Below are 57,132 nucleotides of genomic sequence, written 5' to 3'. Positions count from 1 at the left end.
CTTGTTGTAGACCAGCTGCAGGTCATCGATGATGTCGCCAGCATTGTCGGTGGCATTCTTCATCGCGATCATTCGGGCGGCTTGCTCACAGGCACCATTCTCTACCACGGTCTGATACACCTGAGACTCAACATAGCGAGTCAACAGACCATCCAGCAGCTCTTCCGGGCTGGGTTCGTAAAGGTAGTCCCAGTGGTGTTTCAAGCTCTCGTCTTCTTCCGCTTCCAAGGGCAACAACTGGCGTACGAAGGGGTTTTGAGTCATCGTGTTGACGAACTCATTGCCCACCAAAAACAGCCGGTCAATTTTGCCTTCGCCGTAAGCATCGAGCATCACTTTAACGCTACCGATCAGGTCGGACACCGAGGGCGATTCACCCAAGTCCCGAACCCGCGCTACCACATTGCCGCCGAAGCTTTTAAAGAAGCCTTGTGCCTTGGCGCCCACCAAACAGAGATCCACTTCAACCGACTGCTCTGACCAGCTCTTCATCGATTTCAATGCCGCTTTGAACAGGTTGGTGTTCAAGCCGCCACAAAGGCCGCGGTCGGTGGAAACAATCACAAAGCCAACGCGTTTAACGTCGCGCTCTTCCATGTATTGGTGGCGGTATTCGGGATTTGCATTGGCGATATGCCCAACCACCGCGCGCATACGTTGCGCGTAGGGTTTACCCACTTCCATGCGATCTTGAGCTTTACGCATTTTACTGGCGGCCACCATTTCCATGGCGCTAGTAATTTTTTGCGTGCTCTTGATGCTGGATATCTGGGTGCGTATTTCTTTTGCACCTGCCATGATTCAATCCTCAAGCAGAAATGCGGCGTCGCTTACGCAACCGCCGCACCATCCGTCTTACCAAGTTTGCGTTGACTTGAACTTCTCAACCAGTTCCTTGAACTTGCCTTCCAGCTCGTCGTTCCAGTTACCAGTCTCGTTGATCTGCTTCATCACATCACCGTATTCAGCGTGGGCAAAAGACAGAATCGCCGCTTCGAAGTCCAACACTTTGGCAACCGGTACGCTCTTCAGATGACCTTCGTTGGCGCAGTACAGCGACAGAGCCATCTCGGCAATGCTCATTGGAGAGTATTGCTTCTGCTTCATCAGCTCGGTTACGCGCTCACCCTGAGACAGCTGGGCTTTGGTCGCTTCGTCGAGGTCAGAAGCAAACTGGGAGAATGCCGCCAGTTCGCGATACTGGGCCAGCGCGGTACGAATACCACCGGACAGCTTCTTGATAACCTTGGTCTGCGCAGAACCACCTACCCGGGATACCGAGATACCGGCGTTCATGGCCGGGCGAATACCGGCGTTGAACATATCGGCTTCCAGGAAGATCTGACCGTCGGTAATGGAGATAACGTTGGTAGGGACGAAGGCCGATACGTCACCTGCCTGGGTTTCAATGATGGGCAGTGCCGTCAATGAACCGGTCTTACCTTTCACTTTGCCGTCGGTGAACTTCTCTACGTAGTCGGCAGAAACACGGGCAGCGCGCTCGAGCAGACGGGAGTGGAGGTAGAAAACGTCACCGGGGTAGGCTTCACGGCCCGGGGGACGACGTAGCAACAGAGAGATCTGACGATAAGCCCAGGCTTGCTTGGTCAGGTCATCGTAAATGATCAGCGCATCTTCACCGCGGTCACGGTAGTACTCACCGATGGTACAGCCGGTGAAGGGGGCAATGAACTGCATGGATGCTGGGTCAGAGGCAGTTGCCGCAACGATAATGGTGTGATCCATTGCGCCGTGCTCTTCCAGCTTGCGCACAACTGCCGCAATAGAAGAGGCTTTCTGACCAACGGCAACGTACACACACTTAATGCCGGAGTCTTTCTGGTTGATGATCGCGTCAACCGCAACCGCGGTCTTACCGATCTGGCGGTCACCGATGATCAGCTCACGTTGGCCACGGCCGATAGGCACCATGGCGTCAACCGCTTTTAGACCGATTTGCACCGGCTGGTCGACCGACTGACGCCAGATTACACCGGGAGCAACTTTTTCAATTGCATCAGTTTCTTTGGCGTCGATGGGGCCTTTACCGTCAATGGGGTTACCCAGGGCGTCAACCACGCGGCCTTGCAACTCAGGGCCAACGGGGACTTCCAGGATACGGCCAGTACATTTACAGGTCTGGCCTTCAGCGATACCCAGGTAGTCACCCAATACCACGGCGCCGACAGAGTCGCGCTCAAGGTTAAGGGCCATACCGAAGGCGCCGCCTTCAAATTCAATCATTTCACCGTACATTACCTCGGTCAGACCGTGGATACGTACGATACCGTCGGATACCGATACTACCGTGCCCTCGTTTTGGGCCTGGGCAGATACATCCAGTTGATCGATGCGCTGCTTGATAATATCGCTAATCTCGGATGGATTCAGTTGCTGCATGCTCTGTTCCTCAATCCTATTCTCTAAACGCTCAGGAGGTTAATGCTTCAGCGAGTTTCGCCAAGCGACCGCGCACCGAGCCATCAATTACCAAGTCACCTGCCCGTACCACGACGCCACCCAACAACTTGGGATCGACAACGCTGGTAATCCGCACCTCACGCTGCAGCTTCTGCTGGAGCTTTTTGGCCAGATTTTCTTCTGATGCGCTGTCCAATGCCAAGGCAGTGGTCAGTTCTACATCAACGGTTTGTTCCTGGATGGCTTTTTGTGCTTCAAACAATTCGCTGATTAGCGGTAGCAAACTCAAGCGTTTGTTCTCTGCGAGAATCCTGATGAAATTTTGGCCACCTGCATTAAGCGCATCGCCACAAATGTCGATAAAGCTCTGCGCCTGCTTGGCACTGGTCACTGAAGGCGACGCCAACATCGCAGCCACCGCGTCGTTCTTTGCGACCGCGGCAGCTGTAGCCAGCATCTCGGACCAGTTATCCAAGGCAGATGATGCCAAGGCGTGCTCAAAAGCCGCCTTGGCGTAGGGTCTTGCCATTGTGCTCAATTCAGCCATGATCAACCTCGCTTAAAGGCCAGCGGCCAGCTTGTCGACCATGTCTTTGTGCACAGACTCATCGATTGACGCTTCGAGGACCTTCTCGGCACCCGCCAGAGCCAGAGCAGCAACCTGTGAACGCAGCGCTTCTTTCGCGCGGTTCATTTCTTGCTCAACTTCGGCTTCTGCGGCAGCCTTCAGGCGATCGCCCTCAGTGCGTGCAGTTTCTTTTGCTTCTTCAACGATCTGGTTAGCGCGCTTGTTGGCAGCATCAATAATGCCCGCTGCCTCTGCTTTCGCTTCCCGCAGTTGCTTGGCGGCTTTTTCTTGAGCGAGCTCAAGATCACGGCCAGCGCGGTCTGCGGCATCCAAACCGTCGGCAATCTGCTTCTCCCGTTCTTCCATCGCACTGCGAATGGCCTTCCATACGAAGGCGTAGCAGAACCACACGAAAAACAGAAAGGTAATCGATTGTCCAATCAGTGTGAGATTAATGTTCACGCCGATACCTCTGCTATGTGTAATTGCGGTTCGTGGTGTTGGTTCGGTTTACCTTAGGCAGGCAGGCCGGGAACAACAACGAACAGCACGTACATAGCGATACCCACACCGATCATGGGAACAGCGTCAAGCAGACCAGCGATCAGGAACATTTTGCCCTGCAGCATGGGAGCCAACTCGGGCTGACGAGCAGAACCTTCCAGCAGTTTACCGCCCAGCAGAGCGAAGCCGATAGCAGTACCCAGCGCGCCAAAACCAATCATCAAAGCAACAGCGATCAGTGCCAAACCCATGGTATTTCTCCTAGTTCAATTAAAGTTAAAAAGGTAGATCAAAAAATCAATGGAACTGGTCTTCTTCTTCAATTTGATGCGCTGTTGCCATATAGACAATGGTCAGCACCATGAAGACGAAGGCCTGCAGCGTGATAACCAGGATGTGGAACACTGCCCACGCCCACTGCAACACACCTGCAAACACACCCAGAATCAGACCTGCACCAAACATGGTGGCGATCAGGATGAAGATCATTTCACCGGCATACATGTTGCCGAACAACCGCAGACCCAGAGAGATGGGCTTGGAAATCCAGGAGATGGCTTCCAGTGCAAAGTTGATCGGTACCAGGAAAACATTGACGAACCATTTCGGGTGGTGGAAGGGGTGCAGGGTCAGTTCTTTGACGAAACCCATGAAGCCCTTCTTGGCGATAGTGAAGTAGACCATCAGACCGAAGATGGTAAAGCCCATTCCCAGCGTGACGTTGGGGTCAGTAGTGGGAACGACTTTAAAGAAGAAGTGAGGGTTGCCCGTGGCCCAGGCCATAAAGGCGGGAATCCAGTCCACCGGCACCAGGTCCATGGTGTTCATCAGGAATATCCACACGAAGATGGTCAGCGCCATCGGCGCGATCATCGCGTTCTTGTGGTGGAAACCGTCTTTAACGGTCTGGTCGATGAAACCAATGATCATTTCAACGAAGTTTTGCAGGCCGCGGGGCACACCGCTGTGAGCACGTTTGGCAACCCGGGCAAAAATCAACAGGAACAAGGCGCCAAGGGCAAAAGACCAAAACATGGAATCAACATGGATCGCCATGAAGCCCATATCCGCCGCTTCAGCACTGCTGTGGGCAAGGGTCCAAGTGTCTTGTTCGAGAACTTCGTGGACATGGCCTGACTCATCCAGACGCTCGTAGCCAGCGGGGAGTTTGCCATAGGTGAGATTGGTAAGATGGTGCTGGATATATCCAACGGTGGATTGGGATTCACCTGCCATGTGTCAGTCTCGTCTCAAGTTATGCTAGTCCGCGAATCCGTTGCTTATCCACCCAGCCAAAATAGGCAACCAGCAGAATATTCAACAACAGCGCGGCCAAGTAGGCCAAAAATAAAAACAGTACGTTCAGCGGCGACAGTGCAGCAAACACAACGGCAAACAAAATAACCGTGGTTGCGTACTTGCCCACCTCTCCCCGATAAAAAGCTTGGTTGACTTCGCGGGCATACAACGCGCCGGAGTAGCGAAACGCCTGGCGAGCGAAGTAGGCATTGGGCACGATGGAAATTAGCCCGCCAACAAACGCTGAGTAAGCCTCAACCCAATCAAAGGGGAAAAAAACAGTAATGGTTGCCAGTACCAGTACAACGCACTGGATGGCGAAAATCTTGAGCAACGGCGGTCGCGCAATTCTGCGGGCAGCGTACGGCGCTGAACTGGGTGTTGCCACGATTGTCATACGATGCCGGGTTGCTAACCAAGGTTGCTGAAGGGCCCTCAAAAACCGGAGAACCACTTGTCCAAAAAGCGGGGCGAATTATAGGGTCTGGCTGGCCAAGTATCAACCAGTTTGCCGTTAGTTCACCCCGAAGGTAATCAGCAGCGCGATTTCAACAGACCATTACAAATCAGTGGCTTAGCAGCTCGCTGCCAGGGGCGCTTCCAATTTCTACCAGATAAAGTGGTCTGCTAATTTACTGTACACAATATGAGCTATTTGATGTGGCGAAGAATGCCGTCAAGCTCATCCAGGCTACTGTACTGAATCACTAATTTGCCCTTGCCTTTGCCGCCTTGCTGAATTGCCACCGGCGAGCCAATGCGCTCGGAAAGCTCCTCCTGCAACTTGCGGATATCGGGATCAACGGCCGTCGGTGCTTTTTTGCTCGGCCCTGTCGACTTTTCCTCAACAAGGCGGCGCACCAGCGCTTCGGTCTGACGCACAGACAAGCCCCGGCTGACCACCGTCGATGCCGCTGACGACTGGGACTCGGGTGGCAAACCCAGTAGTGCCCGGGCATGACCCATTTCAATATCGCCATTTTCGAGCAGCTTTTGCACTTCCTCCCGCAGACCGGTGAGGCGCAGCAGGTTGGTGATGGTGGTGCGCGACTTGCCAACCAACCGCGCAATCTCGGCGTGGGTCAGCTCAAACTCTTTTTGCAGGCGCACCATGGCAAGGGCTTCTTCCATCGGGTTCAAATCTTCCCGCTGAAGATTTTCGATCAGCGCCATTGCCGCCGCAGTTTCATCCGGCACTTCTCTGATCAACGCAGGAACGGCGTCCAACCCGGCCAGTTGCGAGGCACGCCAGCGGCGCTCGCCAGCAATTATTTCGTAGCGGTCCTGGCTGAGCTGGCGCACCACGATGGGCTGCATAATACCCTGGGATTTGATGGATTCGGCCAGCTCTTCAAGGGCCTCGGGCTGCATATCCCGGCGGGGTTGATACTTGCCCCGCTGAAGAAATTCGATGGGTAGACTGCGCAGGGTGCCGTCAACCCCAGAGGCCGTCTCCGTTTTCGCCGAGTCAACCGGTGCCGGGGTCACCGAATCATTGCTACCCTGAGGGAGGGGCGTGACAGCGACCGGATTTGCCGATGCGCCGAGCAGGGCATCCAAACCGCGGCCCAATCCTCGTTTTTTAACCATGAATCTGTTCAGCCTGTGTATTCAGATTATTGTCGGGCTCTGCCTCTGGCGATGGCTTGCTGGCCCGGCGCAGGATTTCACCGGCCAGGGCAAGGTAAGCCAACGCCCCTTTGGACTGCTTGTCATAGTACAGCACCGGCAGGCCGTGACTGGGCGCCTCGGCCAAACGCACATTGCGAGGGATGACGGTGCTATACACTTTGTCGTCGAAATGGCGACGTAACTCGTCGGTCACCTGGCTGGTGAGGCTGGTGCGACCATCGTACATGGTCCGCAAAATGCCCTCGACCTCCAGGGCCGGATTGATCAACTGCTTCACCCGATTAATGGTGTTCAGCAGCGCGCTGAGCCCTTCCAATGCGTAATATTCGCACTGCATTGGAATCAACACGCCATCGGCCGCCGCCAAGGCATTCACGGTGAGCATGTTCAGTGACGGCGGGCAGTCGATCAACACGTAATCGTAATGGGGTGTCACCGCCTGCAGGGCTTCCTTGAGGCGAAACTCCCGGCCGATTTCGTTTATCAATTCCACTTCAGCGGCGGTGAGGTCCTGATTTGCCGGCAAAACATCAAAGCCGCTGTCTTCGGCGCGCTGCACGGTTTCGCCGATTGCCCGCCCGGCAACCAGCACGTCGTAAACGGAGAACTCAACCGCGTCTTTGTCGACACCACAGCCCATGGTGGCATTGCCCTGGGGATCAAGATCAATCAGCAAAATCCGGCGCTTGGTCGCCGCCAGGGACGCCGCCAGATTGACGGTGGTCGTGGTTTTACCCACACCGCCTTTTTGATTGGTAATTGCAAAGACCTTGGCCACGGGCCATCCCTTCTCAAAGTGGGGTCAAGCTTGGGTGTCGGTCCGGTCCGGGACGATCAACAGCAGATGACGCGCCTCGTCCAAACCGGGAACGCTGAGTGAAATACAGCGCTTGACGATAAAGTGTTTTGGCAGATGACTCAACTCTTCCTCTGGGTACAGGCCTTTCATGGCGTACAACTGGCCCGTGGGCGCGAGCTGAGGTGCGCAGGCGCCAGCCATCTCGGCCAGTGAGGAAAATGCTCTTGATATCACCCCGTCAAACAAGTGGTCGCTGTTAAACTGCTCTATTCGATGACAGTGAACACTTACATTCTTTAGACCAAGCCTGGCCTTGCTCTCGATCAGAAAACGGGTTTTTTTGCCGTTACTGTCAAGCAGCTCAAACTGTTTATCGGGATGGAGGATAGCCAATGGTATGCCCGGCAGGCCAGGACCGGTGCCAACGTCCAGAAAGGTCCCGCCTTCCAGATACCGGGCAATACTGAGACTGTCGAGCAAATGCTTGATCAGCATCTGCCGGGGCTCGCGGATGGCGGTAAGGTTATAAGCCCGGTTCCACTTGTGCAGCAGCGCCAGATATTCCAGCAGGTGAGTGCCCTGTTCGGTTGAAAGTGACAGGCCCAGCTCGGCGCTGCCCTGCTTTAGCAGCGGTCTTAGCTCCTCCACTCAGGCACTCTTCCGGTCCAGCAAACCCCGCTTTTTGAGGTAGATCAGCAGCAACGAAACCGCCGCAGGTGTCACACCCGGAATGCGTGAGGCCTGGGCGAGGCTTTCCGGCCGGGTGGTTGCCAGTTTCTGTTTGACCTCGTTCGACAGACCCTCGACCACGGCATAGTCGAAATCTACTGGCAACAGCGTGTTTTCAAACCGCCGCAATCGCTCGATTTCTTCTTTCTGCCGATCAATGTAGCCGGCGTATTTGATGTCAATTTCAAGCTGCTGGGCAACCACCTCGTCAACCGCCTCAGCGGAGTCGAAGAGCTCGGCAATATCGGCGTAATCCAGCTCGGGCCGCTTGAGCAATTCCAGCAAGTTATATTCGTGACTCAGGGGCTTGCTGATTTTGCTGTCAAGCTTTGCCGCTGCCGGGCTGCCGGGCTGAATCCAGGTGCTGGCCAGCCGCTGACGCTCTGCCTCAATGCGGTCGCGTTTTTCGCAGAACGCAGCCCAGCGGGCATCATCGACCAAGCCCAACTCGCGACCTTTTTCGGTCAGGCGCAAGTCTGCATTGTCCTCGCGCAGCAACAAGCGGTACTCGGCCCGTGAAGTAAACATGCGATAGGGTTCTTTGGTCCCCATGGTGATCAGGTCATCGACCAGTACGCCGATGTAGGCCTCGTCGCGGCGCGGACACCAGGCCGGTTTGTCCTGGGCCAACAGCGCGGCATTGGCGCCGGCCAGTAATCCCTGGGCGGCCGCTTCTTCGTACCCGGTCGTGCCGTTAATCTGGCCGGCAAAGAACAGGCCGTGCATGAATTTGGTCTCCAGAGACGATTTCAAATCTCTGGGTTCAAAAAAGTCGTATTCAATCGCATAACCCGGCCGGGTCATGTGGGCGTTTTCAAAACCCTTGATCGACCGCACCAGATTGAGTTGCACGTCAAAGGGCAAACTGGTGGAAATGCCATTGGGATAAAGCTCGTGCGTATTCAACCCCTCGGGCTCAATAAACACCTGGTGAGACGATTTATCCGCAAAGCGGTGCACTTTGTCTTCGATGGACGGGCAGTAACGCGGACCAATGCCCTCAATCACCCCGGTGTACATGGGTGAGCGATCCAGGCCACCGCGAATAATCTCGTGACTGCGCTCGTTGGTGTGGGTAATCCAGCAGCACACCTGCTCCGGGTGCATGTCGCGACGGCCAAGGTAGGACATCACCGGTGCGGGAGTATCTCCCCACTGCTGTTCCAGCCCGTCAAAGTTAACTGTTTTGGCGTCAATACGAGGCGGCGTGCCGGTCTTGAGGCGATCTACCCGGAACGGCAATTCGCGCAGGCGGCTGGCCAAGGCGATGGACGGTGGGTCTCCTGCCCTGCCACCGCTGTGGTTATCCAGGCCAATATGAATTTTGCCACCCAGAAAAGTACCCGCTGTGAGCACCACCGATTTGGCATGGAATCGCAAGCCAATGTTGGTCACCACGCCACGCACGCAGTCGCCCTCAACGATCAGGTCGTCCACGGCCTGCTGGAAGATGGCCAGATTGGGCTGGTTTTCCAGAATCTCACGAATGGCCGCTTTGTAGAGTACCCGATCCGCTTGGGCGCGGGTTGCGCGCACGGCTGGTCCTTTGCGCGCATTCAGAATGCGAAATTGAATGCCGCCGCGGTCTGTTGCCAGGGCCATTGCGCCACCCAGTGCATCCACCTCCTTGACCAGATGGCTCTTGCCAATGCCGCCGATAGCCGGATTGCACGACATTTGACCCAGGGTCTCGATGTTGTGGGTTAGCAACAACGTCGCACAGCCCATGCGAGCAGCTGCCAGCGCGGCCTCTGTACCGGCATGACCACCACCAATCACAATAACGTCGAAGCTCTGCGGATAGTCCACGGTGCACCTGAAGTCTGGCTAGATGAAAAGGACCGGAAATTATACGTGGATAGCAGCGGGCTGCAATGAATTGATGAAAATTTAATCAGTTAGGCCGAAATAAGAATAAAGAAAGATAAGTATATAAATATGTTGATATTTTTATGTTTTTTTTATGTTTGATACTGCTATTACGGTTCTGTTATCTGTTGATAACTTATCTAAGTTTTTGAATTTTATTCTTTTTTTTGATGTATAACTCGGTGTGTTATCCACAGATTTCGTGTTTGCAGGCTGGGAATCCGGCGGGGATGAAATGTGGATAACTCGCGCGCTTTGATTGGCCTGTGGGGAACTGCCGCTTTTATCCGTCGTTTTCCACAGGCTCGAGAGGTTTTGTGCCATCGTCTTTCCCCAGCCAGGAAACCAGCTTTTCTTTCAACACTGGCAATGAAACGGGCTTACTGAGGTAATCGTTCATCCCCGCAGCAAGGCATTGATCTTTGTCTTCCTGGAGTGTGTTGGCGGTCAGGGCGATGATGCAGAGCTCGTCGGGGCTGAACTGCCGACGAATCTGGCGGCAGGCCTCAAAGCCGTCCATCACTGGCATTTGCAGGTCCATGAGCACCACGTTGGGCTGACATTGGTCGATTCGGGTCAAGGCCTCTTTGCCATGATTGGCAGTGAGGACTTCCATTCCCCATTTTTGCAGGACATTGCTGACCAGCATCTGGTTGACCCGGTTGTCTTCCACGACCAGTGCCGTGAGCCCTTTGAGCGGGTTCGAAGCCGTTTTGCTGATCGCCTGGGCGCTGACCTTTTGTCGATATTGGCTCTGCCAGCGCAATTGGAAACGGGTTCCGAGGCCCAGATTGCTTTCCAGGTCGATGCGAATATTCATCATTTCACATAGGCGTTTGACGATGGTGAGCCCGAGTCCTGATCCGCCATAACGCCGCACGGTGGAGCTATCGGCCTGCCGGAAGCTGTCAAAAATAAAGCTCTGCTGACTGGGACTGATACCAATGCCCGTGTCTTCAACCACGAGTTCTAGATCGATGCGTTGGGCGTTGATTGATACGGCAGTGAGACTGAGGCTGACCCTCCCCTTCTCGGTAAATTTCACTGCGTTGCTACTGAGGTTCAGCAGGATTTGCCGAAGTCGTGTTTCGTCGCCGAGAATCTCGAGGTTGCGCAGGCTTGGATCGAGACGCAAATCCAGGGTGATTCGCTTTTTGCTGGCTTCGTGTCGCAATGCGTTGACGGTCTTTTCCAGCAGACTACCAATTGCAAAGTAGTGCTCGAGCAAGCGCAGTTCACCCTTCTCTATCTTAGAAAAGTCGAGGATGTCGTCGACAATGCCCAGCAACAGTTCACTGGAATCCCGGGCGATATCGACATAACGACTTTGTTCTTTGTCGAGGTCGGTATCGGCAAGAAGCTGCAGCATACCCAGGGCGCCATTCATGGGTGTACGCAGCTCGTGAGTCATGGTCGCCAGAAACAGGCTCTTGGCGTTGTTGGCTTCTTCCGCTTCGGCCTTGGCGATTTCCAGCTGACTGACGTGATTCTTTATCGCCAGCTGCTGTTCATCGAGGCTGGCGGACATGTCATTGATATGCTGCTGCAGTTCACCGAGCTCACCCGATTGCAGTTCGGTAATACGTACTCCTGTTCTTCCACTGGCGATATCTCTAGTCGCGGCATTGATCTCGGCCAGGGGGCTTGCCAGTCGGCGCGAGATACGCCAGGCCATACCGATACTGATTGCGGCTACTAAAATGCCGATTAATGAGGACACACCGACAATCTGATACTGAAGCTGACGTAGTTCCTCCGTGGACTTTTCGACGGCAACAGAGCCGAGCAATCGCGGCTCGGCATTCCCCAGGGTTTCACCGGTGATGGCGTCTTCGATGGCAACAGAGCGCTGATAGATGTTGGCAAACACCATTTCACTGGTGTCGTCGCGACGCGCTTGGTTGACCACCCGCCATTGCTGGCTGGTGTCGAGTTGAGTGACGGTAATGGAGATGATGTCGCCGGTTAGCGTTGTCGGCAAAATTTCGCGAATCTGTTGCTGGTCGCCGCTGATGACAGCGAGTTCGGTAAGGGCGGCAATATTTTCTGCGACGCGCCGGGCAATCTCTCGCTGGCTTTGGGCTGCATCATTGAGTCGTGCCGCCAGCGTGTAGCTGAACAAAGAGAAAAACATGATCAGCAGCGGGATCAGCACTGCAATAAGAATTTGTTGGAACAAACTGAATTTTCGAAGCGGACTGAGCATTGGCATGACTATTGGCCCAGCATGCTATTCAAAAGGGTTTGCTCATCCGGCAACGATAGCCCTAATGAGCGAGCGACATTGTTATTGAGCTTGACCCGAAATTGTCCGGGAGGCCGTGGCGGTGGAATTTTTCCCTCGTTCACAAATTGATTGATCATCTGCAGGATTTCGCTGCTGTAGTGCTCTGGGGTTGATACCACTGAGGCCAAGGCCCCTGCATCCACAAAGCCTTCGCTGGGGCCAATCAACAAGGTGTGGTGGCGATAACTGGCCTGCAGAATCGCGCGGATCGATTGGGAGTTATAGAGGGTCTGCTCAGGGGTGGCCAGCAAGACTTGGTTGTTCTGAATAATCTGGTTAATCGTTTGAATTCGGTATGAGTCTGGTATTTGTCGCGCATCCAGCGAAATGTTGGGCATATTCGCTAGTGCATCAGTAACGATTTGCAGAAATTGTGGATTGCGGTAGGCCAGTCCCAGGCGCACGGATTGCTCGCCGAACAAGGTGTTGATTAAGGCGAGTTGCCGGGTTAATGGCTGATCAGAAAATAACGCCGTACTGTTTTGCGGTGTGGGTGTTAGCGCTTCGTATTGGCTTGAGTTGACGTATAGGGCGAACTTGGCGTCGTAGCCATCGGCTTGCAGCATGGGCAGAAGACTATCGGATACTACGAGCAGTATATTCCCGCGCAGGGGTCTCTCTGGGAGCGTGCCGATGTAGGTGTTGAGATGAAACTGCCCTGCTTCACCAATTCGCTGGGCGAGGGAAGTAAGCGCTGCGTTTTGACTAGGTAATATCAAATCGACGCGAGCGCTATCATCCTGGGCGCTCACGTTAGTGGCAAAAGCCAACGCACCCAGAATTACCAGTAGCTGTATGACGAATTGAAACGTCTTCAAGCGGCTAATCCCTGTCCTATTACCTTTTCTCAGTAGTGCAGATTCACACTAATCCATTGACGAAAGTCATCGTGATAACGATTGTCGGCCAGCAGTTCACTGTCGTTGTCCTGACGATACTGGGCTGTGAAGGCGATTTCTAATCGGCTATTGCCGATATTGAATGACTGCGCAATGCGAACATCGCTGCGCGAAAACTTGTTGTCGTCGGTGCCAATTTCTCTTGCATAGTAGTGGGCGGCAGAGACCTGCAAACCGCTGTCAAAGCGATACGAAACCAGCACACTGCCTGCGCTCTGAGGTGTAAATTCTTCTTCGCGTTTTGAGCTGGCCTCTGCTTCGATGTAGGCGTAGCTAAGATGGAAAAGCCAGTGGTGATTCGGTCGAAAATCGACTTCTGTTTCAGCGCCTTTTTGCGAAAGTGATGTATCGTTAGATGGATCGAAACTATCGAGTGCAATTGATTTTGAGATCAGCCGGTCGAGTTTGTCATCAAAAATTTTCACATCCCACTGAAGGTGGTATTGGCGAAAATTGCCGTAATAACCAATCTCTCGAGATTCAATTCGCTCCGGTCTTACGTCGGGGTTGCCTGTTGCGGTGAGGGCAAATGTGCCTTCTGTCTGGCCGTCGGGTGCCGGTCTGACATTGCGGGCGGTATACTGCCAGTCGGCAGAGGTTTCTAACAAATCAGGTGAGCGTATCGCTTCGGAATAGATCATCCGAAAGCCGTGGTCGGCATTGATATGAAAATGCAGTGAATAGCGGGGTGAGAAATTTTTGCCGACATACTGCTCGTATTCATATGACCCACCGGCGTTGGCACTGATGTAGTCGTTTAATTTTAGTTCGGCATTGGCGAATAGCTGATAGCTGTGGTTGTCTATCGTGCCACCGTAGTAGGTTTCTGATTGAGCTCTGGCCTTTTTTAAGTGGATACCGGATACCGTTTGAAAGGATTTACTCCAGATATAGGTGTCTTGAAAATCCAGATCCTGGCGGCTAACGCGGATATTCTGGTTTGCGTCGGCCATGACGATGGGATTTGGATTGGTGAAAATGCCGATAAATTGCGGTGGAAGTGCAACCGTCCACTCGGTTTCCTGGTCCTGGCTTGAGTGGTCGAGACGCAGGCTTTGAGTATGAAAGACGGAGTATTCCCATTCTAACTTGCCGGAAAAATAGTAGTCTCTAACGTAGTTGTCGGGTGGCGTAACATCCAGATCCGTTCGATCATCCTCGGTCCACCCCTGTTTGTAGCCAAACGCAAAGCTGCTGCTGATACCACTAGAGAGCTGACGCTCGTACCGGGTGTTTATCAGTTCGAGATTCTTGCCATCTCGACGTTCGCTGCCGTCCATTTTGTGGTCAAAGCCGCTGTCTCTGCGACTGGCGACAGTCACACCGTAGAAGCCGCCTGCATAATCACCGGCATGACTGACGCGATAGTCTTCCGTGTCTTGATCGCCAACTTTGACGTTGATATTCAGGCGATCCCTATCGGCAGGATGACGGGTGATAATGTTGATGACGCCGAGAAAGGCATTGGCGCCGTAAGCGGCCGTCGATGGTCCTCGTACAACCTCAATGCGTTCGATATCTTCGATAGTAATGGGGATATCGCTCCAGTCGACGGTGGCTAACCCCGCCTGGTATACCGAGCGGCCGTCGATCAGCACCTGCATGCGGCGTGAATCCCGGTAATTGGTACCGTGGTAACTGACGACATGATTCCATCCGTCCCGAGCGCCGACAGAGGTGCCGGGAATCAGACGGAAAAGTTCAGGGATTTCTCGCAGGCCCGAGGCAATAATCATGTCTCGGTCAATTACCGAAACGCTGGCAGGCACCTCAGTGCGGTTTTGCTTGAGGCGCGCAGGAGTGAGTACCACGGGAAGGTTTTCTTCGCCGAGGAGGTTGGCAAATGTATGATCAGCTGAGAATACACCGGTAAGCAGTAGCGCGATGCTGATTGGAAGGCCCTGACGCATCCTCTCTCCTTATGTGTTCTTGTTGGTCCAGCAGGCAGTGTAGCCTTAGTATAGCTGCCCCAGCTAGCAGCAATTTGGGCATTCCACTAAGGTAGGGCGGTTAGCGAGAAAGGTGGGTGAGCGACGCTTATTTGCCGATGCAGAAGCTGGAGAATATTTCGCCCAGCAAATCATCGGCGGTGAATTCACCGGTGATCGCAGAGAGGGCGTGTTGGGCTAGACGAAGTTCCTCTGCAACCAACTCACCGGCCATGGCATGCGCGAGTTGTTCACTGGCCAGCTGCAAATGCTGGTCGGCTGTAGACAGGGCGTTGAGGTGTCGGCGGCGGGCGATGAAGTTGGAGTCGCTTTCTTCAAATCCCATACAGCTTTTGAGATGGTCTCTAAGCTGATCGATTCCGAGCCCCTGTTTTGCCGATATCGTCAAGGTAGTCACACCCGGTGCAAAGGGGTGATCGTTAGCGGGTTGCAGGTCACATTTATTGAGCAGGATACTGAGCTTGCCCTTTGCCGCGGCGTCGAGAAACTCGGTGGGAATTGCGGTGGCGGGTCGGGGTTGGCTGTTGTCAACAACCAGCAAGATTCGATCAGCTTTTTCAATTTCAGACCAGGCCCGGCGAATACCCTCCTGTTCTACCGGGTCTTCGCTGTCGCGCAGACCGGCGGTGTCAATGATATGCAGGGGCATGCCGTCGATCAGAATATTCTCTCGCAACACATCACGGGTGGTGCCGGCAATGTCGGTGACAATAGCTGACTCTCTACCCGCCAAGGCATTGAGCAAGCTGGATTTGCCGGCATTGGGCTGCCCGGCAATTACCACGGTCATGCCTTCCCGGAGCAAACTACCCTGTTTGGCAGAGCGAAACACCTGATTGAGCTGTTGGCAGATGTTGGCCAGATCGGCGCCCACTTTGCCGTCACTGAGAAAATCGATTTCTTCTTCGGGAAAGTCGATGGCTGCCTCAACGTACATTCGCAGCTGGGTAATTGCCTTCACGAGAGTGTTGATATGGCGGCTAAAGTCCCCTTCCAGCGAGCGCATGGCTTGGCGAGCCGCTTGCTCCGAGGCGCTATCAATCAGGTCGGCAATGGCCTCTGCCTGGGCAAGGTCTATTTTGTTGTTGAGAAAGGCCCGCTCTGAAAACTCCCCCGGCCGGGCGAGTCTGGCACCCTGACCAAGCACGGCCTGCAACAACATATCCATGATGATTGGTCCGCCGTGACCTTGAAGCTCCAGTACGTCTTCACCGGTGAATGAGTGGGGACCAGGGAAAAACAATGCCAGGCCTTTATCGATAAGGCGGGCTTCGCCGGTGGCGGACGCCGCTTCCCGAAAACTGGCGAAGTGGGCGTAACGGGGGCTTAGCTCAGTGAGGCCTGTGAGGGATTCGGCAATGGCGACGCACTTTGGGCCAGAGACGCGGATAATGCCAACACCACCTTTTCCAGGTGGTGTGGCTATTGCGGCAATGGTATCGCTACCCGATGTGCTCATGGCTACCGGCCTTAGCGGGTGGGGAGGCCCCGCTTTTCAATCTGCTTGGTGATAATGTATTGCTGAATAATCGACAGCGTATTGTTCACTACCCAGTACAACACCAGTCCTGCTGGGAAGAACAGGAAGAAGAAGGTAAAGATCAGTGGTAGCCATTGCATGATCTTCGCTTGCATCGGATCGGGTGGTGGTGGGTTCAGTTTTTGCTGGATGAACATGGACAGGCCCATGACAACGGGCAGGATAAAGTAAGGGTCCATGGCCGACAGGTCGTGGATCCACAATATAAAGGGGGCGTGACGCAGCTCAATACTTTCCATCAGTACCCAGTAGAGCGCAATAAACACCGGCATCTGAACCAGCATTGGCAAACAGCCGCCGACAGGATTAATTTTTTCCTTCTTATATAGCTCCATCATGGCCTGGGACTGCTTTTGCTTGTCGTCGGCGTAGCGCTCGCGAATTTCAACCAGCTTTGGTTGGACTTTGCGCATATTCGCCATGGAGGTGAAGGCTTTAGCATTGAGCTGGAAGAAGGCAGCCTTGATCAACACCGTTATGGCGATAATAGAGAAGCCCCAATTGCCCAGGAAGCCGTGCATTTTGGTCAGCAGCCAGAACAGCGGCTGAGCTATCCACCACAACCAGCCGTAATCCACGGTGAGGTCCAGGCCGGGCGCGATACCTTCCAGGCGGTACTGATCTTTAGGGCCGGTATAAAATTCAGCGCTGATTTTGCCTTGCTGGCCGGCCGGCACCACCACGCTTTCTCCGGTGAAGCGAGCAATGTTGTAGCCCTGCTTGGTCACCACGGTGGACAGCTGATTGGATTGGTCTTGGGGCGGCACCCAGGCATTGAGGAAGTAGTGTTGGCTCATACCAATCCAGCCACCATCAACCGAGACCTTCAGCGGCTTGCTTTGCATCTTGTCGAAGGTCAGTTTGCGGTAAAGGTCTTCGTTGTCGGCGTAAGCTACCCCCATAAAAGGCTTCATGGAGAACATGCCGCCTTTATCATCGACGCTGGGGTCGGGGCTATTATCCCGCTTTAGCTGACCAAAGAAGCGCGCTTCGAAGTCGGTGTCACCGCGGTTGTCGACCAGATATTGGACATCGACCAGGTACTTACCGGGCTTGAAAACAAAGCGTTTTACCAGACGCACGGACTCGCTGTAATTGAAGTGCAGATCGACATTGAGAACGTCCTGGCCCTCGGCCAAGATGAATTCGTTTGCTTCGGCAACAAAAGTGGGTCGGCCTGCGCCAGTGTCAGTCGCATTCTTGCCAATCAGACCACTTTGGGCGGTGTAGCTGCGCTGGTCATTGTTGCTCAGCAGGACGAAAGGGTCATCAGATTCCAGAGTGGCGGTGTAATTGGGTAGAGAGCTGTAAACCAGGTCGCCACCCTGAAGGGCAATCTTCACCGTCAACACATCGGTGTTCACCACGATATGGTCGGCGGTCGTCGCGCTTTGGACTTCGACTACTTGTCCCTGGTCGTCAATCGTTGGCACGTCGACCGGGTCAGCAAGGCTGTTGTCAGCATCAGCCGCCGTCGCCGGCTTGGAAGTAGCTGCCATGGTGGGCTCGGGTAGCTCAAAGTTGCGCCACTCCACCAGCAGCATAAACGACAGGGCAGCAATAGCGGCAATCAGTAGATAGCGCTGGATATCAATCATGTTGAGAAGGCCTAGAAAGTTGGAGTTTTGTCGACGAGCAGCCGCAGGTTGGGACCGGGTCGTAGCCCCCTTTGTTAAAAGGGTGGCAGCGGAGCAACCGCCATAGAGTGAGTGCGGTGCCTCGAAGGGCGCCGTGGGTTTGGAGTGCTTCGAGTGCGTAGTGGGAGCAGCTGGGATAGAAACGGCAGTGACTGGCCATCACAGGGCTAATAAAGAAGCGATAGCCTTTGACCAGCCAAATCAATACGCGCTTCATCAGCCGGCTGACCTCGTCGCCATACGTTGACGGTGTTTTTCTGCCCGGTTTTGCAATTGCAGCCACAGCTGATTGCAGGTTTCGTGTAGCTGATGGTTTTCCATAGTATCCAGGCCACGTCTGGCCAGCACGATCACATCCAAGCCTATTAGCTGATGTTGTTGCTGGCGAAAAGTCTCCCGCACAATACGCTTTATCCGGTTTCTCTGCACCGCTAGACGAGCATTTTTTTTGGCGATCACCAACCCGAGGCGAGGGTGTTGGCGGTCATTGGGCAGTGCGAGGAAGAGAATTTCGGGGGTGGAAACCTTGAGGCGTGAGCGCTCAAAAACCGCTTGATAATCGCTGGCTTGGAGAAGACGCAATGATTTTCCAAACTGTAAGTTCACTGCGTCGCCAGCGGACTCTCATTCGGTGCTGCTGTTAGGCAGACAGGCGAGCCCGGCCTTTGGCACGGCGGCGGTTGATGACCTTACGGCCATTCTTGGTTGCCATGCGTGCACGGAAACCGTGGGTGCGGGCACGCTTCAGGTTGCTGGGTTGAAAAGTTCTTTTCATGGCTTCATCCGTTTCGTCTAGTGCCGCGCCAGCTTGTTGGCGCTAAGCCCGCCCTTTTGGCCGGACCGGTAAATTTGGATCGCGAATTTTAGATGACTCTAAGGGGAATAGCAACGCTCTGTGGCCTGATATCAGTGAATTTGTCGGCGAGCATAACGAAGAAGATGGCTTATGGGGGTTGTACCAGCTTTTGTACAAGCTACCCACTAAATATCCACAGAAAACAAGCAGTGTTATCCACAGGTAAATGTTTTTTGCATAAAGCGCTTGAATTTTTTCCTTATTTCTGTATCGTTTTGAAAAGTAAGAAATTTTTTCCTTTATCTGCGCTTTCTTATTCCGATTTTGTTGTGGATAAGTTGGTCTTCCAAGCGTAGAATTCGCAAGTTATTAAACGTCTTTTCCCAGCTTTTCGGTTGGGCTCTCTTTGTCGTTTTCACAAGCGGTAGCGGTATATATAAAGAAGCCAGTACGTCTAGCTTGGCTTCGATAATAGTCTTTAAGGGTATGGAGAAAACGGTGTCAGAAGCGACTTGGCAAAAATGTATCGCTCATTTGCGCGACGAATTACCGAGCCAACAGTTTAATACCTGGATTAAGCCCCTGCGCTACGAAGCGCAGGATGGTCGAATCGATTTGTTTGCGCCCAACCGTTTTGTGAGGGATTGGGTGAGTGACCGCTTTCTGGATCGTATTTTAGAACTCGTCGCTGAGCTGGCGCCGTCGGATAGTCGCCCGGAGGTGGCACTGGGGATCGGCGGGCGATCGGCGGCTCCCGGATTTGCTGTCCCTAATGCTGGCTCCCGCATTGTCATGCCGGGGACGGAGTCGGCTAATGTACGCGGTGGTGTTGAGCCGCGGGCCAGGGAATCTGTCACCCCCAGCAACACGGTTGGGGCGGCGATGGCTGCCGAGCAGCGCCTGGTTGATCGCGATGAGGTGTCGCCAGCAGAATTGATCGACAGTAGCGCCGCACCCGGCGGCCGTACCGTTGAGGTGGAAGGTCGAATTCGGCATCAGAGTTCGCTGATGGAGGCCTATACCTTTGATACGTTTGTTGAGGGTAAATCGAACCAGCTTGCCAGAGCGGCAGCCAGTCAGATCGCCGAAAACCCCGGTCGCGCATACAATCCGCTATTTTTGTACGGCGGAGTCGGTTTGGGGAAAACCCATCTGATGCACGCCGTGGGTAATGCGTTGTTGGCGCAGAACCCGAATGCCAAAGTGGTATACCTCCATTCGGAGCGTTTTGTTGCTGATATGGTGAAGGCATTACAGTTGAACGCGATTAATGAGTTCAAACGTTACTACCGGTCGGTGGACGCGCTGCTGATTGACGATATTCAGTTTTTCTCCGGAAAGGAGCGCTCCCAGGAAGAGTTCTTCCACACCTTTAATTCCTTGTTGGAAGGCGGTCAGCAGATGATATTGACCTGTGATCGTTACCCGAAAGAAATCAAGGGCTTAGAGGAACGATTGAAATCCCGATTTGGCTGGGGTCTGACTGTGGCTGTAGAGCCCCCTGAGCTAGAGACCCGGGTGGCAATTTTGTTGAAGAAGGCTGAACAGGAGCGAATTACCTTGCCATCTGAAGCAGCTTTTTTTATTGCCCAACGGGTACGCTCCAATGTTCGTGAGCTGGAGGGTGTGCTGAAGCGAGTGATCGCCAGTTCCCGCTTTATGGCCAAGCCGATTGATGTGCCTTTGATTAAGGATTCGCTGAAGGACCTTTTGGCCCTGCAGGACAAGCTGGTTAGTCTCGAAAATATTCAACGCACCGTTGCGGAATACTACAAAATAAAATTTTCTGACTTGATGTCAAAGCGGCGCAGTCGCTCGGTGGCTCGCCCTCGGCAAATGGCCATGGCTTTGTCAAAGGAGTTAACCAATCACAGCCTGCCGGAGATTGGTGAAAGTTTTGGTGGCCGCGATCACACCACCGTGTTGCATGCCTGCAAGAAGGTGAAAGAATTGCGGGAAACCGACAATGATATTCGGGAAGATTATCAAAATTTGATAAGACTGCTGACAACTTGATGCCTGACAGCGGCTAATATAATAAAGTGTCATAACACCGCGTTAGGGCGCCTGTTTTGCTCTTCGAAGCGTTTTCTTCAGTGCTGACCGACGCAATGACATTGTGATGCCCGATCTGATAATCAACGACTCGAGACGAGGAATTCAGGAGACATGAAATTTTCAATTTCCAGGGACGCACTGATTAAACCACTGAACCTGGTGGCTGGTGTTGTTGAACGACGTCAAACGCTACCGGTTTTGGCGAACGTGCAAATCGTCGTAGACGGTGATCAGTTGTCCCTTACCGGCACCGACCTTGAGGTCGAACTGATCGGACGGGTAAACCTTGATGCGGCGGCGGTGGCTTCTCCTGGTGAGATAACCGTACCGGCCAAAAAGCTAGTGGATATCTGTAAGGCACTTCCTGATGGTGCTGCGCTGGACATTCAGCTCGACGAGCAAAAACTGATTATCAAGTCGGGCCGTAGCCGGTTCCAGCTGTCTACCTTGTCGGCGGCGGATTTTCCAAGTGTAGAGCAAGGCAAAGGCGGCCAGCGTTTTGTCATTAAGCAGGGTGACCTGAAACGGTTGATCGAGAAAACCAGTTTCGCAATGGCTCAGCAGGATGTTCGCTACTACCTCAACGGTATGTTGTTCGAAGTGGCAACCGGCAATCTGCGGGTGGTTGCAACCGACGGCCACCGTTTGGCGATGGCTACCCTCCCCTGTGACATTAATGTTGATAATGCCTCCCAGGTGATCGTGCCGCGTAAAGGCGTTATTGAGCTGGGCCGCCTACTGATCAATGAAGATCAGGACGCGGAAATTATCGTCAGCAACAACCATATTCGGGTAGTCACGTCCGACTTTACCTTCACCTCAAAACTTATCGATGGCAAGTTCCCGGACTACGAGCGTGTGTTGCCCAGAAGCAGCACCAAAGAGGTCTTGGGGTCGCGCCAGGAGCTGAAACAGGCCTTTGCCCGCACCGCGATCCTGTCGAATGAGAAATATCGCGGTATTCGCATCGTGTTGAGCAGTGGTAGTCTTCAGATCATTGCTAACAACCCAGAGCAGGAAGAGGCAGAAGAGGTTGTGGCGGTGGATTATGCCGGTGAGGGTCTCGAGATTGGCTTCAATGTGAGTTATCTGCTGGATGTGTTGGCGGCGGTATCGGGAGAGACAGTGAAGTTCTCGTTATCTGACGCAAACAGCTCAGCGTTGATCGAGGAGTCGGAGTCGCAGGACTGTCAGTACGTTGTAATGCCGATGAGGCTGTAGACCTTTTTATGGGGAAGGTGCTGTCGCGAATCACCAATAGTGCGGCGGCGCTTCTTCCCCATCGTAACCCCCTCCTCTTCTTCTCTGTTCTCTTCTTGCTGGTATCTCATTTTTGCCCGTACCGTCCATTGGTCATCGCTTTAATTCAAGAGCGCCCTGATTTCCCATGCGTTTGAAGCAGCTGTCTGTCAGTCATTTTCGAAATATCGAGCACGCCAAGTTGTTGGATTTGGCAGACGTGAACTTTATTCATGGCCTCAACGGTAGTGGTAAAACCAGTTTGCTGGAAGCGCTGCATACCCTGTCGATAAGTCATTCCTTTCGAACCCGTAAAATAAAATCGATGATTCAGGCTGCTCAGGACGCGCTGTTGGTGAGGGGGGAGCTGGAAGATATCGATGGGCTTGAGGGCCAATGGCTAGCGGTTCAGCGTTCGGCCACCGATGGCACATTAGTGAAATTCAGGGGCGAGCGGCTTGGTTCAGTTGGAGAGATGGCCGGAATTCTTCCGGTTCAGTTGGTCAATCCGGCGGCATTTGCGCTGATAGAAGGGTCGCCTGCTGATCGGCGCCAGTTCCTGGACTGGTCAGTGTTCCACGTGAAACATCTTCATTTTTACTCTCTGTGGATTCGATACCGTAAGGCGCTACAACAGCGAAATTCTTTGCTCAGACGTGGTAAAATTGATCGTTCTTTATTGGCTGTATGGGACCGAGAGCTGGTCGCGTGCGGCGAAAAAATTAATGAAAGTCGGCAGGGTCAGTTTGACGCCCTCCTCGCCCTTTTCTTTGAAGTGTATGCCAAGCTTTCGCCTGAGTTTGATGAGCAAGGCGGTGTGTTTGGTGGTGAGGTGACGTTGCGCTTTTCCTCGGGTTGGGACGCTCAGCTTTCGCTGGCGGAGGCCCTTGCGGCCAGCCTGGAGACGGATCTCAGTCAAGGGTTTACTCGGCCAGGCCCCCATCGTGCAGACTTGTCAGTGCGGGTTGATGGCGTTCAGGCAGCAGAGGTGCTGTCACGGGGGCAAACTAAGACGCTGGTTTGTGCTTTGAAGATCGCCCAGCTGCTCATGCTAGAGCAGTCTGGTGTTGTGGGTATTGTGCTGATCGACGATTTGCCTGCAGAGTTGGATATAGTGAGGCGGCGTGCATTGTTTCGGGCATTGGCGTCGTTGAAAACCCAGGTATTTGCAACATCGATCACTGCTGAGGAGCTTTCAGGGGATTGGTGTTCGGGTAAGAGCGTTAAAAGGTTTCACGTGGAACATGGTCGTTTCACCGGGGTTTGAATGCCGAGGTCGAAACGGCAAAGCCAGCTCCTGGGCTGCACTCGCTCGCGGCCTGAGTAGGAGACTGAGAAGCACCAGAAAAGAATGATCAAGCTTACCTTGAGTAAGCAGATTTTAAGCAACACGCGCTGTTTTTGGCTTGTCCTCGCCATCGATAGAACGCAACAGAGCCACAATAAAGGTGATAACCCTGTATGGAAGAAAAGAAAAATTACGATTCTTCGAGTATCAAAGTTCTTAAAGGCCTTGATGCCGTCCGTAAACGTCCGGGCATGTACATTGGTGACACCGACGACGGTACTGGCCTGCATCACATGGTGTTCGAAATTGTCGACAACTCGATTGATGAGGCTCTCGCAGGGCACTGCAGCAAAATCCTGATTACCATTCACCCTGATGAATCGGTGTCGGTGGTGGATGACGGCCGCGGTATTCCCACAGAAATGCACGAGGAAGGCGTGTCAGCTGCCGAAGTCATCATGACCGTATTGCATGCCGGCGGTAAGTTTGACGACAACACCTATAAAGTTTCGGGTGGTCTCCACGGTGTTGGTGTGTCGGTGGTAAATGCCCTGTCCGAGGAACTGCGCTTAACCGTGCGCCGCGAGGGTAAGGTCCACGAACAAGTTTACAAGCACGGGGTTCCGCAAGAGCCGCTAAAAGTCACGGGTGAAACAGAGCGCACGGGTACCGAGGTTCGCTTCAAACCCTCTGCTCAGACCTTCACTAATATCGAATTTCATTTTGACTACCTTGCCAAGCGCCTACGGGAGCTGGCCTTTCTGAACTCGGGTGTCCATATCGAGCTGAAAGATGAGCGCAGCGGCGAGCAGGAAGTCTTCCGCTATGACGGCGGTCTCAGTGCTTTTGTTGGCTACCTTAACCAGAACCGCAACGCGGTGAATAAAATTTTCCACTTCAATACCGAAGCCGATGGCATAGGTGTTGAGGTTGCCCTGCAGTGGAATGATAGTTTTCAGGAAAACATCTTTTGCTACACCAACAACATTCCCCAGCGTGATGGCGGTACTCACCTCGCCGGCTTTCGCGCTGCGCTGACCCGTAGTCTGAACAATTACATTGAGCGTGAAGGTCTGGCGAAAAAAGCCAAAATTAGCACTACGGGTGACGACGCCCGGGAGGGACTGGTAGCGGTGATCTCGGTGAAGGTTCCGGATCCTAAATTCTCCTCCCAGACCAAAGACAAACTGGTTTCCAGTGAAGTGAAAACAGTGGTTGAGCAGGCTATGACGGCTCAGTTTGGTGATTTTCTTTTGGAAAGCCCCAATGAGGCCAAGCTGATTGTTCAGAAAATGTTGGATGCCGCCCGTGCGCGTGAGGCAGCGCGGAAAGCTCGCGAAATGACGCGCCGCAAAGGTGCCCTCGATATAGCGGGTCTGCCAGGAAAGCTGGCAGACTGCCAGGAAAAGGACCCTGCCCTTTCTGAGCTTTATCTGGTGGAGGGTGACTCGGCCGGTGGTTCTGCCAAACAAGGCCGCGACCGCCGAACCCAAGCGATTCTGCCCTTGAAGGGTAAAATCTTGAACGTCGAAAAAGCGCGTTTTGACAAAATGCTGTCCTCGGCCGAAGTGGGTACGATGGTGACCGCACTTGGCTGCGGCATTGGCAAGGACGAGTTCAATGTCGAAAAGCTGCGCTACCACAGCATTATCATCATGACCGATGCGGACGTCGACGGCTCCCACATCCGCACCCTGCTGCTCACTTTCTTCTTCCGGCAAATGCCCGAGCTGATTGAGCACGGTCATGTATTTATTGCCCAACCGCCGCTGTATAAAATTTCGCGAGGTAAACAACATCAATACCTTAAGGATGAGGCGGCACTGGCGAATTACCTGACCCAGTCTGCTCTCGATGGGGCTGCGCTGTACGTGCACCCTGAAGCGGCACCGATAACCGGGACCGGCCTTGAGGAGCTGGTTGGCCAATATCGTAAAGTGGAAACGGTCATCGATCGCTTGTCGCGGATTTACCCGCCGACCATTCTGCGTGAGACCATTTACCTGCCGACCCTGTCAGTGGTGGATCTTGCCGATCGCAGCAAAGTTGATGCCTGGGCGACGCAGCTCGCTGAGGCGACGGTACAGCTGGAAGCCAAGGATCAGCGCTTCCGCTACGATGTGCGGGTAATCGAAAATACCGAGCTCCACCTGTTCGTTCCTGAAGTCGAGGTTACCTCTCATGGAGTGAGCGCCCACTATCATTTTGGCCGTGACTTTTTCGGTTCATCAGACTACCAGGCCATCGTAAACCTGGGGGAAAGCCTGCAGGGTCTCCTGGAAGAAGGCGCGTATATCCAGCGCGGTGAGCGTAAACAGGAGGTAGAAACCTTCGATCAGGTCATGGAGTGGTTAATGCGACAGGCTGAGCGGGGCTTCAATGTGCAACGCTATAAAGGTCTGGGTGAAATGAACCCGGATCAGCTTTGGGAAACCACCATGGACCCCGATGCCAGGCGGATGCTGCGGGTGACCATAGAGGACGCCATAGCAGCCGACCAGATTTTCACCACGTTAATGGGTGATCAGGTAGAGCCGCGGCGGGAATTTATAGAGAGCAATGCTTTGAAGGTAGCAAACCTGGATATTTAACGCCGTTTGCTGTCTGAAGCTGTCAGCCCCGCCCTGCGCGGGGCTTTTTGCTTGTCTGGCCTGTTCGATGTTCTAGGCGATGCTTGCAGCCAATCTTGCGCTAATTGCTCTCGCCCTGTTCTATCGTCCTATCTCGGCGCAGCGTTCTTCAATCCAACGACTGGCTTCTTCCATCACGGCCTTGCTGTCGCGACCTTCGGTAGTCATTGGTTCCCCAATAACCAGGGTGATGGTGCCGGGATAGATTACCAGGCTTTTTGCCGGCCAACAGTAACCGGCGTTGTGGGCGATGGGTAACACGGGAACGCCTGCAGCCACTGCGATGCTAGCGCCGCTTCGGGCGTAATTTCCTACGACCCCGGGAGCCACCCGGGTGCCCTCTGGGAAAATCAAAACATTGTATTGATTGTGCAACCGGCTCAAGCCCATCTCCATGGTCTGTTTTAATGCGGCGCGGGGATTACTCCGGTCAATGCCAATGGCATTCATCATGCGCAGCGCCCAGCCGAAAAATGGCACCTTGAACAGCTCTCGTTTAACCACCGTCGCGACCGGTGATAAAAACCATTGCAAGTAAAAGGTTTCCCACTGGCTTTGATGTTTTGACAGCGCGACGTAGGGTGTCGTCTCTGGCAGCTTGCCAATTACCTTGGTTTTAACGCCGCAGCAGATGCGCAGCCAGCCAACAATTAAATAATTGCCAACAATGAAATAGCGGCTGCGCTTGTGAAACGGCAGGTAAAACGTAAAGGCGATGCCGGTGAGGCTGAAAAACATGGTAATCAGCGCGTAACCGGTGAAGAAAATTGCTGAGCGAGGATACGCCAGAAGCCGAGTTAGTCCAGTCATTACCGACAATCTCAAAGTATAGTTACTACGCCAAATGGCCCACCGTGAGGCGGTGGGCCATTTTGGTTCAGACGTTTTTGCTTACCACCAGGCGCGAAATATCAGCAACTTGCAAAAACAGCGACTGCAATTGGGCAAGCAGTGCCAACCGGTTATTGCGAAGGGCTTCGTCGTCAGCGTTGACCATCACGTTGTCGAAAAAGCTGTCCACAACCTGCTGCAAATCCGCCAGGGATTTAAGCCCCGTCTCGTACTCCCCCGCTGCAAACAGAGGGCCTACTTTTTGCTGCTGCGTCGCCACGGCTTCTGCCAATGCAGTTTCTGCCGGCTCGCTCAATAATGAGTCGTTAACGGTACTGCTGGCGCCGCTCGACTTGCTGAGAATGTTGGATACTCGCTTGTTGGCCGCAGCCAGGGCTTCTGCTTCGGGCAGTGTGGTGAAGCTCTGCACGGCCTTCACCCTTGCATCGATATCGGTGGGGCTGCTCAGGCCCTTGGCATGCACGGCAGAAAAGACTTCTGCGCTAATGCCCTGGTCTTCATACCAGGCTTTGAGTCGCTCCAGGATATAGGACAGTATCTGCTCTATAAGGGCATCATTGGGCTCTACCGCAGGGTGCTGGCCAATCGCCATTTCGATAAGTGGGCGCAGATCCAGGGGCAGCTGCTTTTCGATAATGAGCCGTAGCACGGCAAGGGAGGCCCGCCGCAGTGCAAAAGGATCTTTGGACCCACTGGGTAGCTGGCCAATGCCAAAAATGCCGGTAATCGTGTCGAGGCGGTCAGCCAGTGCGATCACCGTGCCGACGGCGGTTTTGGGTAATTCATCGTTGGCAAAGCGCGGCATATATTGCTCGTTCATTGCCGCTGCCACATCGGGCTGCTCGCCATCATTACTGGCATAGTAGAAGCCGGCGATACCCTGCATATCGTCGAATTCACCAACCATCTCGGTAACCAGGTCGCTCTTACAGAGCAAAGCGGCACGTTGGCTCTGGGCCTGTGATACCCCTAGTTGTTTGGCGATTTCACCAGCAAGTGCGGCGATGCGCTCGGTTTTGTCAAAGAGCGTTCCCAGTTTTTCTTGAAACACAATGCGACGCAGTTTTTCTCGCTGCTGTTCCAAGGTGGTCTTGCAGTCGGTTTCAAAGAAGAAAGCGGCATCACTCAGGCGCGGTCTGATGACCCGTTCATTTCCATCAATAACTTTCTGTGGCGCACTGCTTTGAATATTCGACACGGTGATAAAATGCGGCATAAGATTTCCGTTATTATCCATCACGTGAAAATACTTTTGATGCTCCTTCATGGAGGAAATGAGTGCTTCTGCAGGCACTTGCAAGAAGCGCGCTTCAAAACTGCCGGATAACGCAGTGGGCCACTCGACCAGTGCGGTGACCTCGTCGAGCAAGTCGCTATCGATAATGGCCTTGCCGCCAAGACGCTGCCCTTCCGCCTCAACCTGTTCACGAATCATTTGACGGCGGCGTTTAAAATCGGCGATCACTTTACCTTTCGCTTCGAGGGTGGCTTCGTACTCGCTCGCGGTGGTCAACGTGATTGGGCCGGTGCTATGGAAGCGATGGCCGCGGGTTTGATTACTGCTGGTTAGCCCCAACACCGGCGGACAGTCGACTACCTCAGACCCGAAGATCACCACCAGCCAATGGGCAGGGCGGACAAACTCGGCTCGAGAGGCGCCCCAGCGCATCCGTTTTGGAATGGGTAAACCGGCCAGCGCCGCTTCAATTGCTGGCCCGACCACCTCAGCGGTTTTTGCGCCCGCCAATTGCGAACGAAAACACAGTTTGTCCTGCTTGCCGTCGTTGGCAACAAACGCCTTCAGGTTTGCCGCATCAATGCCATTTTTCTCGGCGAAGGCGAGCGCGGCCCGGGTGGGCTGACCAGCGTCATCAAAGGCCACTTTGGTCGGCGGTCCCCAGGCTTCCACCGCTTTTTCCGGACCCTCTTCTGCCAGGCCAGAGACTAATACAGCCAGACGACGTGGTGAGGCGAAGGGGGTGATGTTGCTGTAAGCCAACTCAAAACTGGCCAGCTGGGCAGCAATCCCGTCGCAAAATGCATTGGATAATGACAGCAAGGCCTTAGGTGGCAATTCTTCTGTGCCCAGCTCGATAAGCAGATCGCGCTGACTCATGCTTTTTCCTCCAGTCCAGCCAACACCTGGGTACGCAGCGATTCCTCGGCCAAGGGGAAGCCTAAAGCCGCCCGGGAATCAAAGTAAGCTTGGGCCACTGCCCGCGCCAGACCACGAACCCGAAGGATGAAGCGCTGGCGCTCGGTCACCGAAATGGCGTGGCGGGCGTCAAGCAGGTTAAAAGAATGAGAAGCCTTCATTACCATTTCATAGGCGGGCAGCGGCAGCCCTTTTTCGATGAGTCGCTGACTTTCTGACTCGCAGTGATCAAATTGTTTGAACAGTTGATCTACATCGGCTTCCTCAAAATTGAAGCGCGACATTTCAACCTCGTTCTGGTGAAACACATCGCCGTAGCTGACCGGGCCCTGGGGGCCGTGGGTCCAGACAAGATCATAGATACTGTCCACACCTTGCAGATACATGGCGATGCGCTCCAGCCCATAAGTGATTTCGCCACTGACCGGGAAACACTCGAGGCCGCCCACCTGTTGGAAGTAGGTGAACTGGGTAACTTCCATCCCGTTCAGCCAGACTTCCCAGCCCAGCCCCCAGGCACCAAGAGTTGGCGACTCCCAGTTGTCTTCCACAAAGCGAATGTCGTGTACGGTAGGATCGATACCGAGCATCTTCAGCGAGTCGAGATAGAGCTCCTGAATGTTACTCGGCGAGGGCTTCATGATGACCTGGAACTGATAGTAATGTTGCAGGCGGTTGGGGTTCTCACCGTAGCGGCCGTCGGTAGGTCGGCGACAGGGCTGCACGTAAGCCGTGTTCCAGCTCTCCGGGCCAATGGCCCGCAGGAAGGTTGCCGGGTGGAAGGTGCCCGCCCCCACTTCCATATCCAGTGGTTGCAGGATGACACAGCCCTGCTCGGCCCAGAATTGCTGCAGCGCCAGAATAAGTCCCTGAAAGGTGCCAACGTCGGCCTTGCTCACAGTCGTTCCCCGTAGATAAAACAAAGAGACGAATTATACAGAGTTGGGCCCTTTTGAGGGCATTTCCGGGACCAAAAGGGCCATTACTTTTGGTCTCGCGCCGGGCTTATCGGTTGGCCCCAGCGCTAGTGCCGGTAGCAACGGACTTGGTACTATCGGGGTCTTCCGAGTTTGGGTGTGCAGTTTCATGGGAAAAATTATTGGTGCGGTGCTTGGCTTTTTGGTCGGCGGACCGCTGTTGGCATTGGTAGGCCTCGCCGCGGGGCACTTTTTTGATCGCGGCCTGCGGCAGGCGATGGGCTTTAATTATACCGCCGAGCGCCAGCGGATAGAGGCGGTGTTTTTCGATACGGTGTTCAGGGTGTTGGGTCACCTCGCCAAGGCCGATGGTCGGGTCAGTGAATCGGAAATTGCCCAGGCCGAAGCGATCATGAGCCAGCTCAAGTTGTCGCCGGAGCGCCGGCAGCAGGCGATTGCCCGCTTCAAGGAGGGGAGCGCGGCGGATTTCAGCCTTGAGCCCCAAATTGCCAGCTTCGTGCAGGCGGTGGGAAGACAGAATTTACTGCGTCGCCTGTTGCTTGAGGCCCTCCTTGCCATGGCCTTGGCCGATGGCCACCTTCACGATGCCGAGCGTGAAGTGCTGTCTAAGGTGGCTCTGTACTTGGGCGTCTCTACGGCGGATTTTGAGCGCTTGTTGCAAATGGCCAATGCCCAGCGGCATTTTCACAGTGGCGGCTACAGCCAGGGAGGGGGCGCGCCAAGCGACGCACTCGCCGACGCCTATGAAGCGCTCGGGGTGGATAAGACCTGCAGCGATGCCGAGCTCAAACGCGCGTACCGTAAATTGATGAGCGAACATCACCCGGACAAGCTCATTGCCCGGGGGGTGCCTGATGAGATGCTAAAACTGGCCACCGAAAAGTCCCAGGAAATTCAGGCCGCCTACGAGCTGATCAAGAAAAACCGGGCGTGACCGGCTAAGGGTTGCGGTGCTGAGCGCTAGACGTATTGGGCCAGCTGAATATCGTGGTAGCGCTTTGCCCAGGAGACAAAGGATTGGGCGGGAAGTGCGGGAGAGTAGAGAAAGCCCTGTACCAGGTCACAGTTGCGCTCGCGCAGAATACGCCGCTGAGCCAGGGTTTCGACCCCCTCGGCCACCACTTCCATATCAAAACTGTGGGCCATGGCGATAATGGCGTTGGCCAAGGTAATACTGTCTTCGCTACCGTCGATATCGTGAATAAAACTGCGATCAATTTTCAGGGTATCGAAGGGATAGCGCTTGAGGTAGCTGAGTGAGGCGTAACCGGTGCCGAAGTCGTCGATCGACAGACGCACACCGAGTTCTTTCAGGGCGCTGAAACACTGGCGGATATTGGCCGCGTCGTTGATCAACAGGCCTTCAGTGATTTCCAGCTCCAGCTGGTCGGCGGGCAGCCCTGAGTCGGCCAGGGCACGCTGGACACTTTTCACGACCTCCCCTTCCCGAAATTGGCGGGCCGAAATATTGACCGCCAAGCGCAATGGCGGCAGTCCTTGTTGCTGCCAATTTACCGCTTGTTTGCAGGCTTGCTGGAGAACCCAGTCGCCAATATGGACGATCAAACCGCTGTCCTCGGCGATGTGAATGAAGGCATCGGGCGGCGGGTTTTGCAGGGTTTCGTTGCGCCAGCGCAGGAGGACTTCGGCCCCGGTGAGCTGGCCGCTGGCTAGGTCGATAACGGGCTGGTAATGGAGAATAAACTCGTCTCGCTCAATGGCGTGGCGCAGATGGTTTTCGGTTTGCATCCGGCGTTCAATGCGTGAACTCATTGACTCGTCAAAGACGCAGCTGCGGTTGCCTCCCTCATCTTTTGCCACAAACATGGCGGCTTCGGCGCTGCGCATCAGGGCGCTGGCATTGATACCGTCATCGGGGAACTGGGTCAGGCCAATACTGGCGGTGAGGTTGATCTCGTTATTGTCTATGTAAAAGGGTTGTCGCACCGCTTCAAGCAGGGTGTCGCATACTGCCCCGCTCTCTTCCAGGCCGGTGCCGTCGGAGAACAACAGTAAAAATTCGTCGGCGCCAATGTGCGCGAGCACCTGGTCATCACCCAGTTGTCCGCGCAGCCGGTCGGCGATGGCATTGAGAAGCTTGTCCACCACAATGTGGCCGAGGGAATCGTTAAGGTAGCGGATACGGTCAAAATCGATATGGGCTAACACAAAGGACTCGCCGCTGCTGCGACAGGCGGCGACGCTGTTTTTCAGTTTCTTAATGGCCAGATCCCGGTTGGGCAGGCCGGTGAGCATGCTGTAGTGCTCGCGGATAAAGAGTCGATCCGCGATGGCCTTGTGCTCCGAGATGTCCTCGGTGTTGACCAGCAACAGCTCCCAGTGACCGTTCTTATCGAGCAGAGGGGTGATGGTCACCATGGTGTGGAGGTCTTTGCCTTCCACCGGAAAGCGCATTTCTCCCTTCCAGGCATTGCCCTGGGTCACTGCCCGCTCAATGCGCTTGATGGTTTTTTCCGGCACGTACTTGCCCAGGTGGCGGACATTAAACCGGTTGTTCAGGGCGGCCGGATCGATCTTCATCATTTCGGCATAGCGGGGATTCCAATAGGTGATGGACAGATCCCGGTCGAGCAGCATGATCGATGTGGAGCCCTGCTCCAACAGCAATTCGAGGTAGTTGATCCGCTTATTATGTTGGGCCAATTCTCGACGTTGTTGCCAAAAATGAGTGAGGCTGACCACCAGGCAGGCGAAGAGCCCGGCAGCCACCAATAGCGCGCCATTGAGTTGTTCGCTGGCCGTTGTTAACGGCAGCATGGCGCCGATGCCGGCGGCAACCGAAACAACAATCACTGTGATCGCGAGTAGCAAGAATCTCATGCAAAACCTGCATGCCGTGTAAATGGGGACCAGCATAGCCGAGACGGCATTAGGACGATAGCACATCCGTTATAGCGCAGAGGGGTTTATGGCGAGGGCTTGTGCCCAATGTAGAGCGCAAGGCTCGCCTGCTTGCCCGATGCCCGCTCGACTTGACGTTCCTCATAATAGCCTAGCGTCAACTGGGGAAAATGTGACGGCAACTCGGACTTTTTTAGCACGAACCGCGGATTGATCGAGTCCTGGGGCGCGCAGGGGTTCTCAACGAAGGTTTGGTAGAACAGCACGCCCCCGGGCTTGAGTGCGTCGGCGATTGCCGGCATCAGTTGCCGCTCCAGAAAATAACTCACCACGATGACATCAAAGGATTGATGCCCGGGCGGCTCAGCCAGGGCATCGCGGCACCGCGGCGAGATAGCCAGTTCCCGATGGCTTGTGTAGTCGGTCAGGCGATGGATGGCGGTGTCGGAAATATCCCAGGCCTCGCAAACTAACCCGCGACTGGCCAGAAACAGGGCGTTGCCGCCCAGGCCACAGGCCAGATCCAGCGCTGTCCCGGCAGAGGGCAGGTGTCCCGCCTGCTCTGCCAGCAACTCACAGGGCGGTTTGGGCATGGCGGTATCCGCGTGGCGCCGATTCCACTTGGCGCGGCTGGACTCTAAGGTCAGCGGCGCCAGAACGAGGGCATGAACAGCACCAATAAGGTGAAGATTTCCAGCCGTCCCAAGAGCATGGCGTAGCAGAGAATCCACTTGCCAGTATCACTAACGCTGCGGTAGCTCTGGGCAACTTCCCCCAAGCCTGGCCCCAGGTTATTGATCGACGCGGCGGTGGCAGAAAATGCAGTCACGGCATCCAGGCCCAGGCCCATCATGATCAGCGTGATCAGCATGAACGAGATCAGGTAGATGGCAATGAAGCTCCACACTGCACTGATAACCTTGGCTTCTACCCGGTGGCGGCCCACTTTCAGCGGAATCACCGCGCTGGGGTGGAGCAACTGGCGCATTTCCCGCAGACCCTGTTTGGCGACCAGCATCACCCGGATGACCTTCATGCCACCACCGGTAGACCCCGAGCAGCCGCCAACAAAGGACAACATGATCAGTGCCATCGGCAAAAAGCTGGGCCAAATGGAAAAATCCTGGGCGCCAAAACCGGCGGTTGTGGCAACGGATACGGTGTGGAATATGCCGTGGACAAAGCTGTCGGCCAGGTCAAAGGTCTGGCGATTGTACAGCTCCAGACTGATCGCCAGGGCGGCAATGGCCAGCAGCGACAGGTAAAACTTACTCTCCGAGTCCTGCAGGTAGTGACGCCAACGCAGCTGCAAAATGCTGTGAAAGTGGGTGGCAAAGCTCATGCCCGAAATCACCATAAAGGCGCTGCAAATCATCAAAATCAGATCGCTTTGGAAATAGCCCATGCTGGCGTCGTGGGTGGAAAACCCGCCGATTGCAATGGTCGAAAAGGCATGACAGATGGCATCGAAGGGCGACATGCCGGCCAGCCAGTAACTCACCGAGCACAAGGCCGTGAGTCCCAGGTACATCAAGAACAGCAGTTTTGCGGTGCCGGCGATGCGCGGCGTGAGCTTGCTATCTTTGACCGGGCCGGGAATTTCGGCCCGGAATAACTGCATGCCCCCGATGCCGAGAATAGGCAGGATGGCCACCGCAATAACGATGATCCCGATGCCCCCCAGCCACTGCAAAAACTGGCGATAAAACAGAATGGAGATGGGCAGTTCGTCCAGGCCGACAATCACGGTGGCGCCGGTGGTGGTCAGCCCGGAGATGGATTCGAACACCGCCTCGCTGACCGATAGCCCAGGGTGGTCGGCCAGGTAGAACGGTAGCGCACCGAATAGCCCCAGGACGGTCCAGAAGAGGGATACCACCAAAAAACCATCGCGGATGCCCAGATCCCGGCGTTGCTTTCGACAGGGAAACCACAACACTAAGCCGCTAATAAAGGTAACCGCAAACGCACTGGCAAAGGCGTGAAATGCGCCGTCGGCAAACAGCAGCGACAACCCCGCCGGCACCGCCATGGTCAGGCTGAAGATCATCAAGAGTACGCCGATAATTCTTGCGATGATGCTTAGATGCATTGGCCTGCGCTGCTAGCGAAATTAGAAGAAAGTGAAACCAACCTGAAACAACTTCTCTACCTGTTTGATTCGGGATTTGTCGATCAAAAACAGAATCAGGTGGTCTTCCGATTCCACCACCAGGTGGCTGTGGGCAATCAGCACATCGTCGCCACGGACCAGAGCGCCGATGCTTACCCCTTCTGGCAAGTCGATTTCGTCCAGTCGTCGGCCGACGACTTTTGAGGAACGGTTGTCGCCGTGGGCGATAATCTCTAACGCTTCTGCCGCGCCTCGGCGCAGCGCGTGGACATTGTAGATATCCCCCCGCCGAACATGGGTGAGCAGGCTGCCGATGGTGATCTGCTGGGGTGATAGCGCAATGTCGATGTCGCCGCCTTGCACCAGGTCCACATAGGCGGGGTTGGTGATCAGGGTGATCACCTTTTTGGCGCCCATGCGTTTTGCCAGCAGCGACGACATGATGTTGGCTTCGTCATCGTTGGTCAGTGCCAGAAAGACATCGGTTTCATCGATATTTTCCTGGGCCAGCAAGTCGTGGTCTGAGGCACTGCCATGCAATACGATGGCGCGGCTCAGGTGCTCAGACAACATGCGACACCGGTCGTAGCTGCGCTCGATAATCTTGATGTGATACCGGCCTTCCGTGGCCATCGCCAGGCGCTCGCCAATGTTGCCGCCGCCGGCAATGACCAGGCGCTTGTAGGAGGTGTCGACCTTACGCAGCTCGCTCATCACCGGCATGATGTTTTTCTTGGCGGCGATAAAGAAGACCTCGTCGCCGGCCTCCACCACTGTGTTGCCCTCGGGGGCGATGGCGGTGCCACGACGGAAAATCGCGGCAACCCGGGTGTCGACGTTGGGCATGTGTTCGCGAATGGTGGATAGCTCATTGCCTACCAGGGGGCCGCCGTAATAGGCCTTCACCGCCACCAATTGGACCTTGCCATCGGCAAAATCCAAAACCTGCAGCGCGCCCGGATACTGCAGCAGACGCTTGATGTACTTTGTGACCAGATCTTCCGGGCTGATAAAGACATCGATGGGGATGGCGTCATTGCCAAATAGCTTCTCTACATGGGTGTAGGCATTGGCGCGAATACGGGAGATTTTGGTCGGCGTCCGAAACAGGGTGTAGGCAACCTGGCAGGCCACCATGTTGATCTCGTCGCTGTTGGTGACCGCGATCAGCATGTCGGCATCATCGGCACCGGCCCGGGCGAGTACGTCGGGGTGGGAGGCAGAGCCGGCAACCGTGCCGATATCGAGGCGGTCCTGTAACTCCCTCAGCCGATCCTGATCCCGATCCACTACCGTGATGTCGTTATGTTCGCTGGCGAGGTTGGCCGCCAACGTGCCACCGACCTGTCCGGCACCGAGAATAATGATCTTCATGGATAGGCTTCGCCCGAGCTGAACACTGTGCTGTGCATTGTGCGACTAAGGTCCATCGGTCTCAAGCCTCTATTCACTCGCTCGCGCTGATCGGCTTGCGTCGGCCCAGCCGAGCATAGAAGAAGCCGTCCGCCCCTTCCGCACTTGGCAGCAGTTGCCGTCCGGCAGCTTGTGGGATGCCCCAGGTCGCCTCAATGGGCAGCAGCTCGGCATCCGGGTGACGCTGCAAAAAGCGCTGCACGTTGTCGCTGTTTTCTTCGGGCAGCACTGAGCAAGTGGCGTAAAGCAACTGACCGCCAGGCTTGAGGCATTTCCACATGGCTTCAAGCAAGTCCAACTGCAGGTTGCTGAGCGCGGAAATGTCCTTGGCTTTGCGGTGAATCAGGATATCCGGATTGCGGCGCAGCACCCCGGTGGCACTGCAGGGCGCATCCAGCAGGATGCGATCAAAACCGCGACCATCCCACCAGGTGTCAGTCTGCGCGGCATCGGCAGCCACCAGCGTGGCCGTTAAACCCAGGCGCTGCAGATTGTCGCTTACCCGGGTCAGACGCTGGGCATCTACGTCCAGCGCGACCAGCTCCTCCAGTTCAGGCTGGCTTTCAAGGATCGCGCCGCTCTTGCCGCCGGGGGCGGCGCAGGCATCCAGCACCCGCTGGCCCGGCGCCAAATCCAGCAGGGCACAACACAATTGCGCCGCTTCATCTTGCACACTGGCGGCACCTTCGGCAAAGCCGGGCAGCAGTTCAACCGCGCAGGGTTGGGACATGCGCAGGCCGTGTTCGGCGAAGGCACAGGGTGTGGCATCGAGTTCTATCTCGGCCAGCCGTTGCCGGTATTGCTCGCGGCTGTGTTGGCGCGGGTTAACCCGCAGGCACATGGGTGGGTAGCTGCCGTTGGCGTCGATAATCTGTTCGAGATGGTCCGGCCAGGCCCGGCTTAGATCACGATGGAGCCAGCTCGGCATAGCCGACAGGCTGGCGTCGTCGAGGTGGGCAAACAGGGCCTCGCCATCGCGTTGGCAGCGGCGCAGCAGTGCATTGATTAAACCCGCCGCCCAGGGCTTGCCCAGGGCTTTGGCCGCTTCCACGGTGGTGTTGATCACAGCGTGGCTGGGCACTCGAGTGTAAAACAGTTGGTAGGCGCCCAAATAAACCAGCATGCGGACGTCGTTGTCTTTGTTTTTCAATGGTTTTTTAAACAGCGGGGCCAGCGCGCCGTTCAGCCGCCAATAGCGGCGCAGGGTGCCGTAGCAAAGTTCTCGGTACAGGGGGCGGTGCTGCAGCGCCAGCCCGCGCTCGGCCAGGGGCAGCTCTTTGCTGAGGGAGGCGCCGCCCACCACAGCGGCCAGACAGCGGGCAGCGGCCTGCCGGGGGTCGGTCACGAGCGGACCAGCCGTGTGCCGGGGGCGAACCATTCGGCTTTGCCGTTGAGTAACTCGGCGGCGCTCATCGCTCTGGCGCCGGGCCACTGCAGGGTGAGAAGGTTGAGAGCGCCCTCGCCGCAGGCAACCACAATGCCGTGTTTGTCGGCCTGCAGAATTTCGCCGGGCTCACCGCCGGTGCTCGCCACCGGCGCTGCCTGCCAGACCCTGATGCGGTTCTCGCCCAATTGGGTGTAGGCGCAGGGAAAGGGGTTGAAGGCTCGAATCTGTCGATCCAGCACGGCGGCGCTCTTGCTGAAATCCAGCTCGGCCTCTGCCTTGCTGATTTTGGCAGCGTAGTTGCTGAGCGCGTCGTCCTGTTGGCGAGGTTGGGCCGCCCCTGTGGCAAGGTCGGTGATCGCCTTTTTCAATGCTGGACCGCCCAGGTCGGCAAGGGTGGCGTGCAGGCTGGCAGACGTGGTGGTAGCGTCGATGGGGCAGCGGGCAATTTCCAGCATCGCCCCGGTATCCAGCCCGGCATCCATTTGCATGATGGTGACCCCGGTTTCCTGGTCGCCGGCTTCGATGGCTCGCTGAATGGGCGCCGCGCCCCGCCACCGCGGCAGCAGTGAGGCATGAACATTCACGCAACCCAGCCGGGGAATATCCAACACGGCCTGGGGCAGAATTAATCCGTAAGCCACCACGATCATCAGGTCGGGCTGGAGGTCTGCCAGCAGCAGGCGGTCTTCCTCGGCTTTGAAATTGACTGGCTGAAACACCGCCAGATCATTGGCCAGGGCCAATTGCTTTACCGGGCTGGCGGTGGCTTTTTTGCCCCGGCCTGCAGGTCGATCGGGCTGGGTGAAGACACCGACAATATCGTGGGCTTGCCAGTCCAGCAGGCATTGTAAGTGCGCGGCTGCGAAATCCGGGGTGCCGGCGAAAACCAGCCGCAGACGGGGACAATCCATAGGAGGTTACGCCTGACGCCGGTGCTGTTTTTCCAGCTTGTTGCGGATGCGATTGCGCTTGAGGGTGGAGATGTAATCCACAAACAACTTGCCGAGCAGGTGGTCTTGCTCGTGCTGGATGCACACGGCGAGCAAACCCTCGGGCTCCATTGCAAAGGGCTGGCCGTTCCGGTCCAAAGCCTTTACCCGAATGTGCTTGGGTCGCTCCACCGTCTCATAGAAGCCGGGTACCGATAGGCAACCCTCGTCGTACTGAAAGATTTCCTGGTCGAGCACTTCGATTTCAGGGTTGATAAACACCAGCGGCGTGCTGCGATCTTCTGATACATCAATGACGATAATCTGCTCGTGGATATCGACCTGGCTGGCAGCCAGACCGATCCCCGGCGCGTCGTACATCGTCTCGAACATATCGTCGATAAGCGCTCGCACACGGTCATCGACCTTTTCTACCGGCTTTGCTACGGTGCGAAGCCGGGGGTCTGGGAATTCGAGGATTTCAAGCACTGCCATAAGATGCTTTGACCATTTGTAAAGGTTTGTGCATTTTACTGTCATTAACCAGAGTAAGTTGATGACAAATAAGGTATTCAGCTTATAAAACATTCGCCTGCTTGGGCGAATGCTCTATATTATACAGGCAGCGTGCCGGAAATGTCTGGCAATCAGTCGCGGCGTCTCGCGTTGAAAAAGGGCAATGCGAAGGACTTGGCTTAAGGGTCGACAGGTATTTTATGAGAAAAATGTTGCTGGGGCTTGGCCTCGTGCTCGTGAGTGCTTTGGTTCAGGCCGGAGATGTGCTTAGCCTCAAAGCCGGACACCCGCAGACTTACGTGGTGAAGAAAGGAGACACGCTATGGGCGATCTCCGGCATGTTCCTGGAGGACCCTTGGTTGTGGCCAGAGCTGTGGTATTACAACCCACAGGTGGAAAACCCGCACCTCATCTACCCCGGCGATATTCTGAAACTGCGCTGGATCGACGGCCGGCCAGTGCTGGTGAAAGACAGCGGTGAGGTCAAACTCACTCCGCAGATGCGTATTTCCGATCTGGATGATGCCATCCCTGCCATTCCTCTTGATGTGGTTGCGCCCTTCCTGACGCGCAGCCGCATTGTCAGTCAGGCAGAGCTGGAAGCCGCGCCATACGTGTTGGCAGGCAGAAACGGCAATATCGTTGCCGGGGCCGGCGATTACGTGTTGGGCAGGGGGCAGTTTCCGGACGGTAGCAGCTTTGGTGTCTATCGCCAGGGTCAGGTCTATGTGGACCCGCTGACTAAAGAAGTGCTGGGTGTTGAGGCCAAGGACATCGGCACCGCAGAACTGCGCAGCACCGAGGGCGACGTCTCCACCTTAATGCTTAACCGCAGCACGGAAGAAATTCGCCGGGCCGATCGCTTTTTGCCGCTGGAGCGGCGGGAGCTGGTCGCGCGGTTTGAGCCCAAGGCGCCCGACACGGAAGCAAAAGGCTTTATTATTGCGGTGGAAGGCGGGGTCACCCAAATTGGCAGTATGGATGTGGTAACCCTGAACCTGGGCGAGCGCAACGGCCTGCAGGCTGGCGATGTGATGGCCATTTTTACCACCGGCGTGCTGGTTCGCGATCCGGTCACCAATGAGCAGATCAAGGCGCCGGATGTGCGCTCTGGGGTGTTGATGGTGTTTCGCACTTTTGAAAAAGCCAGCTATGCTTTGGTGTTGAAAGCCGAACAGGCGCTGAAAGTGGGTGACCGCGTCACCCCGCCCTGATGAAACCAGAATGACACGGCGGCCGTCCCCGGTCGCCGCTGCCACCGACAGCAAGGATGCTAGATGTGGAATCCCTCGCCCTGGACTGGCTGATTGCCCAGTCGACTCTCGAACTCCCCAACCCGGCCTTTCGCCGCCTGGTACAGGCCGTTGCTGATCCACGGCAGCTACTGGCGCTGGATTCCGCCCGGCGCAAGGCATTGCTACTTTCCAGTCCGCGCTTGCGCGAACTGAAGGACAACCTCAGCTCAGGCCCGCTTCGTCGTCGCTGGCAAGAGATGTTGGCAAATGCCGGGGCTGGCGTAATCAGCCTGGGCTGTGATGACTACCCTGCCCTGCTCAAAGAAATTCATGATGCGCCGGCACTGCTGTTTTACCGCGGCAACCTGCGCTTGCTTCAGTGCCCGATGGTGGCGGTGGTGGGCAGCCGCCGACCGAGTCGCAGCGGGGTTAGCGATGCCCAGGCCTTTGCCAATGCCCTGAGCGAAAGTGGCATTACCGTGGTCAGCGGTATGGCTTTGGGAATCGATGGCGCTGCCCATCGAGGTGCGTTGAGCGGCCCAGGGTCCAGCATCGGCGTGTTGGGGACCGGGCTGGACGTGTGTTACCCCCGCCGCAATCAGGATCTATACACGCAATTGGGCGAACAGGGCTTGCTGTTGAGCGAGTTTCCACTGGGTGCGGGTCCTCGCCGTCACCAGTTTCCGCTTCGCAATCGGGTCATTAGCGGGATGAGCTTGGGTGTGCTGGTGATAGAAGCGGCTATTAATAGTGGCTCCTTGATTACTGCACGGCAGGCCTTAGAACAAAATCGCGAGGTGTTTGCCCTGCCCGGTTCGATTCACAACCCGGCCAGCCGCGGCTGTAATGCGCTGATTCGCCAGGGCGCGAAGCTGGTGGAGACTCTTGCCGATATCCTGGAAGAGTTTGAGGGCTGGAGTGTCAGGGTACCCGAGCCTGCGCCGACACCGGCGGCGCTCCCGGCCCCCGGTGAAGATACCGTTTTCCTCGAGCTCGGTTTTGAACCCACACCGCTGGATGTGCTGGTGCAGCGAGCAAAACTCCCTGCAGGCAAAATTCTGGGAATGCTCACGGAGCTGGAAATGGCTGGCTGGGTGGAGCGACAGGCCGGCGGCTGGCAGCGCTGCCGCTAATTGACCCCGCCTGTGCCGACACCCTGATTGCTGGCAATTCATCTTGCATTGTCCCCTTCCCTTGGTTAATTTGCCGGTCGTCTTTACTTCGCCGGAAATTCCCATGCATCTTGTTGGCTATCGTTATCGCCTGCGGCATGCCGCCGATCTGCTTGCCAGTGGTGGCGTGGTTTGCCATCCCACCGAGGCGGTCTGGGGGTTGGCGGCGCGACCCGGCGATGCCAGAGCGGTAGCGCGTATTCTGCAGATCAAAAAACGGCCCGTTGAAAAGGGCTTGTTGCTGGTGGCAGATTCGGTTGATCGGGTGGCCCCGTTGCTGGCTGCGCTACCCAGCGAGCGTCGGGACGAGGTGCTGGCGAGTTGGCCCGGGCCGGTGACCTGGGTGCTGCCCGATCCCACCGGTCTACTGCCCTCTTGGGTGCGCGGTGACCATCAAAGCGTGGCTGTGAGAGTGAGTGATCACCCACTTACCGTGGCTTTGTGTGGCGCCATTGGCAGCTGCCTGGTATCGACCTCCGCGAACCCCGCCGGGCGTGAGCCCGCGCGCACCCAGCGCGAAGCCCAGCGCTATTTTGGCGGGCTAATCGACAATTACCTGCCGGGTGCCACCGGAAATCGCACCCAGCCCAGTCAAATTCGCGATGCCCTGACCGGCGACATTCTGCGCCCGGGTTAGGGTATTTCGTAGCGAGGGGAGCCTGTGACGACCATCGATATTGCCGCGGTAAAAACCTTCCTGCTCGGTTTGCAGGACCAGATATGTGCCGGCTTGGCGGCGGCTGATGGCGGCGCCGACTTTGTGGAAGATAACTGGGGAAGAGGCCGCAGCCGGGTGCTGGTTGACGGCGCCGTTTTTGAAAAAGGCGGCGTGAACTTCTCCCATGTTCAAGGCGATGCCATGCCTGCCAGCGCCACCGCCCATCGGCCGGAGCTGGCCGGGCGCAGCTTTCAGGCCATGGGCGTTTCCCTGGTGATGCACCCGCAAAATCCCTACGTGCCAACCAGTCACGCGAATGTTCGATTCTTTGTTGCCGAAAAGCCTGGCGAGGAGCCCGTGTGGTGGTTTGGCGGCGGCTACGATCTTACGCCTTACTATGGGTTTGAAGAGGACTGCCGTCACTGGCACGCCACTGCCCAGTCAGCCTGCGCGCCCTTTGGTGAGGACGTCTACCCCCGCTTTAAAAAGTGGTGCGATGAATACTTCTACCTCAAGCATCGGGACGAGGCGCGCGGGGTCGGAGGGCTGTTCTTTGATGATCTGAACGAATGGGGTTTTGATCGTTGTTTTGCTTTCATGCGCGCGGTGGGTGAGTCTTACCTCGATGCCTATTTGCCAATTGTTCAGCGCCGCCGAGACACGGAATTTGGCGAGCGCGAGCGCCAGTTTCAGCTCTACCGTCGCGGTCGCTATGTCGAGTTCAATCTGGTTTTTGACCGGGGGACGCTGTTCGGCCTGCAAAGCGGCGGACGCACCGAGTCGATTCTAATGTCCATGCCCCCGTTGGTCAGATGGGAGTATAATTGGCAGCCCGAAGCAGACAGCCCCGAAGCCGCATTGGCCCGGGATTTTCTTCCGGCGAGGGACTGGCTGTAGTTGTGGTTGCCAAATTGCGTACCCGCGCCGCCAATGCAGAGCTCAGGTTTAGAGAGATATGACGGATCAATACGCCGTATTCGGCAACCCGGTCAAACACAGCAAATCGCCCCAGATTCATGCGGCTTTTGCCGAGCAGACCGGTCAGGAACTCCACTACCGCGCTCACAAGGTGGAAATCGGTCGCTTTGCCGAGGTGGCCAGACAGTTTTTTGGCAACGGCGGCAAGGGGCTAAACATCACCGTGCCGTTCAAGCTTGACGCCTTCGAATTTGCCGATGATCTCAGTGGTCGTGCCCGCCAGGCGGGGGCGGTCAATACCCTGGCCATGGAAGAGAACGGTCGGATCTATGGTGACAACACCGATGGTGTTGGCATGGTGCGGGATATCCACGAGAATCTCGGCTGGGAACTCCAGGACCGGCGTATTCTGATCCTCGGTGCCGGCGGTGCGGTGCGCGGCATTCTTGGCCCGCTGCTGAAACAGCGTCCCCGCCATATTCTGATTGCCAACCGCACCGTTGAAAAAGCCCGGGAACTGGCCGGGCAGTTTGCCGAGATGGGCGAAGTCAATGGCTGCCATTATAGCGATCTGGCGGGTGGCCAGTTCGATCTGATTATCAACGGTACCAGCACCAGCATGAGCGGCGAGCTACCGCCTTTGCCATCATTTATTCTGAGTAACGAGGGTTGCGCCTACGACATGATGTATGGCGCCCACCCCACGCCGTTTATGTCCTGGGCGGCCTCAGAAACCGCCTGGGCGGTCTCGGATGGCCTGGGGATGCTGGTAGAGCAAGCGGCGGAATCTTTCTGCATCTGGCGTGGGCTCCGCCCTGATACCCGGCCGGTAATGGATATGATCCGGCAATCGCTGTCGAGTTAATTCACCTAACGATTCTGGAAGTCGACTGATTATGTTGTTGTCTTGCCTCGCCCTGATTTTGGGTCTGGTTCTGCTCGTGTGGAGCGCTGATCGCTTTGTTCTGGGTGCCTCTGCCACGGCCTCGCTGCTGGGTGTTTCTACCCTGGTGGTGGGGATTTTGGTGGTGGGGATTGGGACCTCCGCGCCGGAGATGCTGGTTTCTGCCATTGCCGCGGCAGACGGGCAAACCGGCCTATCGGTCGGCAACGCACTGGGCTCGAACATTACCAACATTGCGCTGGTGCTGGGCTTCACCGCACTGCTGATTCCCCTGAAAGTCCAATCCCGCCTGATTACCCGGGAAATTCCCCTGCTGATCATCGTCATGGTGTTCGGCTACCTGCTGTTGTGGGATGGTCAGCTCGACCGCACGGATGGCCTGCTGTTGATTGTCGGGTTTGCCCTGGTCATCGTGCGCCAGCTCTGGGAGGCAAAACACGGCAGTGGCGACGCACTGGAGGCGGAGCTGGAAGAAGAGATTCCCCGGGACATGCCGCTGAAAGTGGCGCTGGGCTGGTTGGTCCTGGGCTTTGTCGTGCTGATTGCCTCCGCCCGGATGTTGGTCTGGGGCGCGGTGGATATTGCCCAGTATTTCGGTATCAGTGATCTGGTGATCGGCCTGACGGTGGTGGCGATTGGCACCAGCCTGCCAGAGTTGGCTGCCTCGGTGGCAGCCGCCCGTAAGAATGAGCACGATATTGCCATTGGCAATGTGGTGGGCTCCAACCTGTTCAATCTGCTAGGGGTGATGGCCATGCCGGGCTTGCTGGCGCCCGGCATGGTGGATGCCGGGGTGCTGAATCGCGACTACCCCCTGATGCTCGGGCTCACCCTGGCCTTCTTTGCGGTGGCTTGCCTGCCCAAAGGTGAGCGCAAAATTACCCGAGTGGAAGGTGGCCTGTTGCTGCTGATCTATTTCGGCTACCTGGGTTACCTGCTGGTGGATGCCGGCGCAGTCCCGGTCGCCCAGTAACCCTCAATCGCCTTGCTGGTCCAGGGCCGCAATGTGGCGGTCCTTGAGGCGGGCGTAATTGGCGGCGCTGTATTTGAAGTAGCCCAGCTCGCCCTGGGTGAGCTCCCGCTGGGCCTTGGCCGGGCTGCCCACGTATAGCCAGCCGCTGGCGAGGGTTTTCCCCGGTGGAACCAGTGAGTTGGCGCCAACGACGACTTTGTCCTCAATCACCGCGCCGTCCATCACAATGGTGCCCATGCCGATCAGTACCTCACTGCCAATGGTGCAACCATGCAGGGTGACCGAATGGGCCACGGTGACATCGTCACCCATGGTCAAAGGGTAGCCGTCGGGGTTGTAGGGGCCAGCATGGGTAATATGCAGTACGCTGTTATCTTGGATGCTGCAGCGCTCGCCAATGCGAATGCGGTGCATATCGCCCCGCACCGTGGTGTTAGGCCAGATGGAGCTGTCTGCGCCGATGACCACATCGCCGATCACCACCGCACTGGGGTCGACAAAGGCGCCGGCAGCCAGGCTGGGAGTATGGCCTTCAAAGGTTCGAACGTAGTGGGTCGCCGTGTAAGCCATGGGTGATTCCTCTCCTGCATCAAGTAAAGCCGAATTGTGCGTAGTATAAAGCATCCGAACAAGGTCCTTGGCTGCAGCGCGATGCGAAACGACGGCGGGCTTGGGACCACGTCGCGGCCGCTTTTGGTACACTGATTAACTCATTTTTCGACAGGTTTTCTCTATGACCGCCAACCACGCTCTGCCCAATTTTTCTGCTCTGGACGCTGACAGCTTGCCTCAGCAATGTGAAGCGCTGCTGGCACAGGCCCGGGAGAAGGTGTCTGCTTTACTGCAAGACCCGGCGCCTCCCGGTGTTGAAAACCTGCTGCTGCCGCTGGAGTCGCTGGATGATGAGATCGGCCAGTTTTGGGCGCCAATGAGTCATTTGCACGGCGTGCTCAATACCGAGCAGTGGCGCAATGCTTACAATGCCTGTCTGCCCCTGTTAACTGCCTACAACAGTGAGATGGGTCAGAACCGGCCTTTGTTTGAGCGGGTCCAGCAGCTGGTGGAAAGCCCGGCCTTCGCCCAGCTGAGTGGGCCCCAGCAGCAGTCTTTGCGCCATATGTTGCGCAGTTTTACGTTGTCGGGGGTGGCGCTGGAGGGGGAACAAGCCAAACGCTTTGCCGATATTCAGCAGCGCCTGAGTGAATTATCCACCCAGTTTTCCAACAACGTGCTCGACGCCACCGACCATTGGCAGATGATTGTCACCGATGCCGACGAGCTGGCCGGAGTGCCTGCCATGGTGCTGGACAGTCTGCGGGAGGCGGCGGCCGCCAAAGGCGAAGAAGGGTACCGTCTCAGCTTGGATATCCCCAGCTATCTGCCGGTGATGCAGTACGCAGATAACCGCGCGCTGCGCCAAAAGTTGTACGAGGCCTATGTTACCCGGGCCTCCAGCCTGAGCAGCGATGGTGGCAAATGGGATAACGGCCCGTTGATGGTCGAGATTCTGCAACTTCGTCAGGAGCTGGCCCAGCTGCTTGGCTTCCGGCACTATGCCGACGATTCACTGGCCAGCAAAATGGCGGAATCTAGTGAGCAGGTGGTGGCTTTTCTCGAAGACCTCGCGGCCGCCAGTAAGGCCATGGCCCAAACGGAAGTGGAAGAATTGAAGGCCTTCGCCGCTGAGCAGGGTGTCGATGAGCTGCAGGCCTGGGATGTGCCCTACTACAGCGAAAAGCTGAAAGAGGCCAACTACGCGATCTCCCAGGAACAGCTGCGCCCCTACTTCCCGGTCGACAAGGTCATCAGCGGGTTGTTTACGGTCTGCGGCCAGTTGTTCGATATCGAGATCCTTCCCTATGACGGCGCCGACCTGTGGCACAAAGATGCCCGCTGCTATGAAATCCGTCGCGGCGACGAAACCCTGGCGCACTTTTATCTCGATCTGTATGCCCGGGCCAACAAGCGTGGCGGAGCCTGGATGGCAAACTGCCGCAGCCGCTGGCGCAACGCGGCTGGCGAGCTGCAGCTGCCGGTGGCGTTTCTGGTGTGCAATTTCACGCCGCCCACCAGCGAGCGCCCTTCCCTGCTGACTCACAATGAAGTGACTACCTTGTTCCATGAGTTTGGCCACGGTCTTCATCACATGCTGACCAAGGTTGAAACCCTCGGGGTGTCCGGCATTGGTGGCGTGGAGTGGGACGCGGTTGAGTTGCCCAGTCAGTTTCTGGAGAACTGGTGCTGGGAGGCCTCGGTGATTCCGGAAATCTCTGCTCACTACCAATCCGGTGAGCCCTTGCCGCAAACCTTGTTGGATAAGCTGTTGGCCGCAAAGAATTTCCAGTCGGGTATGCAGATGCTGCGGCAGCTGGAGTTTGCGCTGTTTGATTTTCGTCTGCATATGCAGACTGACATCCGCAGCGAGGAGCAAATTGCCGAGCTGATGACCGAGGTTCGCCAGCAGGTTGCGGTGCTGCAGCCCCCGGCCTTCAATCGCTTCCAGAACAGCTTCTCCCATATCTTTGCCGGGGGCTACGCCGCTGGGTACTACAGTTATAAATGGGCAGAAGTGCTGTCGGCCGATGCCTTCTCGCTGTTTGAAGAACAGGGCGTGATGAATCAGGAGGCCGGACGAAAGTTCTGTCAGGAGATTCTTGAGCGTGGCGGTTCAGAAGACGCCGCCGTCCTGTTTAAAAACTTTCGCGGCCGGGAGCCAGCGAATGACGCGCTGCTGCGTCACGCCGGCATTGTCGGCGGTCAGGAGGCAACATCGTGACCACCCAATATCCAAAACGGTTTATCGCCGGGGCCGTGTGCCCCAAGTGTGCAGAGATGGACAAGACCGTACTCTATCGTGTGTCTGAACTCGAGCAGGTGCGCGAGTGTGTGCGATGCGGTTTCAAAGAGTCTATCCGCGATGATGAAAACTCACCTGAAGAGGTTCAGACCCGGGTTAATCAGCCCCGCGTCGGAGAGAAGCCCTTGGCCCACGAGGACGAGATCGCCGTGGTGAAATTGCTCGATCCTGGCGACGGCCGCCATCGGCGGGACCACTAATTGCCGCCAAAGTGGCGAAAAAGCACGAAAAGTACCAAATTTCGAGGCATCTCCAACCGGAACGCAAAGCTGCGCATCCTATCTATACTGTAAATAGCGCAGTGTGCTGGAGGAATTATGATGCTCGAATTGTTGCCCATTACCTCACCCTATGCGGTAGGTGTGCGGGTATCTGGCAAAGTGAACCAGGATGATATGGAAACCGTCGCCAAAGCGATGGAAGCCAAACTGAAAAAAGAAGATCAGTTGGGCATGTACATTGAACTGGATCATTTTGAAGGGTTTACCCTGCGTGGTTTCCTGCGGGAAGCGCGCTTTGTGTTTCGGTTTATGAACCACATAACTCGAACCGCGATGGTCGGTGACAGCCGCTGGTTCAATCGTGCCGCCGCGGTAATTGCGCGATTTTTCCCCAATGTGGAAATCGAGCACTTCACCCCGCTGCAGCGCGACGAGGCGTTGATCTGGGTGGCCGAGAAGGACGCCGAAGTCTACTGAGGTCATCGCGATGATCGGGGGTACCAAGGCGTGGTCAAAGGTTTATTGCTCGACATAGGTGGAGTGTTAACCGAGGACGGCAGCGCCCTGCCCCAGGCCCTGGAGGGCATGGCTGCGGTGCGCAAAACCCAGCTGCCGCTGCGCTTTCTAACCAATACCTCCCGGCGCACGGCCAGGCAAGTGGCCACCGAGCTGAGAAGCCTTGGGTTTGAGCTGGCAGACCACGAGCTGGTCACGGCGCCCCTAGCGGTGAAGCAATATCTTCGTGCGCATCAGCTTCGCCCACTCATTCTTGCCACACCAGAATTAGCCGAGGAATTTGCCGATCTCGATTCCTGTCAGCCCAATGCCGTGGTGGTATTTGATGCCGGCGAAGGCTTCACCTACGCTGCGCTCAATGAGGCCTTTCAATGTCTGCACTCCGGCGCGCAGCTGCTGGCGGTCGGGGCGAATCGCTATTTTCGCAGTGGTGGCGCTTTACAGCTTGATGCAGGTCCCTTTGTCAAAGCCTTGGAATACGCCGCTGCTTGCGAGGCAACCATTATCGGCAAGCCGGCAGCCGCCTTTTATCACAGCGTGGTCAGTGAGCTGGGGCTCAGTCCCGCTGAGGTGATGATGGTGGGTGATGACGTGGATAGCGACGTGGTCGGTGCGCTGGATGCCGGGCTGCAGGCCTGTCTGAGTCGCACTGGCAAGTTTTGTCCCGGCGACGAACAACGGGTGCCGGGCCTCCCCTGTATTGATCGATTGGGCGAGTTAGTCGCCCATCTTGATGATTCACTAAGCCCGTAAGTGATGCTCCATCTCGCGCAGTAAATCTCGCCAAGTGACGATACCGATGGCCTCGCCCTTGTGGTTGCAAATGGGAATGCAGGAGATGGGATGGCGGTTAATGGCGGCCACGGCGTCAGCGAGCTGGGCATCCGGTGGCAGGGTGACCAACTTGCGGGTCATCACCTGATGAATTTTTTTATTGAGCGTTGCCAGGTCCCGCTCTGTTTCGGCCAGGGTGCCGATATGGGGACTAATGGCGCGCAGTAAATCCCGGTCGGATACGACCCCCAGTAGCTTGCCCTCTTCTTGCACTAACAGGTGATGGAAGCCGGTGCGTTGAAAAATATCCCTGGCCAAGCCCAGGTTGTCGTCGGGTTCCACTGTGACCAGCTTGCGGGTCATAACCTCCTCTACCTTCATGCCGCCTTAGCTCCTAGTCGAGGATGCGAAGTTGAATGCCGGCATGCTTCTGCAGCCGGTCCAGCAGGGCGTTACCCAGCAGGCTGGCGGGTGTCCAAAAGTCGCCAGCGGTGTTGAGGTCATCCCGCAACAGGCAGAGGGCCGCCTGACCGAGCATTCTGGCCGTGGCGCCGTAACCGGGGTCCCGGTCACCATAGAATTCGGTTGCGATGCGCTGACCAGAGGGTGTGACGCCGTAAAAGCGCAACTTGAAATAGCCCTCCTCCTGCTGCTTCGGACTGGGGCCCTCACCGGGGGCGGGAAGCAGGAAGCGGTTCATCAGCCAGCGGGTGGGCGGGAAGCCTCCGCCGATCATCATTCCGGCCAGGCTTCCGGTCACGGTCCAGGCGCTCATTCGACCTTTGAGTCCACGGCCGGTGGCCATGGCCTCCGAGTAGCGAAAATCCTCGCGGTAGCGGTAGTCCAGCAAGGCGTTGCTGCGCAGTACAATTTTGCTGTTGATGGCGGCCATCATAAAGGGGGCTAGCCACTTGCCAGACACCGGATCGAAGGTGGGGCCACTGACATAGGGCTGGCGCACAGGGGTAGCAGGTCGCTCACTGAGCAGATAGGGGTCGATCATCTTCTTCTTCAGCGACGGGTTCCGGCGGACCTCATTGATCAGATTCATCAGGCTGGCAACCGTGCCCCCTGAAAAGCCGCCTTTCGCGCTGACAACCTGCATGCTGATTTCATTGCAGTATTCGCCAAGTCGGTGAAGGGCGTGCTGCTGGGTGTAGAGCACCCCGAGGTCGGATGGAATGGAGTCAAAACCGCAGCAATGAACCATTCGAGCGCCGCTTTCACGGGCCTGGGCCTGATAACGCTCGATCATTCTGGCGATCCACTGGGCCTCCCCGGTGAGATCGCAGTAGTCCGTACCACTGCTGGCACAGCATTTCACCAGGGTTTCACCGTAGAGGGCGTAGGGACCTACGGTGCTGACGACCAAGCGGGTCGACCGGCACAATGCCAACAGGGCCGCTTCATCTGCGGCATCCGCCACCAGGATATCGAGGTCGGGTTGACCGAGCTCGCCACGCAGCGCGTCGAGCTTTTGTTGGGAGCGTCCGGCCATGGCCCAGCGCAGCGGGGGTGTTTCTTCGACTTGGCTCAGATACCGACACAACAACTTGCCTACAAAGCTGGTGGCACCAAATACAATAAGGTCATAATTGGCTTCTTCCATGGGGTACCCTCTAGAAAAATGGGCTTACCGGTATTTGATGAACTGTAGCAGCAATGGTTCGCCTTTGGTGCCGCGCTGGTTATTCAGCCCTGCGGTTTGCTCAACGGCTCGGTGTACTCAACGGTTTATTCAACATAGTCGGGTGTTGCTGCTTTGCAGCTTCTAACGTCTTCGGGATAGAGCAACTTTTCGCATTCGCGCAGGCGCCACTCCCGCTCACTGTCAAACTGGCCTGAGCTACAGGCGCTGAGCAAACTGAATCCGGTCAGGATAAGTAAAATGGCACGGGGCAACAAAGAATTGCGGGTAGCAGTCATCACAGCGGCTTAATCCAGAATCGAAGGGGTTTGGTCGAGGTGGCATTTTCGCCAATGTCAGGCCAATCAAACTGACAGATCATACTGGTGGGCAGATAACCCTGGCGCAACCAGAAGGCATCGTTGCCGCGGTAATGCGGCGGCCTGCCCGGGTGAGCATCGGGCCGCTCCACGGCGCAAAAGCAGGCGATATCCACGGCCAATTGCTGCGCATGTTGTTCCCGATACTGAAAAAATTGCCGGCCCAGCCCGAAACCGCGATAGCTGGGCAGAATTAATGACTCGCCATAATAAAGTACGCGGTCGAGGGGAATCGCCGCCCGCAACAGCGGGGCCTGCATGTCTTCCTCTGCGTTGACCATTGGTAGCGCAGTGGACGCGCCAATCAATTTTGGGCCGTGGTGGCATAGCAGGGTCAGGCTATCGGAACAGGCTGCGTAGCGCCCAAGGTAGTTTGCCTCGTAGCCGAGGTTACCCTCGTAGAGATAAGGCCACTCGCGGAACACCGCAATACGCAGCGCCGCCAAGTCATCGAGATAAGGCAGCAGGCCGTCGCCGTGAACGGCAGTGAGCGAAATGCGTGTGCCCTGGCTGGCGAGCGGTATGTCGTCGATATGCATAAGGCCACATGGTATCAGCTGTGGGTGAGCAGTGTGCCGAGCATGGCCAGGGCAAAGCCGGAAACCGCACCCAGCGGTGGTGCCCAGTGGCGCTCCAGCTTCGCCTGGGGGGCAATATCCTGAAAAATTAAATACAGAATGCCGCCGCTGGCGAGCAGCAAAATGACGCTCAGGGCGGTGTCCTGCCCAGCCAGCACGGTGTAACCCAACATGGCCAGTAGCGGCCCGAGCGGCACCAGTGCCGCCATCAGGCCCAGGGTTTTGCGACGAGCTTGACCGGCTTCCTGTAACTCCCGAAAGGCATTGAAGCCCTCGGGCAGGTTTTGCAGGCCAATCAACAGTGCCAGCAAGCCGGCCTCACTGGAGCCGCTGGCGATAATGCCGCCGAGTGCCAGCGACTCGGGCAAGTAATCCAGCAGCATGCCAGTGAGCTGGGGGGCGCTGCGGCGGTGAATACTGAGCTGCTTCTCCAATATGAAAAAGATCAGCCCCCCAGCAATAAAGGGCGGCAGCGCCCAGAGACTGTGATTCAAGCCCTCCAGTGCCTCGGGCACCAATACCATTGCTACCGCGCCGACCAGAATGCCGCCGCCCAGGGCGATAACAAAATGACGAAATTCCTGTTCCAACCAGTGCTGCTGAAAACGCGTGATGATGGCCAGGAGCCCGCCGATCAAAATGCAGCTGCCGGCCGCGCTGCTGTAGAGCAACATCATCCAGGGGAGGTCAATCATATTCAGAGGTGGTCCAGCAGTGAAAATAGAAACTCTTCTACCCGCTGGGTATAGCCACTGTCCAGCCCCAGTTGGGAGTTGATGTCGCCGTGGCTGAGGTCTTCTGCCAACACCTCAGCCCTGATCCCGAGCTGTTGGGCCTTTGCGGCAAAGCTGCTTGCCTGGGGACAGCTGTTGTCACGTTTGCGCGAGCACACCAACAGCATCGGCACCGCGCCATCGGGCTTGGCGTGGTCCAAGGCATGATAGGCGGAGTTTTCCCGCCAGTAGTTTGGGTCATCGCCAAAGGCGTGGTCATACAAGCGGGGGTGGCGCTGCGACATGAGCAGCGGCAGGTTGAGCGCGGCGCTATCGAGCAAGACAGCACCGGCAATGGGAGTTGATTCAGAGCCGGTGGTCGCGAGCAGGGATACCAGGTGCGCGCCAGCAGAATGGCCCATCAACACCATCTTTGCCGGGTCGGCCTGCCAGCCTGGTGCCAGCTGCACAATTTTTTGCAGGGCCATGGCCAGGCTCTGGCGTTGTTGATCCGGTGGTGTGGCTGGCAGCAAGGGGTAATTTACCGACACCAGTACCCAACCCTGCGCCACCCAGCGGTCGCGCTTGTGCTGCCATACTGCCCGGTGGCGTTTATCCCCAAAGCGCCAGGCGCCGCCATGCACCATCACCAGTACTGGGCGGCCAATGGTTGGCTGATCGGGCAAGTACACATCTATTCGCTGCCTGGCGGCTGGGCCGTAGGGAAGGTCTCGCAGCGTGTCGCCCAGGGCCGCCTCAATAGACAGCAGCCACAGTGCGGCGCAGCAGGCCAATGTGCGGAGCAGCACTAGACCGTGCTCCTGGGTGCGGAGCGGATGGGTTAGCCTGAGTCGCACACAGCGCGATTTTCCCACAGCGCGCTGAGCAGTGCGCCCCGGGTGAGAAGTCCGACAAGGACGCCGTCCTCAATGACGGGATAGGACTTCGGCCGGTTCTTGCCCATTTCCTGGGCGATGTCGACGATCGAGCGATTGGGGTCGACCGAGAGCACCTCGCTGTGCATCACATCGTCGACGGTGGGCATGCCTTCGCAGTGGTAACTGCTTACCAGCATGGTGTGAATGCAGTCCTGTTCTGACACAAAGCCGACGACCTTGTTGTGATGATCAACCACTGGAATGCCGCCCAGACGGTGCTTGCGCAGGCTTTCCACTACTTCGCCCAATGAGGTCCCCGAGCGGATCTTTGGTGGTGGGCTGATCATGATGTCTCGAGCCAACAAATTCGTATTCATACCCTACTCCTTATCTGACGATGGGGAATGATAAGTCGGTCAATCCAAAGGTAAAAATTGGTAGCGGCGATGGCTACCAATGGTTTTACCGATCATCCAATGAGTGTTAACAGGTCCTGGTAAAGTGGCAAGCCCCGCTATATTAAGTCTACGCCTTTTTTGGCGAGGCGCTATTTTATCGGCCCACCTGGACGAGGGGCCGTTAGGGCAGCGCCAATTGGCCATCCCGGTAGTCGCGCAGGGTCTGCTCGATCTCGGCACTGCTGGTCATCACAAAGGGTCCGTACTGTACCACCGGCTCGCCAATAGGTTTTGCCGCGATCAACAGGGCGCGACTGGCCGCCTCCGTGCTAAGCGGCAGAGACTCGCCCTGGCTCAGCAGCGCGGCTTGGCCACTGGAAACCGTCTGCTCACCGATGGTGACCTCACCCTCGTAAACATACACCACGGCGTTGTGGCTGCCGGGTAAGGCCAGCTCCACCTGGCCTGGCGCCAGATGGAGGTCACCGTAGATTGGCGCCGTGGTGAAAGGCTCGCCGATGGCTGCGGTGATGGCGCCTGAACCAAGCGCCAGTTCACCGGCAATCAGCCGCAGGCGGCTGTCCCCACCCAGGTCGTATTCGGGAATCGCCTCGGCGGGCACGTCCCGGTACCAGGGCGGCACCATTTTTTCTCTGCCAGGCAGGTTGATCCACAGCTGAAAGCCGCGCATCCGTCCGGCGGTCTGCTGGGGCATTTCGGAATGGATGATGCCCCGCCCCGCGCGCATCCACTGCACCCCGCCCGACTTGAGGTCACCCTGATTGCCCAGGTGATCTTCGTGAAGCATATGGCCATCGAGAATGTAGGTCACCGTATCAAAGCCCCGGTGGGGGTGAGAGGGAAACCCGGCCAGATAGTCTGCAGGCTCGTCGGAGAAAAATTCATCCAGCATCAGCAGGGGGTCGAGGCGGGCCATGGCCGACTGACCCAGGCTGCGGCGCAGTTTGACCCCGGCGCCATCGGACGTGTTGATGGCATTGATGATTCGGTCCACTTTTCGTTGGCTCATTGCGAATCTCCTCTCTCACGATGACAGTGAAAATTTAGGCCGCTTTGGCGGCTATGGCCTCGCGGGCGGCATCCAGGGCGTCGCTAGCCGTGGCATCGCCCATGTTCAGGCCCTCGGCATAGATGAACTCAATATCGGTGATACCCATCAAGCCAAAGATATGCCGCAAGTAGCTGCTCTGGGTATCCAGTTCGGTGCCCTGGTACTGGCCGCCTCTGGCGGCAAAGACCAGCACTTTCTTGTTGTCCAGCAGACCTTTGGGGCCGTTTTCGGTGTACCGAAAGGTCTCGCCTGCCCGGGCAACGTGGTCAATCCAGGCTTTAAAGGTGGATGGTACACCCAGGTTATACAGCGGCATTCCCAGCACCACGGTGTCAGCGTCGCGCAGCTCCTGAATTAACTGATCCGAGAAGGCAGCCACCTCCCGCTGCTCGGCACTGCGCTTTTCAGCCGGAGTGGTAAAGGCACTGAAGCGCGCGCCGCTCAGGTGGGGAATGGGGTGTTTGTCCAGATCGTGGTGGATCACGTTGGCCTCGGTGTGGCGGCGAACAAATTCTGCCGCCAACTGGCTGGATTTACCCTGCTCGCCGAACACACTGCTGTCGATATGAAGAATGGTGGTCATGTCTGCTTGCTCCTGTTTGGGCGTCGATGGGTTCATTTAACAATTGATTTTTTTGTTTAAAAAGCGCATTTATATGCTTTAACCAATCAATTTATTAGATGAAATATGGCCGGACCTCGTACAACCCTGGATCAATGGCACTGCTTTCTGGCGGTGGTGGATGAAGGCAGTTATGCCCGGGCTGCCGAGGTGCTGCATAAAAGTCAGTCGGCGGTCACCTACTCGGTGCAAAAGCTGGAAGAGCAGCTTGGGGTTGCGGTGTTTGAGATTCAGGGGCGGCGGGCGGTGCTCACCGAGGCGGGACAAAGCCTGTATCGGCGGGGCCGAGGCCTGCTGGATGAGGCGCTGCGGCTGGAAAAGAGCGCGCGCTCGGTGGCCGCTGGCTGGGAGCCCCAGTTGCGGATTGTCGGCGACGCCCTGTTTCCGACCGCGTCGATGCTGAGTTGCCTGAAGTCCCTGGCGGCGGAATGCCCGGATACCCGGCTGGAGTACATCGAAGCCGTGCTCAGTGGCGCGGAAGAGGCCCTGCTGGAGCGGCGCTGCGACCTGGCAATTACGGGCATTGTGCCGCCGGGCTTTGTCGGTGAGCACCTGATGCGAGTCCGCTTTCTGGCGGTGGCTCATCGGGATCATCCCTTGCATCAATTACAGCGAACCCTGGATTTCCGCGATCTGCGACCCTATCGCCAATTGGTGGTCAGGGATTCCGGTGCCCGCAAACGTCGCGATTCGGGCTGGCTGGATGCGGCTCAGCGGCTGACGGTGAGTCGGATTGATGTATCGGTACAAGCTGCCGCGGCCGGAATCGGCTTTGCTTGGTTACCTATGATTGCGATGGATGCCGAGCTGCGTTCTGGTGAGTTGAAGCCGCTGGATTTGCTGGAAGGGGGCGAGCGGTTTGCCGATCTGTTTGTGGTGATGCCGGACCGTGAATTGGCGGGTCCGGCAGCCCTTCGCGCAGAGGCCTTGGTGAGGGCCGCGGCCCTGCGCTTAGAGAGCGACTGCCAGAGCCGCCCAGACCTGCCTTAGTTTTTAGCCAGAACAACCGAGTTGTAGCGGCGAGCAATGGCGTTGAAGCGGTCGACTTTGTCGTGCAGCCGGCTGACAGCCATGTTGTAAAGGACGGGTTCAGCGCGCTTCTCACACACCTCAAGGCGTGATTCCGCACGGGTAACGAATTCTTGCATCTCAACTTGCAGGGCGCGCATTTCTGCGGGTTCTGGAATCAGCTCCGGCATTTTGGGGGCGCCGGCAATGGCCATAAAGGAACAGTCGGCCAGGCTGTGATGAGAAAAGGCACCGATCGACGCGACTAGCATGATGCTGAAGGCTGCGGATTTCATGGTGTTACTCCTGGATAATCTCG

56 protein-coding genes (1 of these 56 cut by a window edge) are annotated in these 57,132 nt (G+C 56.4%); 16 read left to right on the top strand and 40 right to left on the bottom strand.

The annotated features are described in order from the left end of the window. The 19 genes from atpG to rpmH all read right to left on the bottom strand — a co-directional run. Positions 1-798, bottom strand: partial view of a F0F1 ATP synthase subunit gamma gene (gene atpG / locus NCG89_RS09840; RefSeq protein ID WP_251086354.1) — the 5' portion only. The gene continues 69 nt to the left of window position 1, outside the view; the window shows 798 of its 867 coding nt (coding positions 1-798); its start codon is at positions 796-798; its stop codon lies off the left edge, out of view. A gap of 57 nt (positions 799-855) precedes the next feature. Then, a complete protein-coding gene (gene atpA, locus NCG89_RS09835; RefSeq protein ID WP_251086353.1) occupies positions 856-2,400 on the bottom strand; it encodes a F0F1 ATP synthase subunit alpha in 1,545 nt (514 codons plus the stop codon). Positions 2,401-2,431: 31 nt separating this feature from the next. Beyond that, entirely contained in the window at positions 2,432-2,968 is a 537-nt protein-coding gene (locus tag NCG89_RS09830; RefSeq protein WP_251086352.1) for a F0F1 ATP synthase subunit delta, read from the bottom strand. A gap of 12 nt (positions 2,969-2,980) precedes the next feature. Beyond that, positions 2,981-3,451: a F0F1 ATP synthase subunit B gene (locus NCG89_RS09825; RefSeq protein ID WP_251086351.1), complete on the bottom strand. Its 471-nt coding sequence runs from the start codon at positions 3,449-3,451 to the stop codon at positions 2,981-2,983. A 53-nt stretch (positions 3,452-3,504) separates the two neighbouring features. After that, positions 3,505-3,744, bottom strand: a complete 240-nt coding sequence (atpE, locus tag NCG89_RS09820; RefSeq protein WP_251086350.1) for a F0F1 ATP synthase subunit C — start codon at positions 3,742-3,744, stop codon at positions 3,505-3,507. Positions 3,745-3,790: 46 nt separating this feature from the next. After that, the gene (gene atpB / locus NCG89_RS09815; protein ID WP_251086349.1) at positions 3,791-4,729 is read right to left on the bottom strand and encodes a F0F1 ATP synthase subunit A; all 939 of its coding nucleotides are present in this window, start codon (positions 4,727-4,729) and stop codon (positions 3,791-3,793) included. 19 nt (positions 4,730-4,748) lie between these two features. Continuing rightward, positions 4,749-5,126, bottom strand: coding sequence for an ATP synthase subunit I (locus NCG89_RS09810; RefSeq protein ID WP_251086348.1), 378 nt, complete (start codon positions 5,124-5,126; stop codon positions 4,749-4,751). Positions 5,127-5,443: 317 nt separating this feature from the next. Beyond that, positions 5,444-6,382 (bottom strand): ParB/RepB/Spo0J family partition protein, encoded by a 939-nt coding sequence (locus NCG89_RS09805; protein ID WP_251086347.1) that lies wholly within the window; start codon positions 6,380-6,382, stop codon positions 5,444-5,446. Beyond that, complete coding sequence (locus NCG89_RS09800) at positions 6,375-7,202, bottom strand: ParA family protein (protein ID WP_251086346.1); 828 nt, start codon at positions 7,200-7,202, stop codon at positions 6,375-6,377. Before NCG89_RS09800 ends, NCG89_RS09805 begins: the two co-directional genes overlap by 8 nt. 24 nt (positions 7,203-7,226) lie before the next feature. Then, a complete protein-coding gene (gene rsmG / locus NCG89_RS09795) occupies positions 7,227-7,871 on the bottom strand; it encodes a 16S rRNA (guanine(527)-N(7))-methyltransferase RsmG (RefSeq protein ID WP_251086345.1) in 645 nt (214 codons plus the stop codon). Further along, positions 7,872-9,761 (bottom strand): tRNA uridine-5-carboxymethylaminomethyl(34) synthesis enzyme MnmG, encoded by a 1,890-nt coding sequence (gene mnmG, locus NCG89_RS09790; RefSeq protein ID WP_251086344.1) that lies wholly within the window; start codon positions 9,759-9,761, stop codon positions 7,872-7,874. It lies immediately after the preceding gene. A gap of 343 nt (positions 9,762-10,104) precedes the next feature. Then, positions 10,105-12,033 carry a response regulator gene (locus NCG89_RS09785; RefSeq protein ID WP_251086343.1) on the bottom strand — a complete coding sequence of 643 codons (1,929 nt, stop codon included), beginning with the start codon at positions 12,031-12,033 and terminating at the stop codon, positions 10,105-10,107. 2 nt (positions 12,034-12,035) lie between these two features. Beyond that, entirely contained in the window at positions 12,036-12,926 is an 891-nt protein-coding gene (locus tag NCG89_RS09780; protein ID WP_251086342.1) for a hypothetical protein, read from the bottom strand. A gap of 29 nt (positions 12,927-12,955) precedes the next feature. Then, positions 12,956-14,917, bottom strand: a complete 1,962-nt coding sequence (locus NCG89_RS09775; RefSeq protein WP_251086341.1) for a TonB-dependent receptor plug domain-containing protein — start codon at positions 14,915-14,917, stop codon at positions 12,956-12,958. A 127-nt stretch (positions 14,918-15,044) separates the two neighbouring features. Beyond that, positions 15,045-16,415, bottom strand: coding sequence for a tRNA uridine-5-carboxymethylaminomethyl(34) synthesis GTPase MnmE (gene mnmE / locus NCG89_RS09770; protein WP_251086340.1), 1,371 nt, complete (start codon positions 16,413-16,415; stop codon positions 15,045-15,047). A gap of 11 nt (positions 16,416-16,426) precedes the next feature. Beyond that, a complete protein-coding gene (yidC, locus tag NCG89_RS09765; RefSeq protein WP_251086339.1) occupies positions 16,427-18,094 on the bottom strand; it encodes a membrane protein insertase YidC in 1,668 nt (555 codons plus the stop codon). Continuing rightward, on the bottom strand, positions 18,087-18,293 hold the full coding sequence (yidD, locus tag NCG89_RS09760; RefSeq protein WP_432757890.1) for a membrane protein insertion efficiency factor YidD: 207 nt from the start codon (positions 18,291-18,293) through the stop codon (positions 18,087-18,089). Before yidD ends, yidC begins: the two co-directional genes overlap by 8 nt. Positions 18,294-18,349: 56 nt before the next feature. Further along, positions 18,350-18,715 (bottom strand): ribonuclease P protein component, encoded by a 366-nt coding sequence (rnpA, locus tag NCG89_RS09755; RefSeq protein ID WP_251086337.1) that lies wholly within the window; start codon positions 18,713-18,715, stop codon positions 18,350-18,352. A gap of 58 nt (positions 18,716-18,773) precedes the next feature. Beyond that, complete coding sequence (gene rpmH, locus NCG89_RS09750) at positions 18,774-18,908, bottom strand: 50S ribosomal protein L34 (protein WP_198569793.1); 135 nt, start codon at positions 18,906-18,908, stop codon at positions 18,774-18,776. Between the two features lie 519 nt (positions 18,909-19,427). On the opposite strand from rpmH, the gene dnaA reads away from it, so the two are divergent. The 4 genes from dnaA (at position 19,428) to gyrB (ending at position 26,105) form a co-directional block, all read left to right on the top strand. Then, a complete protein-coding gene (gene dnaA / locus NCG89_RS09745; RefSeq protein WP_251086336.1) occupies positions 19,428-20,945 on the top strand; it encodes a chromosomal replication initiator protein DnaA in 1,518 nt (505 codons plus the stop codon). A gap of 153 nt (positions 20,946-21,098) precedes the next feature. Then, a complete protein-coding gene (gene dnaN, locus NCG89_RS09740) occupies positions 21,099-22,208 on the top strand; it encodes a DNA polymerase III subunit beta (RefSeq protein ID WP_251086335.1) in 1,110 nt (369 codons plus the stop codon). 166 nt (positions 22,209-22,374) lie between these two features. Then, positions 22,375-23,493 (top strand): DNA replication/repair protein RecF, encoded by a 1,119-nt coding sequence (recF, locus tag NCG89_RS09735; protein WP_251086334.1) that lies wholly within the window; start codon positions 22,375-22,377, stop codon positions 23,491-23,493. Positions 23,494-23,687: 194 nt separating this feature from the next. Continuing rightward, complete coding sequence (gyrB, locus tag NCG89_RS09730) at positions 23,688-26,105, top strand: DNA topoisomerase (ATP-hydrolyzing) subunit B (RefSeq protein ID WP_251086333.1); 2,418 nt, start codon at positions 23,688-23,690, stop codon at positions 26,103-26,105. 120 nt (positions 26,106-26,225) lie between these two features. On the opposite strand, the gene NCG89_RS09725 is transcribed toward gyrB, so the two are convergent. The 3 genes from NCG89_RS09725 to glyQ all read right to left on the bottom strand — a co-directional run bounded on the left by NCG89_RS09725 (position 26,226) and on the right by glyQ (position 30,050). Beyond that, on the bottom strand, positions 26,226-26,954 hold the full coding sequence (locus NCG89_RS09725; RefSeq protein WP_251086332.1) for a lysophospholipid acyltransferase family protein: 729 nt from the start codon (positions 26,952-26,954) through the stop codon (positions 26,226-26,228). Between the two features lie 67 nt (positions 26,955-27,021). Beyond that, positions 27,022-29,112 (bottom strand): glycine--tRNA ligase subunit beta, encoded by a 2,091-nt coding sequence (gene glyS, locus NCG89_RS09720; RefSeq protein WP_251086331.1) that lies wholly within the window; start codon positions 29,110-29,112, stop codon positions 27,022-27,024. Further along, positions 29,109-30,050, bottom strand: a complete 942-nt coding sequence (gene glyQ, locus NCG89_RS09715; protein ID WP_251086330.1) for a glycine--tRNA ligase subunit alpha — start codon at positions 30,048-30,050, stop codon at positions 29,109-29,111. The genes glyS and glyQ overlap by 4 nt, the downstream gene beginning before the upstream one ends. 187 nt (positions 30,051-30,237) lie before the next feature. Between glyQ and djlA the strand changes: the two genes are divergently transcribed. After that, positions 30,238-31,023 (top strand): co-chaperone DjlA, encoded by a 786-nt coding sequence (djlA, locus tag NCG89_RS09710; protein WP_251086329.1) that lies wholly within the window; start codon positions 30,238-30,240, stop codon positions 31,021-31,023. 26 nt (positions 31,024-31,049) lie between these two features. Here djlA and NCG89_RS09705 read toward each other — a convergent pair whose 3' ends face one another. The 7 genes from NCG89_RS09705 to def all read right to left on the bottom strand — a co-directional run bounded on the left by NCG89_RS09705 (position 31,050) and on the right by def (position 39,288). Next, positions 31,050-32,930 (bottom strand): putative bifunctional diguanylate cyclase/phosphodiesterase, encoded by a 1,881-nt coding sequence (locus tag NCG89_RS09705; RefSeq protein WP_251086328.1) that lies wholly within the window; start codon positions 32,928-32,930, stop codon positions 31,050-31,052. An 86-nt stretch (positions 32,931-33,016) separates the two neighbouring features. Then, entirely contained in the window at positions 33,017-33,544 is a 528-nt protein-coding gene (locus tag NCG89_RS09700; RefSeq protein WP_251086327.1) for a class I SAM-dependent methyltransferase, read from the bottom strand. Positions 33,545-33,594: 50 nt separating this feature from the next. Next, on the bottom strand, positions 33,595-35,043 hold the full coding sequence (locus NCG89_RS09695) for a TrkH family potassium uptake protein (protein ID WP_251086326.1): 1,449 nt from the start codon (positions 35,041-35,043) through the stop codon (positions 33,595-33,597). A 21-nt stretch (positions 35,044-35,064) separates the two neighbouring features. After that, positions 35,065-36,438, bottom strand: coding sequence for a Trk system potassium transporter TrkA (gene trkA, locus NCG89_RS09690; protein WP_251086325.1), 1,374 nt, complete (start codon positions 36,436-36,438; stop codon positions 35,065-35,067). Positions 36,439-36,511: 73 nt separating this feature from the next. Beyond that, on the bottom strand, positions 36,512-37,822 hold the full coding sequence (gene rsmB, locus NCG89_RS09685; protein WP_251086324.1) for a 16S rRNA (cytosine(967)-C(5))-methyltransferase RsmB: 1,311 nt from the start codon (positions 37,820-37,822) through the stop codon (positions 36,512-36,514). Continuing rightward, complete coding sequence (gene fmt / locus NCG89_RS09680) at positions 37,819-38,775, bottom strand: methionyl-tRNA formyltransferase (RefSeq protein ID WP_251086323.1); 957 nt, start codon at positions 38,773-38,775, stop codon at positions 37,819-37,821. Before fmt ends, rsmB begins: the two co-directional genes overlap by 4 nt. 6 nt (positions 38,776-38,781) lie before the next feature. Beyond that, positions 38,782-39,288: a peptide deformylase gene (gene def, locus NCG89_RS09675; protein WP_251086322.1), complete on the bottom strand. Its 507-nt coding sequence runs from the start codon at positions 39,286-39,288 to the stop codon at positions 38,782-38,784. Positions 39,289-39,509: 221 nt separating this feature from the next. Between def and NCG89_RS09670 the strand changes: the two genes are divergently transcribed. The 6 genes from NCG89_RS09670 to NCG89_RS09645 all read left to right on the top strand — a co-directional run bounded on the left by NCG89_RS09670 (position 39,510) and on the right by NCG89_RS09645 (position 45,169). Then, positions 39,510-40,523, top strand: coding sequence for a LysM peptidoglycan-binding domain-containing protein (locus NCG89_RS09670; protein WP_251086321.1), 1,014 nt, complete (start codon positions 39,510-39,512; stop codon positions 40,521-40,523). A gap of 65 nt (positions 40,524-40,588) precedes the next feature. Then, entirely contained in the window at positions 40,589-41,677 is a 1,089-nt protein-coding gene (dprA, locus tag NCG89_RS09665; RefSeq protein ID WP_251086320.1) for a DNA-processing protein DprA, read from the top strand. Positions 41,678-41,780: 103 nt separating this feature from the next. Beyond that, positions 41,781-42,353 (top strand): L-threonylcarbamoyladenylate synthase type 1 TsaC, encoded by a 573-nt coding sequence (gene tsaC, locus NCG89_RS09660; protein ID WP_251086319.1) that lies wholly within the window; start codon positions 41,781-41,783, stop codon positions 42,351-42,353. A 24-nt stretch (positions 42,354-42,377) separates the two neighbouring features. After that, the gene (hemF, locus tag NCG89_RS09655; RefSeq protein ID WP_251086318.1) at positions 42,378-43,271 is read left to right on the top strand and encodes an oxygen-dependent coproporphyrinogen oxidase; all 894 of its coding nucleotides are present in this window, start codon (positions 42,378-42,380) and stop codon (positions 43,269-43,271) included. A 58-nt stretch (positions 43,272-43,329) separates the two neighbouring features. Then, a complete protein-coding gene (aroE, locus tag NCG89_RS09650) occupies positions 43,330-44,157 on the top strand; it encodes a shikimate dehydrogenase (RefSeq protein WP_251086317.1) in 828 nt (275 codons plus the stop codon). Positions 44,158-44,188: 31 nt separating this feature from the next. Further along, complete coding sequence (locus NCG89_RS09645; RefSeq protein WP_251086316.1) at positions 44,189-45,169, top strand: calcium/sodium antiporter; 981 nt, start codon at positions 44,189-44,191, stop codon at positions 45,167-45,169. A gap of 3 nt (positions 45,170-45,172) precedes the next feature. Here NCG89_RS09645 and NCG89_RS09640 read toward each other — a convergent pair whose 3' ends face one another. Further along, entirely contained in the window at positions 45,173-45,739 is a 567-nt protein-coding gene (locus tag NCG89_RS09640; protein ID WP_251086315.1) for a gamma carbonic anhydrase family protein, read from the bottom strand. Between the two features lie 163 nt (positions 45,740-45,902). Here NCG89_RS09640 and NCG89_RS09635 point away from each other — a divergent pair, with 163 nt between their 5' ends. The 4 genes from NCG89_RS09635 (at position 45,903) to NCG89_RS09620 (ending at position 49,516) form a co-directional block, all read left to right on the top strand. Further along, a complete protein-coding gene (locus tag NCG89_RS09635) occupies positions 45,903-47,945 on the top strand; it encodes a M3 family metallopeptidase (RefSeq protein WP_251086314.1) in 2,043 nt (680 codons plus the stop codon). Between the two features lie 56 nt (positions 47,946-48,001). Next, positions 48,002-48,226 (top strand): YheV family putative metal-binding protein, encoded by a 225-nt coding sequence (locus NCG89_RS09630; protein WP_251089377.1) that lies wholly within the window; start codon positions 48,002-48,004, stop codon positions 48,224-48,226. Positions 48,227-48,343: 117 nt separating this feature from the next. Next, positions 48,344-48,724, top strand: coding sequence for a SpoIIAA family protein (locus NCG89_RS09625; protein WP_251086313.1), 381 nt, complete (start codon positions 48,344-48,346; stop codon positions 48,722-48,724). A 30-nt stretch (positions 48,725-48,754) separates the two neighbouring features. Beyond that, the gene (locus tag NCG89_RS09620; RefSeq protein ID WP_251086312.1) at positions 48,755-49,516 is read left to right on the top strand and encodes a TIGR01458 family HAD-type hydrolase; all 762 of its coding nucleotides are present in this window, start codon (positions 48,755-48,757) and stop codon (positions 49,514-49,516) included. Here NCG89_RS09620 and NCG89_RS09615 read toward each other — a convergent pair. The 9 genes from NCG89_RS09615 to NCG89_RS09575 form a co-directional block, all read right to left on the bottom strand. Then, positions 49,505-49,918 carry a CBS domain-containing protein gene (locus tag NCG89_RS09615; protein ID WP_251086311.1) on the bottom strand — a complete coding sequence of 138 codons (414 nt, stop codon included), beginning with the start codon at positions 49,916-49,918 and terminating at the stop codon, positions 49,505-49,507. The genes NCG89_RS09620 and NCG89_RS09615 overlap by 12 nt on opposite strands. Before the next feature lie 13 nt (positions 49,919-49,931). Beyond that, positions 49,932-51,146 (bottom strand): saccharopine dehydrogenase family protein, encoded by a 1,215-nt coding sequence (locus NCG89_RS09610; protein ID WP_251086310.1) that lies wholly within the window; start codon positions 51,144-51,146, stop codon positions 49,932-49,934. A gap of 125 nt (positions 51,147-51,271) precedes the next feature. After that, positions 51,272-51,463 (bottom strand): hypothetical protein, encoded by a 192-nt coding sequence (locus NCG89_RS09605; RefSeq protein ID WP_251086309.1) that lies wholly within the window; start codon positions 51,461-51,463, stop codon positions 51,272-51,274. Continuing rightward, positions 51,463-52,083 carry a GNAT family acetyltransferase gene (locus NCG89_RS09600; protein WP_251086308.1) on the bottom strand — a complete coding sequence of 207 codons (621 nt, stop codon included), beginning with the start codon at positions 52,081-52,083 and terminating at the stop codon, positions 51,463-51,465. The genes NCG89_RS09605 and NCG89_RS09600 overlap by 1 nt, the downstream gene beginning before the upstream one ends. A gap of 14 nt (positions 52,084-52,097) precedes the next feature. Next, on the bottom strand, positions 52,098-52,817 hold the full coding sequence (locus tag NCG89_RS09595; protein ID WP_251086307.1) for a ZIP family metal transporter: 720 nt from the start codon (positions 52,815-52,817) through the stop codon (positions 52,098-52,100). Positions 52,818-52,819: 2 nt separating this feature from the next. Continuing rightward, on the bottom strand, positions 52,820-53,644 hold the full coding sequence (locus NCG89_RS09590) for an alpha/beta hydrolase (protein ID WP_251086306.1): 825 nt from the start codon (positions 53,642-53,644) through the stop codon (positions 52,820-52,822). Between the two features lie 32 nt (positions 53,645-53,676). Continuing rightward, positions 53,677-54,090: a CBS domain-containing protein gene (locus NCG89_RS09585; protein WP_251086305.1), complete on the bottom strand. Its 414-nt coding sequence runs from the start codon at positions 54,088-54,090 to the stop codon at positions 53,677-53,679. A gap of 202 nt (positions 54,091-54,292) precedes the next feature. Then, positions 54,293-55,141: a pirin family protein gene (locus NCG89_RS09580; protein ID WP_251086304.1), complete on the bottom strand. Its 849-nt coding sequence runs from the start codon at positions 55,139-55,141 to the stop codon at positions 54,293-54,295. A 34-nt stretch (positions 55,142-55,175) separates the two neighbouring features. Further along, positions 55,176-55,766, bottom strand: coding sequence for an FMN-dependent NADH-azoreductase (locus NCG89_RS09575; RefSeq protein WP_251086303.1), 591 nt, complete (start codon positions 55,764-55,766; stop codon positions 55,176-55,178). Between the two features lie 105 nt (positions 55,767-55,871). Here NCG89_RS09575 and NCG89_RS09570 point away from each other — a divergent pair, with 105 nt between their 5' ends. Beyond that, positions 55,872-56,795 (top strand): LysR family transcriptional regulator, encoded by a 924-nt coding sequence (locus tag NCG89_RS09570; RefSeq protein WP_251086302.1) that lies wholly within the window; start codon positions 55,872-55,874, stop codon positions 56,793-56,795. Here the strand turns inward: NCG89_RS09570 and NCG89_RS09565 are convergent. After that, positions 56,792-57,109 (bottom strand): hypothetical protein, encoded by a 318-nt coding sequence (locus NCG89_RS09565; protein WP_251086301.1) that lies wholly within the window; start codon positions 57,107-57,109, stop codon positions 56,792-56,794. The two genes, NCG89_RS09570 and NCG89_RS09565, sit on opposite strands and share 4 nt — an antisense overlap. Positions 57,110-57,132: the final 23 nt, after the last annotated feature.

It is taken from the genome of Spongiibacter taiwanensis (assembly GCF_023702635.1).
Taxonomy (GTDB): domain Bacteria; phylum Pseudomonadota; class Gammaproteobacteria; order Pseudomonadales; family Spongiibacteraceae; genus Spongiibacter; species Spongiibacter taiwanensis.
The sequence above is the reverse complement of the archived record's forward strand: the minus strand, read 5'-3'. Positions and strand labels throughout refer to the sequence as shown.

Excerpts from the sequence above, each read along its gene's own strand:
- NCG89_RS09725 (WP_251086332.1), bottom strand. The coding sequence starts at position 26,954 with ATGACTGGACTAACTCGGCTTCTGGCGTATCCTCGCTCAGCAATTTTC.
- NCG89_RS09580 (WP_251086304.1), bottom strand. The coding sequence starts at position 55,141 with ATGAGCCAACGAAAAGTGGACCGAATCATCAATGCCATCAACACGTCC.
- dnaN (WP_251086335.1), top strand. The coding sequence starts at position 21,099 with ATGAAATTTTCAATTTCCAGGGACGCACTGATTAAACCACTGAACCTG.
- yidD (WP_432757890.1), bottom strand. The coding sequence starts at position 18,293 with ATGGCCAGTCACTGCCGTTTCTATCCCAGCTGCTCCCACTACGCACTC.
- NCG89_RS09630 (WP_251089377.1), top strand. The coding sequence starts at position 48,002 with ATGGACAAGACCGTACTCTATCGTGTGTCTGAACTCGAGCAGGTGCGC.
- NCG89_RS09585 (WP_251086305.1), bottom strand. The coding sequence starts at position 54,090 with ATGAATACGAATTTGTTGGCTCGAGACATCATGATCAGCCCACCACCA.
- NCG89_RS09610 (WP_251086310.1), bottom strand. The coding sequence starts at position 51,146 with ATGGAAGAAGCCAATTATGACCTTATTGTATTTGGTGCCACCAGCTTT.
- NCG89_RS09600 (WP_251086308.1), bottom strand. The coding sequence starts at position 52,083 with ATGCATATCGACGACATACCGCTCGCCAGCCAGGGCACACGCATTTCG.
- NCG89_RS09705 (WP_251086328.1), bottom strand. The coding sequence starts at position 32,930 with ATGAGATTCTTGCTACTCGCGATCACAGTGATTGTTGTTTCGGTTGCC.
- NCG89_RS09775 (WP_251086341.1), bottom strand. The coding sequence starts at position 14,917 with ATGCGTCAGGGCCTTCCAATCAGCATCGCGCTACTGCTTACCGGTGTA.
- NCG89_RS09615 (WP_251086311.1), bottom strand. The coding sequence starts at position 49,918 with ATGAAGGTAGAGGAGGTTATGACCCGCAAGCTGGTCACAGTGGAACCC.
- rpmH (WP_198569793.1), bottom strand. The coding sequence starts at position 18,908 with ATGAAAAGAACTTTTCAACCCAGCAACCTGAAGCGTGCCCGCACCCAC.
- djlA (WP_251086329.1), top strand. The coding sequence starts at position 30,238 with ATGGGAAAAATTATTGGTGCGGTGCTTGGCTTTTTGGTCGGCGGACCG.
- NCG89_RS09695 (WP_251086326.1), bottom strand. The coding sequence starts at position 35,043 with ATGCATCTAAGCATCATCGCAAGAATTATCGGCGTACTCTTGATGATC.
- atpE (WP_251086350.1), bottom strand. The coding sequence starts at position 3,744 with ATGGGTTTGGCACTGATCGCTGTTGCTTTGATGATTGGTTTTGGCGCG.
- NCG89_RS09605 (WP_251086309.1), bottom strand. The coding sequence starts at position 51,463 with ATGACTGCTACCCGCAATTCTTTGTTGCCCCGTGCCATTTTACTTATC.
- gyrB (WP_251086333.1), top strand. The coding sequence starts at position 23,688 with ATGGAAGAAAAGAAAAATTACGATTCTTCGAGTATCAAAGTTCTTAAA.
- mnmE (WP_251086340.1), bottom strand. The coding sequence starts at position 16,415 with ATGAGCACATCGGGTAGCGATACCATTGCCGCAATAGCCACACCACCT.
- def (WP_251086322.1), bottom strand. The coding sequence starts at position 39,288 with ATGGCAGTGCTTGAAATCCTCGAATTCCCAGACCCCCGGCTTCGCACC.
- NCG89_RS09570 (WP_251086302.1), top strand. The coding sequence starts at position 55,872 with ATGGCCGGACCTCGTACAACCCTGGATCAATGGCACTGCTTTCTGGCG.
- NCG89_RS09575 (WP_251086303.1), bottom strand. The coding sequence starts at position 55,766 with ATGACCACCATTCTTCATATCGACAGCAGTGTGTTCGGCGAGCAGGGT.
- aroE (WP_251086317.1), top strand. The coding sequence starts at position 43,330 with ATGACGGATCAATACGCCGTATTCGGCAACCCGGTCAAACACAGCAAA.
- NCG89_RS09645 (WP_251086316.1), top strand. The coding sequence starts at position 44,189 with ATGTTGTTGTCTTGCCTCGCCCTGATTTTGGGTCTGGTTCTGCTCGTG.
- NCG89_RS09700 (WP_251086327.1), bottom strand. The coding sequence starts at position 33,544 with ATGCCCAAACCGCCCTGTGAGTTGCTGGCAGAGCAGGCGGGACACCTG.
- trkA (WP_251086325.1), bottom strand. The coding sequence starts at position 36,438 with ATGAAGATCATTATTCTCGGTGCCGGACAGGTCGGTGGCACGTTGGCG.
- NCG89_RS09635 (WP_251086314.1), top strand. The coding sequence starts at position 45,903 with ATGACCGCCAACCACGCTCTGCCCAATTTTTCTGCTCTGGACGCTGAC.
- atpB (WP_251086349.1), bottom strand. The coding sequence starts at position 4,729 with ATGGCAGGTGAATCCCAATCCACCGTTGGATATATCCAGCACCATCTT.
- atpA (WP_251086353.1), bottom strand. The coding sequence starts at position 2,400 with ATGCAGCAACTGAATCCATCCGAGATTAGCGATATTATCAAGCAGCGC.
- recF (WP_251086334.1), top strand. The coding sequence starts at position 22,375 with ATGCGTTTGAAGCAGCTGTCTGTCAGTCATTTTCGAAATATCGAGCAC.
- glyS (WP_251086331.1), bottom strand. The coding sequence starts at position 29,112 with ATGAGTCAGCGCGATCTGCTTATCGAGCTGGGCACAGAAGAATTGCCA.
- NCG89_RS09805 (WP_251086347.1), bottom strand. The coding sequence starts at position 6,382 with ATGGTTAAAAAACGAGGATTGGGCCGCGGTTTGGATGCCCTGCTCGGC.
- yidC (WP_251086339.1), bottom strand. The coding sequence starts at position 18,094 with ATGATTGATATCCAGCGCTATCTACTGATTGCCGCTATTGCTGCCCTG.
- NCG89_RS09785 (WP_251086343.1), bottom strand. The coding sequence starts at position 12,033 with ATGCCAATGCTCAGTCCGCTTCGAAAATTCAGTTTGTTCCAACAAATT.
- NCG89_RS09640 (WP_251086315.1), bottom strand. The coding sequence starts at position 45,739 with ATGGCTTACACGGCGACCCACTACGTTCGAACCTTTGAAGGCCATACT.
- tsaC (WP_251086319.1), top strand. The coding sequence starts at position 41,781 with ATGCATCTTGTTGGCTATCGTTATCGCCTGCGGCATGCCGCCGATCTG.
- NCG89_RS09625 (WP_251086313.1), top strand. The coding sequence starts at position 48,344 with ATGATGCTCGAATTGTTGCCCATTACCTCACCCTATGCGGTAGGTGTG.
- NCG89_RS09595 (WP_251086307.1), bottom strand. The coding sequence starts at position 52,817 with ATGATTGACCTCCCCTGGATGATGTTGCTCTACAGCAGCGCGGCCGGC.
- NCG89_RS09670 (WP_251086321.1), top strand. The coding sequence starts at position 39,510 with ATGAGAAAAATGTTGCTGGGGCTTGGCCTCGTGCTCGTGAGTGCTTTG.
- fmt (WP_251086323.1), bottom strand. The coding sequence starts at position 38,775 with ATGGATTGTCCCCGTCTGCGGCTGGTTTTCGCCGGCACCCCGGATTTC.
- NCG89_RS09565 (WP_251086301.1), bottom strand. The coding sequence starts at position 57,109 with ATGAAATCCGCAGCCTTCAGCATCATGCTAGTCGCGTCGATCGGTGCC.
- NCG89_RS09830 (WP_251086352.1), bottom strand. The coding sequence starts at position 2,968 with ATGGCTGAATTGAGCACAATGGCAAGACCCTACGCCAAGGCGGCTTTT.